The 56,879-nt window shown below is 70.2% G+C and carries 48 protein-coding genes and 1 pseudogene (1 of these 49 running past the window's edge); 24 read left to right on the forward strand and 25 right to left on the reverse strand.

Going from position 1 to position 56,879, the window contains the following annotated elements:
- Positions 1-246 precede the first annotated feature (246 nt).
- Positions 247-2,571, forward strand: a complete 2,325-nt coding sequence (locus tag ASF58_RS01820) for a Tex family protein (RefSeq protein ID WP_055946686.1) — start codon at positions 247-249, stop codon at positions 2,569-2,571.
- A 66-nt stretch (positions 2,572-2,637) separates the two neighbouring features.
- Here ASF58_RS01820 and ASF58_RS01825 read toward each other — a convergent pair whose 3' ends face one another.
- The 6 genes from ASF58_RS01825 to ASF58_RS01850 form a co-directional block, all read right to left on the reverse strand.
- Complete coding sequence (locus ASF58_RS01825; protein WP_055946689.1) at positions 2,638-3,198, reverse strand: DUF4337 domain-containing protein; 561 nt, start codon at positions 3,196-3,198, stop codon at positions 2,638-2,640.
- Between the two features lie 89 nt (positions 3,199-3,287).
- Entirely contained in the window at positions 3,288-4,334 is a 1,047-nt protein-coding gene (locus ASF58_RS01830; RefSeq protein WP_055946692.1) for a sulfate/molybdate ABC transporter ATP-binding protein, read from the reverse strand.
- A 4-nt stretch (positions 4,335-4,338) separates the two neighbouring features.
- The gene (cysW, locus tag ASF58_RS01835) at positions 4,339-5,223 is read right to left on the reverse strand and encodes a sulfate ABC transporter permease subunit CysW (protein ID WP_055946695.1); all 885 of its coding nucleotides are present in this window, start codon (positions 5,221-5,223) and stop codon (positions 4,339-4,341) included.
- Positions 5,216-6,115, reverse strand: coding sequence for a sulfate ABC transporter permease subunit CysT (gene cysT, locus ASF58_RS01840; protein ID WP_082512769.1), 900 nt, complete (start codon positions 6,113-6,115; stop codon positions 5,216-5,218). The genes cysW and cysT overlap by 8 nt, the downstream gene beginning before the upstream one ends.
- 63 nt (positions 6,116-6,178) lie before the next feature.
- A complete protein-coding gene (locus tag ASF58_RS01845) occupies positions 6,179-7,174 on the reverse strand; it encodes a sulfate ABC transporter substrate-binding protein (protein ID WP_244477196.1) in 996 nt (331 codons plus the stop codon).
- Positions 7,175-8,011: 837 nt separating this feature from the next.
- Positions 8,012-8,200, reverse strand: coding sequence for a hypothetical protein (locus ASF58_RS01850; protein WP_055946698.1), 189 nt, complete (start codon positions 8,198-8,200; stop codon positions 8,012-8,014).
- Positions 8,201-8,591: 391 nt separating this feature from the next.
- Here ASF58_RS01850 and ASF58_RS24680 point away from each other — a divergent pair, with 391 nt between their 5' ends.
- Positions 8,592-8,819, forward strand: a complete 228-nt coding sequence (locus ASF58_RS24680) for a hypothetical protein (RefSeq protein ID WP_082487457.1) — start codon at positions 8,592-8,594, stop codon at positions 8,817-8,819.
- A 123-nt stretch (positions 8,820-8,942) separates the two neighbouring features.
- Here the strand turns inward: ASF58_RS24680 and ASF58_RS01860 are convergent, their stop codons facing one another.
- The 4 genes from ASF58_RS01860 to zapE all read right to left on the reverse strand — a co-directional run bounded on the left by ASF58_RS01860 (position 8,943) and on the right by zapE (position 14,152).
- Positions 8,943-9,335: a hypothetical protein gene (locus ASF58_RS01860; RefSeq protein WP_055946704.1), complete on the reverse strand. Its 393-nt coding sequence runs from the start codon at positions 9,333-9,335 to the stop codon at positions 8,943-8,945.
- A 313-nt stretch (positions 9,336-9,648) separates the two neighbouring features.
- Positions 9,649-12,006, reverse strand: a complete 2,358-nt coding sequence (locus ASF58_RS01865; RefSeq protein WP_055946706.1) for a xanthine dehydrogenase family protein molybdopterin-binding subunit — start codon at positions 12,004-12,006, stop codon at positions 9,649-9,651.
- Positions 12,003-12,500 (reverse strand): (2Fe-2S)-binding protein, encoded by a 498-nt coding sequence (locus tag ASF58_RS01870; protein WP_055946710.1) that lies wholly within the window; start codon positions 12,498-12,500, stop codon positions 12,003-12,005. The genes ASF58_RS01865 and ASF58_RS01870 overlap by 4 nt, the downstream gene beginning before the upstream one ends.
- A gap of 416 nt (positions 12,501-12,916) precedes the next feature.
- Complete coding sequence (gene zapE / locus ASF58_RS01875) at positions 12,917-14,152, reverse strand: cell division protein ZapE (protein ID WP_082512770.1); 1,236 nt, start codon at positions 14,150-14,152, stop codon at positions 12,917-12,919.
- A gap of 238 nt (positions 14,153-14,390) precedes the next feature.
- On the opposite strand from zapE, the gene ASF58_RS01880 reads away from it, so the two are divergent.
- The 3 genes from ASF58_RS01880 to ASF58_RS01890 all read left to right on the forward strand — a co-directional run bounded on the left by ASF58_RS01880 (position 14,391) and on the right by ASF58_RS01890 (position 15,752).
- Positions 14,391-14,960, forward strand: coding sequence for a GNAT family N-acetyltransferase (locus ASF58_RS01880; protein ID WP_055946713.1), 570 nt, complete (start codon positions 14,391-14,393; stop codon positions 14,958-14,960).
- 94 nt (positions 14,961-15,054) lie between these two features.
- Complete coding sequence (locus ASF58_RS25530) at positions 15,055-15,393, forward strand: hypothetical protein (RefSeq protein ID WP_156375502.1); 339 nt, start codon at positions 15,055-15,057, stop codon at positions 15,391-15,393.
- Between the two features lie 143 nt (positions 15,394-15,536).
- A complete protein-coding gene (locus ASF58_RS01890; RefSeq protein WP_055946716.1) occupies positions 15,537-15,752 on the forward strand; it encodes a hypothetical protein in 216 nt (71 codons plus the stop codon).
- Positions 15,753-15,759: 7 nt separating this feature from the next.
- On the opposite strand, the gene ASF58_RS01895 is transcribed toward ASF58_RS01890, so the two are convergent.
- The 3 genes from ASF58_RS01895 to ASF58_RS01905 all read right to left on the reverse strand — a co-directional run bounded on the left by ASF58_RS01895 (position 15,760) and on the right by ASF58_RS01905 (position 18,686).
- Complete coding sequence (locus tag ASF58_RS01895; protein WP_055946719.1) at positions 15,760-16,437, reverse strand: spermidine synthase; 678 nt, start codon at positions 16,435-16,437, stop codon at positions 15,760-15,762.
- Between the two features lie 124 nt (positions 16,438-16,561).
- Positions 16,562-18,235: a formate--tetrahydrofolate ligase gene (locus tag ASF58_RS01900; RefSeq protein WP_055946723.1), complete on the reverse strand. Its 1,674-nt coding sequence runs from the start codon at positions 18,233-18,235 to the stop codon at positions 16,562-16,564.
- A 229-nt stretch (positions 18,236-18,464) separates the two neighbouring features.
- A complete protein-coding gene (locus ASF58_RS01905; protein WP_055946726.1) occupies positions 18,465-18,686 on the reverse strand; it encodes a heavy-metal-associated domain-containing protein in 222 nt (73 codons plus the stop codon).
- Between the two features lie 245 nt (positions 18,687-18,931).
- On the opposite strand from ASF58_RS01905, the gene ASF58_RS01910 reads away from it, so the two are divergent.
- Together ASF58_RS01910 and ASF58_RS01915 are read left to right on the forward strand one after the other, a co-directional pair.
- Entirely contained in the window at positions 18,932-20,389 is a 1,458-nt protein-coding gene (locus ASF58_RS01910; protein ID WP_055946729.1) for an EAL domain-containing protein, read from the forward strand.
- Positions 20,390-20,476: 87 nt separating this feature from the next.
- Positions 20,477-21,391, forward strand: a complete 915-nt coding sequence (locus tag ASF58_RS01915) for a TIGR01459 family HAD-type hydrolase (RefSeq protein ID WP_055946731.1) — start codon at positions 20,477-20,479, stop codon at positions 21,389-21,391.
- Here ASF58_RS01915 and ASF58_RS01920 read toward each other — a convergent pair whose 3' ends face one another.
- Positions 21,392-21,925: a protein phosphatase CheZ gene (locus tag ASF58_RS01920; protein WP_055946735.1), complete on the reverse strand. Its 534-nt coding sequence runs from the start codon at positions 21,923-21,925 to the stop codon at positions 21,392-21,394.
- Between the two features lie 49 nt (positions 21,926-21,974).
- Positions 21,975-22,358 (reverse strand): response regulator, encoded by a 384-nt coding sequence (locus ASF58_RS01925; RefSeq protein WP_018046001.1) that lies wholly within the window; start codon positions 22,356-22,358, stop codon positions 21,975-21,977.
- A gap of 234 nt (positions 22,359-22,592) precedes the next feature.
- Here ASF58_RS01925 and ASF58_RS01930 point away from each other — a divergent pair, with 234 nt between their 5' ends.
- On the forward strand, positions 22,593-23,777 hold the full coding sequence (locus ASF58_RS01930; protein WP_055946738.1) for an 8-amino-7-oxononanoate synthase: 1,185 nt from the start codon (positions 22,593-22,595) through the stop codon (positions 23,775-23,777).
- Positions 23,778-23,787: 10 nt separating this feature from the next.
- Here the strand turns inward: ASF58_RS01930 and ASF58_RS01935 are convergent, their stop codons facing one another.
- Both ASF58_RS01935 and ASF58_RS01940 read right to left on the reverse strand, forming a co-directional pair.
- Entirely contained in the window at positions 23,788-24,045 is a 258-nt protein-coding gene (locus tag ASF58_RS01935) for a hypothetical protein (RefSeq protein ID WP_162242025.1), read from the reverse strand.
- Positions 24,046-24,575: 530 nt separating this feature from the next.
- Entirely contained in the window at positions 24,576-27,992 is a 3,417-nt protein-coding gene (locus tag ASF58_RS01940; RefSeq protein WP_055946743.1) for an acyl-[ACP]--phospholipid O-acyltransferase, read from the reverse strand.
- Positions 27,993-28,204: 212 nt separating this feature from the next.
- Here ASF58_RS01940 and ASF58_RS01945 point away from each other — a divergent pair, with 212 nt between their 5' ends.
- On the forward strand, positions 28,205-28,846 hold the full coding sequence (locus ASF58_RS01945; RefSeq protein WP_055946746.1) for a TetR-like C-terminal domain-containing protein: 642 nt from the start codon (positions 28,205-28,207) through the stop codon (positions 28,844-28,846).
- 21 nt (positions 28,847-28,867) lie between these two features.
- On the opposite strand, the gene ASF58_RS01950 is transcribed toward ASF58_RS01945, so the two are convergent.
- Entirely contained in the window at positions 28,868-29,221 is a 354-nt protein-coding gene (locus ASF58_RS01950; RefSeq protein WP_156375504.1) for a hypothetical protein, read from the reverse strand.
- 374 nt (positions 29,222-29,595) lie between these two features.
- Between ASF58_RS01950 and ASF58_RS26935 the strand changes: the two are divergent.
- Positions 29,596-31,367 (forward strand): annotated as a pseudogene (locus ASF58_RS26935) (methyl-accepting chemotaxis protein).
- 237 nt (positions 31,368-31,604) lie between these two features.
- On the opposite strand, the gene ASF58_RS01960 reads toward ASF58_RS26935, so the two are convergent.
- Together ASF58_RS01960 and ASF58_RS01965 are read right to left on the reverse strand one after the other, a co-directional pair.
- Positions 31,605-31,877: a hypothetical protein gene (locus ASF58_RS01960; RefSeq protein WP_082512846.1), complete on the reverse strand. Its 273-nt coding sequence runs from the start codon at positions 31,875-31,877 to the stop codon at positions 31,605-31,607.
- Positions 31,878-32,071: 194 nt separating this feature from the next.
- The gene (locus tag ASF58_RS01965) at positions 32,072-33,091 is read right to left on the reverse strand and encodes a gamma carbonic anhydrase family protein (protein ID WP_055948601.1); all 1,020 of its coding nucleotides are present in this window, start codon (positions 33,089-33,091) and stop codon (positions 32,072-32,074) included.
- A gap of 290 nt (positions 33,092-33,381) precedes the next feature.
- On the opposite strand from ASF58_RS01965, the gene ASF58_RS01970 reads away from it, so the two are divergent.
- Complete coding sequence (locus ASF58_RS01970; RefSeq protein WP_055946754.1) at positions 33,382-33,858, forward strand: molybdenum cofactor biosynthesis protein MoaE; 477 nt, start codon at positions 33,382-33,384, stop codon at positions 33,856-33,858.
- A gap of 163 nt (positions 33,859-34,021) precedes the next feature.
- Positions 34,022-35,290 (forward strand): AI-2E family transporter, encoded by a 1,269-nt coding sequence (locus ASF58_RS01975; protein WP_055946756.1) that lies wholly within the window; start codon positions 34,022-34,024, stop codon positions 35,288-35,290.
- A 63-nt stretch (positions 35,291-35,353) separates the two neighbouring features.
- Here ASF58_RS01975 and ASF58_RS01980 read toward each other — a convergent pair whose 3' ends face one another.
- The gene (locus tag ASF58_RS01980) at positions 35,354-36,325 is read right to left on the reverse strand and encodes a site-specific tyrosine recombinase XerD (protein ID WP_082512847.1); all 972 of its coding nucleotides are present in this window, start codon (positions 36,323-36,325) and stop codon (positions 35,354-35,356) included.
- Between the two features lie 113 nt (positions 36,326-36,438).
- Positions 36,439-36,591, reverse strand: coding sequence for a hypothetical protein (locus tag ASF58_RS01985; protein WP_055946764.1), 153 nt, complete (start codon positions 36,589-36,591; stop codon positions 36,439-36,441).
- Positions 36,592-36,826: 235 nt separating this feature from the next.
- On the opposite strand from ASF58_RS01985, the gene ASF58_RS01990 reads away from it, so the two are divergent.
- The 5 genes from ASF58_RS01990 to ASF58_RS02010 all read left to right on the forward strand — a co-directional run bounded on the left by ASF58_RS01990 (position 36,827) and on the right by ASF58_RS02010 (position 44,145).
- Entirely contained in the window at positions 36,827-37,474 is a 648-nt protein-coding gene (locus tag ASF58_RS01990) for a shikimate kinase (protein WP_055948604.1), read from the forward strand.
- On the forward strand, positions 37,471-38,589 hold the full coding sequence (gene aroB, locus ASF58_RS01995) for a 3-dehydroquinate synthase (protein WP_055946766.1): 1,119 nt from the start codon (positions 37,471-37,473) through the stop codon (positions 38,587-38,589). The genes ASF58_RS01990 and aroB overlap by 4 nt, the downstream gene beginning before the upstream one ends.
- On the forward strand, positions 38,586-41,456 hold the full coding sequence (locus tag ASF58_RS02000; protein ID WP_055946769.1) for a PAS domain S-box protein: 2,871 nt from the start codon (positions 38,586-38,588) through the stop codon (positions 41,454-41,456). Before aroB ends, ASF58_RS02000 begins: the two co-directional genes overlap by 4 nt.
- A gap of 65 nt (positions 41,457-41,521) precedes the next feature.
- Positions 41,522-42,817 carry an HlyC/CorC family transporter gene (locus tag ASF58_RS02005; RefSeq protein ID WP_055946772.1) on the forward strand — a complete coding sequence of 432 codons (1,296 nt, stop codon included), beginning with the start codon at positions 41,522-41,524 and terminating at the stop codon, positions 42,815-42,817.
- 152 nt (positions 42,818-42,969) lie between these two features.
- Complete coding sequence (locus ASF58_RS02010; protein WP_055946775.1) at positions 42,970-44,145, forward strand: GGDEF domain-containing protein; 1,176 nt, start codon at positions 42,970-42,972, stop codon at positions 44,143-44,145.
- A 6-nt stretch (positions 44,146-44,151) separates the two neighbouring features.
- On the opposite strand, the gene ASF58_RS02015 is transcribed toward ASF58_RS02010, so the two are convergent.
- Positions 44,152-45,057, reverse strand: coding sequence for a peptidylprolyl isomerase (locus ASF58_RS02015; RefSeq protein ID WP_082512772.1), 906 nt, complete (start codon positions 45,055-45,057; stop codon positions 44,152-44,154).
- 561 nt (positions 45,058-45,618) lie between these two features.
- On the opposite strand from ASF58_RS02015, the gene secA reads away from it, so the two are divergent.
- From secA to ASF58_RS02035, 4 genes are all read left to right on the forward strand, one after another.
- Entirely contained in the window at positions 45,619-48,513 is a 2,895-nt protein-coding gene (secA, locus tag ASF58_RS02020) for a preprotein translocase subunit SecA (protein WP_055946777.1), read from the forward strand.
- Positions 48,510-48,923, forward strand: a complete 414-nt coding sequence (locus ASF58_RS02025; protein WP_055948611.1) for a GNAT family N-acetyltransferase — start codon at positions 48,510-48,512, stop codon at positions 48,921-48,923. The genes secA and ASF58_RS02025 overlap by 4 nt, the downstream gene beginning before the upstream one ends.
- A gap of 223 nt (positions 48,924-49,146) precedes the next feature.
- Positions 49,147-49,875, forward strand: coding sequence for a cell wall hydrolase (locus ASF58_RS02030; RefSeq protein WP_244477156.1), 729 nt, complete (start codon positions 49,147-49,149; stop codon positions 49,873-49,875).
- 147 nt (positions 49,876-50,022) lie between these two features.
- Positions 50,023-50,328, forward strand: coding sequence for a hypothetical protein (locus tag ASF58_RS02035; protein ID WP_055946782.1), 306 nt, complete (start codon positions 50,023-50,025; stop codon positions 50,326-50,328).
- Between the two features lie 119 nt (positions 50,329-50,447).
- Here ASF58_RS02035 and ASF58_RS02040 read toward each other — a convergent pair whose 3' ends face one another.
- Together ASF58_RS02040 and ispG are read right to left on the reverse strand one after the other, a co-directional pair.
- Positions 50,448-52,400 carry a potassium transporter Kup gene (locus ASF58_RS02040; RefSeq protein WP_055946784.1) on the reverse strand — a complete coding sequence of 651 codons (1,953 nt, stop codon included), beginning with the start codon at positions 52,398-52,400 and terminating at the stop codon, positions 50,448-50,450.
- Between the two features lie 205 nt (positions 52,401-52,605).
- On the reverse strand, positions 52,606-53,913 hold the full coding sequence (ispG, locus tag ASF58_RS02045; protein WP_055946787.1) for a flavodoxin-dependent (E)-4-hydroxy-3-methylbut-2-enyl-diphosphate synthase: 1,308 nt from the start codon (positions 53,911-53,913) through the stop codon (positions 52,606-52,608).
- 352 nt (positions 53,914-54,265) lie between these two features.
- Here ispG and ASF58_RS02050 point away from each other — a divergent pair, with 352 nt between their 5' ends.
- From ASF58_RS02050 to ASF58_RS02060, 3 genes are all read left to right on the forward strand, one after another.
- Complete coding sequence (locus ASF58_RS02050; RefSeq protein ID WP_055946790.1) at positions 54,266-55,378, forward strand: patatin-like phospholipase family protein; 1,113 nt, start codon at positions 54,266-54,268, stop codon at positions 55,376-55,378.
- 57 nt (positions 55,379-55,435) lie between these two features.
- The gene (locus ASF58_RS02055; RefSeq protein WP_055946792.1) at positions 55,436-56,056 is read left to right on the forward strand and encodes a sigma-70 family RNA polymerase sigma factor; all 621 of its coding nucleotides are present in this window, start codon (positions 55,436-55,438) and stop codon (positions 56,054-56,056) included.
- 111 nt (positions 56,057-56,167) lie between these two features.
- Positions 56,168-56,879: the 5' portion of an anti-sigma factor gene (locus tag ASF58_RS02060; RefSeq protein WP_244477157.1), read on the forward strand. 83 nt of this gene lie beyond the right edge of the window; the window shows 712 of its 795 coding nt (coding positions 1-712); the start codon lies at positions 56,168-56,170; its stop codon lies off the right edge, out of view.

The raw sequence follows: 56,879 nt of genomic DNA on the forward strand, positions 1-56,879 counted from the left end.
CGTTGTGCCGAGCGGTTTGGAGGCTAGATTGATTCGGTGGCCGCTTCAATCTTCGAATACTGGAAAAGACGGCTAAATATTGTGCGGTGTCGTGGGTCTCAGCCATGTTCGGCCCGGGCATCCAGGAGTGTGGTGTCCGTGCCCGTCGGACCCGCAGCACCGCTCCGCGCCGGGTTTCTCGCGGCGCCGGGTTTGACCGCCCGGCGGGCAGCCCTGTAGACACCCGGCCCCACCCGGAGACGCCCCATGGCCGCCATCAACACGAGTCTCGCCGCCGAACTCGGCGTCGCGGAATGGCAGGTGAAGGCCGCAGTCGACCTGCTCGATGGCGGCGCGACGGTGCCGTTCATCGCGCGCTACCGCAAGGAGGTCACCGGCACCCTCGACGACGCGCAGCTGCGCACCCTGGAGGAGCGCCTCGCCTACCTGCGGGACCTGGAGGAGCGCCGGGCCGCCGTGCTGCAGGCGATCGAGGCCCAGGGCAAGCTCGAGGCCGGGCTGAAGGCCCGCATCCTTGCCGCCGACACCAAGGCCCGGCTGGAAGATCTCTACCTGCCCTTCAAGGTGAAGCGCCGGACGAAGGCGCAGGTCGCCCGCGAGGCCGGCCTCGATCCCCTCGCCGAGGCCCTTCTCACCCGGCCGGACCAAGCCCCCGAGGGGGCCGCCCGGGCCTACGTGGACGCGGGCAAGGGCGTCGCCGACGTCGAGGCCGCCCTGGAGGGCGCGCGTGCCATCCTGATCGAGCGCTTCAGCGAGGACCCGGAGCTGGTGGGCTCCCTCCGCGAGAGCGGCTGGCAGCGCGGCCGGATGGTCGCCACGGTGAAGCCCGGCAAGGCCGCGTCCGGCGAGAAGTTCTCGGATTACTTCGACTTCTCGGAAGCCCTCGCGAAGCTGCCCTCGCACCGCATCCTGGCCCTGTTCCGCGGCGAGAAGGAGGAGGTGCTCGACCTCGCCATCGCCGATGCGCTGGGCGACGCGCCGGCCAAGGGACAGCCCGGATCGCAGGAACTGCGCATCGCCAAGACCTTCGGCATCCGCGACCAGGGGCGGCCGGGCGACGCCTTCCTGACGGAGACGGTCCGGCGCGCCTGGCGCACCCGCCTGAAGCCCGCCCTCGATACGGACCTGCGGGCGCGCCTCTGGGCGGCGGCCGAGGCCGGCGCGGTCACGGTCTTCGCCGGCAACCTGCGCGACCTCCTGCTCGCGGCCCCGGCGGGGGCGCGGCCGACCCTCGGGCTCGACCCGGGCTTCCGCACCGGCGTGAAGGTCGCGGTGGTCGACGCCACCGGCAAGGTGGTGGCCACCGACACGATCTACCCGCACGAGCCGCGCCGCGACTGGAACGGGGCCCTGATCGCTCTCGCCAAGCTCTGTCGGGCCCATGGCGTGGAGCTCGTCGCCATCGGCAACGGCACCGCCTCGCGGGAGACCGACAGGCTCGCCGCCGAGCTGATCGCCAAGCAGCCCGAGCTGACGCTCACCAAGGTGATGGTCTCCGAGGCCGGCGCCTCGGTCTACTCGGCCTCGGCCTATGCCAGCGCGGAGCTGCCCGAGCTCGACGTCTCGATCCGCGGCGCGGTCTCCATCGCCCGGCGCCTGCAGGACCCGCTGGCCGAGCTCGTCAAGATCGAGCCGAAGGCGATCGGCGTCGGCCAGTACCAGCACGATCTGGCCGAGGGGAAGCTCGCGCGCTCCCTCGACGCGGTGGTGGAGGATTGCGTGAACGGCGTCGGGGTCGACGTGAACACCGCCTCGGCGCCGCTGCTGGCCCGGGTCTCGGGCCTGACCGCGCGGGTCGCCTCGAACATCATCGTGCACCGGGACGCCCACGGCCCGTTCCGCAGCCGCACCAGCCTGAAGAAAGTGGCGGGGCTCGGGCCCAAGGCCTACGAGCTCGCCGCCGGCTTCCTGCGCATCCGCGACGGGAGCGATCCCCTCGATGCCTCGGGCGTGCACCCGGAGGCCTACCCGGTGGTGCGCCGGATCCTCGCCGCCACCGGCCAGCCGATCCAGGCGCTGATCGGCAATACCGGTGCCCTGCGCAGCCTGGACCCCAAGACCTTCACCGACGCCACCTTCGGCCTGCCCACCGTCACCGACATCCTGTCGGAGCTGGAGAAGCCGGGCCGCGATCCGCGCCCGGCCTTCCGGACTGCGACCTTCCAGGAGGGGGTCGAGAAGATCTCCGATCTGAAGCCCGGCATGCGCCTCGAGGGCGTAGTCACCAACGTGGCCGCCTTCGGCGCCTTCGTGGATGTCGGGGTTCACCAGGACGGGCTGGTGCACATCTCGATGCTGGCCGACCGCTTCGTCAAGGACCCGCGCGAGGTGGTGAAGCCCGGCGACGTCGTGCAGGTGCGCGTGGTGGAGGTCGATCCGAACCGCAAGCGCATCGCCCTGACGATGCGCTCGGACGAGGCCGGCGCGTCGCGTCCCGCCGCCCGCCGCGAGGCGCCGGCCGCTCCGCCTGCGAGACCGGCCCCGCGCGCGACGCCGGCGCCCGAGGCGGGCGGCGCCATGGCGGAGGCCCTGCGGCGGGCGGCCCTCGCCAAGGGGATGCCGAAGCGCTGAGCGCCCGGCCGGCTCTCCAGGCAGAGTCTTCCCGGCCCCCCACGGCGCGCGACCGGGCGCGAGGCCTCAGTGGAAGAACGGCAGGGCGTGCGGGGCGTAGAGGCCGAAGCCGAGGAGAGCGAGTCCGGCAACACCCAGGAGCCCGCCGCCGACCACCAGGGCGAAGATGCCGGTGATGACCTCCGCCGAGGCGAGCACGATGCCGATCTGGAAGGCGGCCGAGGCGAACTCGTAATGGTGGTAGCGGTGCAGGGCGAGGTCGCGCACCTCCTGCGAGTGCCGCGCCTTCTCGGCCAGTTCCTTGCGCCCCTCGCCGGTGGCGGGCTCGCTGTCCCAGCGGGCCATGGTCTTGGCCCACTCGGCGCGCTTGGCCTTCACGGCCTCGGAATTCGCGACCTCCGGCGGCAGCAGCGCCAGGGTCTCGTCGGCGGTCTTGAGGACGGTGCCCCGGATGGTGCGGGCCTGGAAATAGGCCCATTGGTTGGACGCCTCGACGTTGGCCCCGAGGGCGTCGGTCTGGGCGCCCTTGGCCAGGGTCTCGGCCAGCGCCAGGAACAGCGCCAACACCGAGATCAGCAGTGCCACGCGCTTGTTCGAACTGCCGCCCGCCCCGTGACCACCCGACATGCTGCCTCCTCCTGATTTGGACGGCGGCAGTCACACCCGATCGCGTCGGCGAGCGCAAGACGCTTTCCCGTCAGTCCGGAACCGCCGCCCTAATTCGGAAACACGTGGCCGCCGATGATCCGCAGACCCACGGGGCTGCCGGCGGCGAAGCGGTTGGTGTCGGCGGCCTCCACCACCACGGTCCTGCCCTCGGGCCGGTCGACCTCGATGCGCTGGCGCCCCTGCGTCCGGTAGGACGAGCGTACGACGCCCTGGAGATGGGCCTGGTCGCCCTCCGCGAACTGGAGCTGCCAGGGGCGGGCATAGAGCTTGACCGGACCGACGAGCCCCTCGGGGGCCCGCACGGGGGTCAGGCGGCCGTCGACGCGGACCTCGCCGCCCTGCGCGATCGCCTCGACCTCGATGGTGTCGCCGAGGAACTTCAGCACGGTGGCGGAGACCGGCGCCTCCTGCACCTCGTCCGGGGTGCCGACCTGCTCCAGGCGCCCCTTGTCCAACACCGCGACCCGGTCGGAGAGCTCCAGGGCCTCGTCCTGGTCGTGGGTGACGAAGATCGTGGTCTGCCCGGTGCGGTCGTGGATCTCGCGCAGCCAGCGGCGCAGGTCCTTGCGCACCTGGGCGTCCAGGGCGCCGAAGGGCTCGTCGAGCAGCAGGACCCGGGGCTCCACCGCGAGCGCCCGGGCCAGGGCGATGCGCTGGCGCTGGCCGCCCGAGAGCTGACTCGGATAGCGGTCGGCGAAGCCGGAGAGCTTGATGAGGTCGAGGAGATCGCCGACCCGGCGCCTGATCTCGGCCTTGGCCGGGCGCTCGGAGCGTTTCCGGGCGTTGAGCCCGTAGGCGATGTTCTCGGCCACGCTCATGTGCTTGAACAGGGCGTAGTGCTGGAACACGAAGCCCACCGCGCGCTGCTGCACGGGGAGCCGGGTCGCATCCTCGGCCCCGAACACGATGCGGCCCGCATCGGGGAAATCGAGGCCGGCGATGATGCGCAGCAGCGTGGTCTTGCCCGAGCCCGACGGGCCGAGCAGCGCCAGCAGCTCGCCCGCCCGCACGTCGAGGGAGAAATCGTGCAGAACCGCGGCCGTGTCGAAGGTCTTCGACAGCGCCTCGACGCGGATGGCGGTGGAGCCGCCCATCCGCTCAGTGGCCCCGGGCACCCGCGGCGATCTCGTCGGCGTAGCGCCATTCGAGGAGGGATTTGACGCAGAGGGTGACGAGGGCGAGGCCGGCCAGGAGGGAGGCGACGGCGAAAGCGGCAACGAAGTTGTACTCATTGTAGAGAATCTCCACGTGGAGCGGCAGCGTGTTGGTGAGGCCCCGGATGTGGCCCGAGACCACCGAGACCGCGCCGAACTCGCCCATCGCGCGGGCATTGCAGAGGAGCACGCTGTAGAGGAGGCCCCAGCGGATGTTGGGCAGCGTCACCGTCCGGAAGGCGTGCCAGCCGGACGCCCCGAGGGTCAGCGCCGCCTCCTCCTCCGCCGTGCCCTGCTCCTGCATCAGCGGGATGAGCTGGCGGGCGACGAACGGGAAGGTGACGAAGATGGTCGCCAGCACGATGCCGGGCACCGCGAAGATGACCTGGATGTCGTGGGCCAGCAGCCAGGGGCCGAGCAGCCCCTGCGCCCCGAAGACCAGCACGTAGATCAGGCCCGAGACCACCGGCGAGACCGAGAACGGCAGGTCGATCAGGGTGACGAGCAGGTTCTTGCCCCAGAACTCGAACTTGGCGATGGCCCAGGAGGCCATGATCCCGAAGACCAGGTTGAAGGGCACTGCGATGGCGGCCGTCAGCAGGGTCAGCCGGATCGCCGCGTGGGCATCGGCTTCCGTGAAGGCGGCGAGGTAGGCGGCAAAGCCCTTGGCGAAGGCCTGGGCGAACACGGTGAGCAGCGGCAGCACCAGGAACAGCGCCAGGAACAGGATCGCGATCCCGATCAGCAGCCAGCGGATCCAGCGGCCTTCCGTGACGACGCTGGCCGGGCGGGCCTCGGCCGGGGCGACGGGGGCGAAGGTCTCAGACATAGCCGAATCTCCGCCGGCTCCAGGCCTGGATCAGGTTGATGGCGAGCAGGGTGAGGAACGAGATGCCGAGCATGAGCGTGGCGATGGCGCAGGCGCCGCCGTAATCGTACTCGGACAGCTTGATGACGATGAGGAGCGGCGCGATCTCGGAGACGTAGGGCAGGTTGCCGGCGATGAAGATGATCGAGCCGTACTCGCCGACCCCGCGGGCGAAGGCGAGGGCGAAGCCGGTGAGCACCGCGGGGATCAGCGGCGGCAGCACCACCCGCACCAGGGTGTGGACGCGTCCCGCCCCGAGGGTGGCGGAGGCCTCCTCGATCTCCTTGTCGATCTCGGCGATCAGCGGCTGCACGGTGCGCACCGCGAAGGGCAGGCCGATGAACACCATGGCGATGTAGATGCCCACGGGTGTGTAGGCGGCCTCGATGCCGATCCGCGCCAGCTGCGCGCCCACGAGGCCGTTGGGGGCGTAGAGGGCGGCCAGCGCGATGCCGGCCACGGCGGTGGGGAGCGCGAAGGGCAGGTCCACCACCGCATCGACGATCTTGCGGCCGGGAAAGCGGTAGCGCGTCAGCACCCAGGCGATGACGAAGCCGAACACCGAGGCGGTCAGCGCCGCCATCAGGGAGACGCCGAAGCTGACGCGCAGGGCGCTGGCGACCCGCGGATCGGTGGCGACCTCCCAGATCCCCGCGAGGCCGAGGCCCGAGGCGCGCGTCACCAGGGCGGCCAGCGGCAGCAGCACGATCAGGCCGAGGCAGGTCAGGGTGTAGCCGAAGGCGAGCCCGAAACCGGGGATCACGCTCGGGCGGAGAAATCGCCGCTTGGGGCGGAGGGGTTCGGCGTGGAAAGGTTCGGCGCGGAAGGATTCGGCACGGGTGGGCGGGGCCATGGGGGTGTCCTGCTCAGGTCTCGGCCCCTTCCCCAGCGGGAAGGGGCGGGGAGGGCGGCTGCGTCAGCGCCCCGCCTTGCTCAGCTGGTCGAACAGGCCCCCGTTGTCGAAATTCTTCTTCTGGATCTCGTCCCAGTCGCCCTGCAGGTCCTCGATCTTGAACAGCTTCAGCTCGGGAAGCTGGGCCAGATCCTCGGGCTTGGCCGCCGCGCGGTTGAGCGGGCGGTAATGGTGCTTGGCGAAGATGGCCTGCGCCCGGTCGGAATAGAGGAACTGAAGATAAGCCTCGGCCTGTTTGCGGGTTCCCTTCTTGTCGACGTTGACGTCGACCAGGGCGACCGGCGGCTCGGCGTAGATGGAGGTCGGCGGCACGACCACATCGAACTTGTCGCGGCCGAACTCCTCGAACACGAGGTAGGCCTCGTTCTCCCAGGTCGGCAGCACGTCGCCGAGGCCGCGTTGCGCGAAGGTCACGGTGGAGCCGCGGGCACCGGTGTCGAGGACCGGGACGTTCTTGTAGACCGCCCCCACGAAGGCATTGGCCTTGTCGGCGTCCTTGCCCTCCCGCTCGTAGGCGTAGCCCCAGGCCGCGAGGAAGTTCCAGCGTCCCCCGGCGGAGGTCTTCGGGTTGGGGGTGATGACCTTGACGTCGGGCTTCACGAGGTCGCCCCAGTCCTTCACGCCCTTCGGATTGCCCTTGCGTACGAGGAACACCACGGTCGAGGTGTAGGGCAGGCCCTGGTTCGGCAGCTTCGTCCGCCAATCCGGGACGATCTTCTTCGAGATCCGGCTGATCGCGTCGATGTCGGAGGGGATGCCGAGGGTCACGACATCGGCCGGAATGCCGTCGATCACCGTGCGGGCCTGCGAGCCCGAGCCGCCATGGGCGGCACGCACGGTCAGGGTCTCGCCGGTCTTGGCCTTCCAGGCCTCGGAGAAGGCCGCGTTGATCTCGCGATAGAGCTCCCGGGTCGGATCGTACGAGACGTTGAGGAGCTCGGTCTGGGCGCAGGCGAGCGGGGGCGCGAGCAGGGCCGCGGCGAGGCCGGCGCCGAGCAGGGCCGCATGGCGGCGGGTGCGTCCGGTGGTCCGGGAAGTGGTCTCGCTCACGGGGATCTCCCAATCTGGCTCGCGCAGCCGGAGCGAAGTCTTCCGCATCGCGACCCCGGCGACGCTGGTTTCGTTCGTTTTAACGAACATTGTCAAGCGTCGGGACTCAGTCGGATAAGGCAGCACGAGCCCCATCGTTCCCGTGATATGGCCTGACCGAGAACGCTTTACACGATGTGGAGAACAGGATGCTCCCGCGGTTCCCGGCGGGAGAAGAACCTGCTGAGCGTGCGGGGGTTCTATAGAAAGGACATTCCGTTCAATCGTGGGATCCCATCCTGTGTTCAACGCATGGGCGTGGCGACGGGAGGCGATCGCCACGACCGTCCGCCTCGCTGCACCCGGCCGGATCTTCGGGCTCACCCCGGAGGCAGGATGTCCGATGCCCGCCGCTTCAAGGCTGCGGCCGAGAGCCGACAAGCGCGACCGAGACCACGCCGAGCAGCCCCGCAGGCGGGAGCCCCGGGGCGTCGACGGCCGCATGGCGGCCGATGAAAATTGCAGTGTGGTCGAGGACGGGGACGCGCCGGCCTCAGGCTGCGGCGCGCGACGTCCGGACGCTCAATCCGCCGCGACGGCGATGAGCGAGAACAGAGACGCCAGCAGGATGTTGCCGACGACGACGAGGGCGAGCGTGATCATGGAACTGCTTCATGTGAGAGCACGGCGGAGTGCGCGGGCTCATCGGATCAACGCACCACTAGCGATCCCAGCGTGAACCGTCCGTGAATTCACGCACATGCCTGGGAAACATCCGGAAACGCGGTAAACGGGTCACACCGCGGGCTAGCGCTTCCCCTTGCCCAGCCGGGCGAGCAGCGCTTCGAGCCGCGCGCCCGGCGGGTCGGCCAGGATGTCGGCGTAGAAGGTGCGGAGGGTGTGTCCGAGATGGCGGCGGACGCTGGGGCCGAGCGTCGGCGCGGCAGGCCGCACGGCATCGGCAGCGGACGAATATTCGCTTCGGGTCTTGGGCATGAGTCGGACCCTGGCCTCCGCATCCCGCGCGCGGCACGAGGCAGGGCGGGCGAAGCGTGACCGTGCCACCGATCGGTTAAGGATAAGCTGACGCCGTGACGGGCGCTGTCCGCCGACGCCCCGGAGCGACGAGCCCTATCAAAGGTTGTCAAGCGCATAAGATCAAATCGCCGGGCTAAAAAAAACCTCGGCGCGCGCCGCTCGGCGGAAATGGCGATCGGACAAAGACTTGGCCGTTCGACGGCGGCTCGGGTCGATGCTGAAACGGCTAACGGAGGGTTTCCGGTGATGGACGAATCCGTACGGATTCGCTTACAACATCCAAGCTCACGGCGCCGCAGAGTGGTTGTTTCTCGAACTCCCGCAACCAATAACGGGAATTATATCCGGCATGCAGAATATTACCATTACTGATCGAGAACGTGATGCTGTATTAGCCGCGCTTCGCTATTATCAATTCTATCGTTTGCAGGGCCATCCCTTCAGCCCGCATCAAGATCACTTGATCGATGCTATTGCGAGCGATTCCGGCGAAGCTCTTGATCTTGCAGAGATTGATGATCTCTGCGCCGGCCTGAACGGTAACGACCACGCGCTCGCGGCCGTCACCAGCGCCTGACATCCGACAGGCAGGTGGGGCGGATGCCGTCGCCGCCCCCGATGCACCCGATCCATCAGACCCGCGCCGGCCCCTGTTGACGGGGCCAGCGCTTCCCCCGAGCCGATGGCCGGGGCCCGCGCCTCAGGGCGCGCTGTCGACCTGCTTCTGCGCCCGATCGACCGCTTCGCCGCAGGCCTTGGCATCGCCCTTCTTGTCGGCGGTGCGCGCTTCGTCGAGGGCCACCTTCGCCTGCATCGCCTTGTCGCCGCCCTTTCCGGCCTCCGCCGACTTTTCCGGGGGGGCTGCCTCGGCCGAGCCGCTGCCGCCGCTTCCGGTGATGCCCTGACCGCCGCGCGCGCTCGCCGCGGCCTTGCCGCTGGTATTGGCGGAGATCGCCTCCTTGGCCAGATCCTTCACCGGTCCTTCGAGCTTGGCGATGCGATCGCTGCAGGGAGAGGCGAAAGCGGGCGCCGCACCCGCCACGAGGAGACCGGCGGCGAGACACCCGGCAACGGGCCCTGGGAAACGCATCATCGATTGCTGTCCTTGGTTCGGAAGGTGGAATCGGCCCGGCCCGGGCCGCCTCCGTCGGAGGGTCAACCCACGGGAGCGAGGCAGGGCTCCCTGCGCGGGACGTGAAAACCGTCGGCGGGAAACACGGGTTCGCCACGGGAGACCGGATCGGCACGAACGCGCGCCGGCGGTCGGACACCTTCGAGCCCTGTCGGCCTCTGCCCTGCCGACCGGCGGCCGGATCCGATGGGGCCGGATATGAATCGGGGCGCAGGACGGCCCGAAACCGTCCTGCGCCCCGAACCCTCCCGGGACCCGGGAGGGCGATGCCGGATCAGGCGCTCAGCTGATCGCGAATCGGCAGCTGCCGGATGCGCCGGCCGGTGGCGGCGAAGATCGCGTTGGCGATCGCCGGAGCCACGGGCGGAACGCCGGGTTCGCCGACGCCCCCGAGGGGACGGCTGTAGTCCGGGTTCGGCAGCAGGTGGACGTGGATCTCCTTCGGCGCCGCATCGATGCGGGTGATCTCGTAGCCGTCGAAGTTGTTCTGCTGCGCGCGTCCGTCCTTGAAGGTGATCTCGGCCGAGAGCGCGAGGCCCATGCCCATGACGACCGCGCCCTCCATCTGTGAACGGATCCGCTCCGGGTTGACCTGCGGTCCGCAATCGATGGCGATGTCGACGCGCTTGACCTGCACCTCGCCCTTGGGACCGACCGCCACTTCCGCCGCCACCGCCGTGTGGGTGACGAAGCTGTAGTGGCCGGCGATCCCGAGGCCGGTGCCCTTCTCCATCTTGCGACCCCAGCCGATGCCCTTGGCCGCCGCCTCGATCACGCGGCGCAGGCGCCCCGTGTCGATCGGGTAGCGCGCGGGGTCCTCGCCGTAGTTCCAGACGTCGCTGATGCTGGTCGGGTCGATCAGCCGGTCAGGGCCGATCAGCGCGAGCAGGTACTCCTTCGGGTCCTTGCCCGCCGCGTGGGCGAGCTCGGACACGAAGGACTGGATCGCGAAGGCATGCGGGATGTTCGAGACCGAGCGGAACCAGCCGATGCGCACGTGGGCATCCGCCGCCGGGTTCTCGAGGCGGATGTTGGGCACGGCGAACGGCGTGTTGGTCAGGCCCATGCCGAGCTCGAACGGCAGCTCGTGCTTCGGGTCGGGGGCGAAGATCGACCCGATGGTGGGCGCCGCCGAGCGGTGCAGCCAGGCGACCGGCATGCCCTTGTCGTCGAGCCCGGCCTCCAGGCGCTCCACCGAGATGGTGTGGTAGTAGCCGTGATGCAGGTCGTCGTCGCGGGTCCAGATCAGCTTGACGGGCGCGCCGTCCACCGCCTGGCTGCAGAGGGCGGCCTCCAGCACGTAGTCGGGCTTGGACTTGCGGCCGAAGCCACCGCCCAGCAGCGTCACGTTCACCCGCACCTTGTCGGCGGGCAGGTTCAGCTTCTTGGCGAGGCGGTCATGGGTCGCCTGGGGCGCCTGGGTACAGGCCCAGGCTTCGCAGAATCCGTCCTTGATCCGCACCGTGGCGGCCGGCGGCTCCATCGGGGCCTGGACGAGGTGGGGCACGAAGTACTCGGCCTCGAGCTTCGTCTTGGCCTTGGCCATGGCGCCGGCGACGTCGCCCTGGTCGCGCACGACCTTGCCGGGCGCGCGCGCCGCCTTCTCCAGCTCGCCCCGGAAGGCCACGGAGTCGTAGCCGGCATTCGGGCCGTCATCCCAGGTGATCTTGAGGGCCTCGCGGGCCTTCATCGCCGCCCAGGTGTTCTTGGCCACCACGGCGACGCCGCCGATGGGCTGGAACTCGGAGGGAATCTCGGGCGCGTCGATCTTGAAGATCTTGACGACGCCGGCGACCTTCTTGGCCTCGGTGTCGTCGAAGCTCACGACCTTGCCGCCGTAGACGGGGGGACGGGCGACGAGGGCGTAGAGCATCCCGTCGAGGCGGGTGTCGATGCCGTACATCGCCTTGCCGACGGTGAAGTCGTGATTGTCGATGAGGCCGATCTTGCCCTTGCCGATGTAGCGGAAGGCATCCTGCTTCTTCAGCGTGACGCTCTCGCGGGCCGGCACCGGGAGCTCGGCGGCGGCGGCCGCAACCTCGCCGTAGCCGAGGCTGCGCTTCGACTTGGCGTGGGTGACGACGTGGTTCTCGGCCTTCACCTCCCCGGCGGGCACGCCCCACTGCTTGGCGGCGGCCTGGACCAGCATGGCGCGGGCCGCGGCGCCGGCGTGGCGCAGGTGCGGGAAGAAGTGGCGGAGCGACCGCGAGCCGTCGGTGTCCTGGTTGCCGAAGCGGGCCTCGTCACCCCAGGCCTGGGCGACCTTCACCTTCGACCAGTCGGCGTCGAGCTCATCGGCCACCACCAGGGCGACCGAGGTGCGCACGCCCTGACCCATCTCGGAGCGATGGCAGGTCACCGTCACGGTGCCGTCCGCGGCGATGGCGACGAAGACCTTCGGGTCGTCCTGCCAGCCATGCGGCATGGCATCGGCGCCGTACTTCTTGGGCTCGTCCTTCTTGTCCTCGGCCCGGGCCGAATCGCGCCAGGAGAGGGCGAGCACGAGGGCGCCCATGCCGCCGAGCATGGCGCGGCGGCTGACATTGGCGAGCGCGCTCGGCGCGGTCTGATCGGTTTCGGTTCCGGCCGGCGAGGTGGCGCGGTCCGCCATGGTCTGAGCTTCGTGGATCACAGGCGCTCTCCCTTGTTCGCGGCAGGCTTCTGGCCGGCACCGGACGGTTGACCGGCGGCCTGATGGATCGCGGCGCGGATGCGCGGGTAGGTGCCGCAACGGCACAGGTTCCCGCTCATGGCCTCGTCGATCTGCGCGTCGGTGGGCTTCGGGGTATCGGTGAGGAGGGAGGCGGCCTGCATCATCTGCCCGCACTGGCAGTAGCCGCACTGCGCCACGTTCAGGTCGCGCCAGGCGACCTGAACCGGATGGTTTCCGTCGGGGGACAGGCCCTCGATGGTGACGACGGCCTGCCCCTCGGCGGCCGAGACGGGGGTGACGCAGCCGCGCACGGCCGTGCCGCCCACATGGATGGTGCAGGCGCCGCAGAGGGCCTGTCCGCAGCCGAACTTGGTTCCGGTGAGCCCGACCTCGTCGCGCAGGTACCACAGCAGCGGCATATCGGGATCGCCGTCGAAGCTGCGTTCAGCTCCGTTCACGGTCAGTTTGATCATCGGTGTATCCTGTCATGGATCAGGCCACGGGCCGGTGGGGATCGGCGTCACGCCAATCCGTCAACCGTCGGGAAGCCGTCAGGGTCACATGTCGGGCGTCGAGGGCGTGAGCCGCCCCCCGGAAGGGTCCTGAGATGCAGCGGCGGATCCGGCCTCTCCGATCGGGAGAGCCGTCGCAGCGCACGAAGCCCCCACGCCCCGCACCTCGGAATGAATCCAATTAAACGTCGGGCCTGTTGCGGCGCAACCGGAGCCCGGCCCCGTCATCCGTCCCCGGAGCGGCGATCCGGCCTCCATGTGCCGTTGCGCACGGGGCGGTACCGAGCGGGTGATCCGGATGGCAGCGGCGCGCGTTGCTTTTGCCGGCTCTCACACAATTCCCACTCGTTGACGCGCGGCCGGCTCGGCCTTCGCCCTCAGGTCTCCACCAAGCCGGCGCTCGACCCGCTCGCGCCGGAATCGCCGGCCCCGTGCGGCAGGGCGAGGTATTCCGACGAGCGCATCTCGATCAGGCGGGAGACCGTGCGGTCGAATTCGAAGGCCTCGCGCCCTTCGGTGGCGGTGTAGAGGTCGTGGGGCTCCGCCGCGGCCGAGGCGACCAGCTTCACGTGGGCGTCGTAGAGCGTGTCCACCAGGGTGATGAAGCGCTTGGCCTCGTTGCGGTTGTCCGGGCCCAGCACGGGAATGTCCGAGACGATCACCGTGTGGAAGGCGCGGGCCACCGCCATGTAGTCGGAGGCGCCGAGTGGCTGGGCGCAGAGGTCGGCGAAGCTGAAGCGGGCGACGCCGCCGGTTTCCTCGGGCACGGACACGTCGTGCCCCTTCACCCGCAGGGTCGCGGGCCGGCCCTTGGCCTTGCCGGTGAGGCCCTTGAAGGCGGCCGCGAGGGCCGCCGCCGCCGTGGCGTCCGCAGGCACGTGATAGACCGAGGCCCCCCCGAGCTTCTCCAGCCGGAAATCGGTGCGGGAATCGAGGCGCAGCACCGCCACCCGCTCCTGCAGTTCGGCGATGAAGGGCAGGAACAGGGCGCGGTTCAGGCCGCCCTCGTAGAGCCGGTCGGGCTCGACGTTGGAGGTCGCCACCACGGTGACGCCGCGCTTGAACAGGGCGCCGAACAGCCGGCCGAGGATCATCGCATCGGCGATATCGGTGACGGTGAACTCGTCGAAGCAGAGCAGCGTCGCCTCGTCCGCGAGGGCATCGGCCACCACCGGGATCGGGTCGTCGCCCTTGGCGGTGCCGGCCTTCAGGGCCTGGCGATGGGCGTGGATGCGCTCGTGCGCATCGGCGAGGAAGCCGTGGAAATGCACCCGGCGCTTCGGCTCGGGGGCGGCCTCGTGGAAGAGGTCCATCAGCATGGTCTTCCCGCGTCCCACCGAACCCCAGATGTAGAGCCCCTTCGGCGGCGTCGCGGCATCGTCCCGGCGGCCGAACAGCCAGCCGAGGGCGCTGCCCTTGCGGGCGCGCTTGCGGCGGCCGAGCTCCAGCACCAAGCGGTCGAGGGCGCGCACCAGATGGATCTGCGCCGGGTCGCGCTCGATGGCCGCGGTGCGCACCAGGGCCTCGTAGCGGTCGGAGACCGGGCCGGGGGACACGGCGCCGGCCTTGGCCTGGCTCGACGGCTCGAGGCCCGAGGAGGAGGAGGCGTTCACGGTGTGGGCGACCTGTTCGCGGAGGGAGGGAATCGGGCGGCCGGCGGGTCTGCCGGTCTGACGCGGCCACCCCGCAGGATCAAGCCCCGGACCCGGTTCCGGCGCCGGACGCGCGGCAGCCCGTCGCTTTGCTGCATTGCACAACCGTGGCAGCGATGCCAGATCTGATCCGCCTTGAGGGAGGCTACGCCCGGACCCGGCGCGCGCTGCGCGCCCCGAAACCGGAGACCGGCACCCGATGCCCGATACGCATCCGACCCTTCAACCGATCCTCCGCCGCCTGTGGCCCAACGATGGCCCGGCGGTGGAATCCTACTTCCTGCGGCTCGATCCAGAGACTCGGGCCAACCGCTTCATGGGCGCGCTGAGCGATGCGGCCGCCGTCGCCTATGCGCGCAACGCCCTGAACGCCGAGGGCCTGATGTTCGGCAGCTTCGTCGACGGCACGCTGCGGGGGCTCGGCGAGTTGCGTCCCGCCTCCGTCCCGCCGCCCGGCTTCGTCCTCGGTGCGGAGGCGGAGGCCGCCTTCGCGGTGGAGAAGGCCTATCGCCGCAACGGCCTCGGCCAGGCGCTGTTCCGGCGGATCGCCGCCGCGGCCCGCAACCGCGGCGTGCGGGACCTGCACGTGCGCTGCCTGGCCTGGAACCGACCCATGCGGGGCCTCGCCACCAAGGTCGGCGCGGACCTGCACATCAGCGGCGGCGAGGCGGACGGCGCCCTGCATCTCGCCCGGCCGACCCCCGTCTCCCTGTGGCAGGAGGGCGTCACCGAGGCGGTGGATTTCACCCTTGCCCTCACGGCGGCGTGAGTCCGGCTTTGCCGCGCCGGGTCCGGAGGCTATCGTCCCCGGTATGACGCCGCCCGGACGGGTTCCTCCCCTCCGGCTCCGGCCAGGGGGCAGCATGACGGACGTTTCACGGCGGAGCCTGTCCGTCCTCTTCGCCTGCACGGTCCTTCTCCCGGTTTCGGCGCAGGCCCAAGTTTCGGCCCAGGTTTCGGCCCAGGCCCGTCCCGACACCCGAGCGATGACCTGCGCCGAAGCGTCGGCCCTGGTGGCCCGGGCCGGCGCCATCGTACTGAGTACAGGGCCGGCGACCTACGCGCGCTTCGTGCGCGACGGCGGGTTCTGCCCGCTGCCGGAAACCACCCAGCCGTCCTGGGAGACGACCCGGGACGATCCCAAGTGCTTCGTCGGCTATACCTGTCGCGACAAGTTCAACGAGGGCCAGGGGCGGGACTGAGAGCCGGGGGCATTCCGTCTCCCTGAGCCAACCCGCGCAGGCGCTCACGGCCAAGCTGCCTTGTTGCCGCCCCGCCCACTGCGGATGGTCGCGGCCGGGACCCGCCCCAGGAGAGGACGGGCTCGCCGACGAGGGGCCGCAGCATGGACCGGACCGAGATCACCCAGAACACCCGCCCGCTGAGCCGGCCGGCCGAAGCGCGCCTCGAGCGCTCCGTGGCCGATGCCCTGCGCATCATCAGGGCCGCCTGCGACGAGCGAAACGAAGCCCCCGTCAAGGCCGCCCGACGCCAGCTCGCGGAAATCTACGGCGCCACCCGGCTCAGCCGGCAGCGCGAGCGCCGAGGCGCCTCCGTCTGAGGTCCCGTCACCGGGCGGGTCGCTCGGCGAGCCAGATGGTGTGGCGCGCCCCGCGCGCGCGCCCGGCCCGCACGCCGACTGCCTCCACCCGGAAGCCCCCTCGCGCCAGGCGCTGCGTGAAGGCCGGATCGGGATGGGCCGACCACACCGCCAGCACCCCGCCGGGGCGCAGGGCGGCCCGTGCGGCGGCGAGGCCGGCGGCGTCGTAGAGCCGGTCGTTGGCACGGCGCGTCAGGCCGTCCGGGCCGTTGTCGACGTCGAGCAGGATCGCGTCGTAGGCGCCGCGCCCGGCACGGATCACCGCGGCGACGTCCGCCACCCGCGCCTCGGCGCGCGGGTCCGACAGCGCCTCGGAGGAGAGGCCCGCCAGGGGGCCGCGGCCCCAATCCAGAACCGCCGGCACGAGCTCGGCCAGCACGATCCGGGCCTCGGCGGGCAGGGCGTCGAGGGCCGCCCGGAGGGTGAAGCCCATACCGTAGCCGCCGATCAGCCAGCAGGCCTTCGCCCGGGACCCGAGCCGCGCGGCGGTCAGGGTCGCCAGCGCCTCCTCGGAGCCGCTGAGCCGGCTGTTCATCAGCTCGTTGTGGCCGAGCTGGATCGAGAACTCGGTGCCTCGCTGAAGCAGGCGCAGGGAGTCCGACCCGCCCGGCACGGGCGCGGTGTCGAGGACGGTCCAGGGGATCACGATGGGGACTGGCCGGTGGGGGGGATCATGCGACCTCGGCTAGCACGGGTCGACGATTGGATCACGCGACACCGCGACGCCGACCCTCCCCCCGCGCACGGCGCGGGGGGAGGGTTCGTGCGGGCTAGAACAGCCCTTCGATCTGCCCGTTGGCGTCGAGGTGGATGCCCTCCGAGGCCGGGACCCTGGGCAGGCCCGGCATGGTCATGATCTCACCGCAGATCACCACGACGAAGCCGGCGCCCGCCGAGAGCCGCACGTCGCGCACCGCGATGAGGTGGCCCGAGGGCGCGCCCATCAGGTTCGGGTCGGTGGAGAACGAGTACTGCGTCTTGGCCATGCACACGGGCAGGTGGCCGTAGCCGTCCTTCTCGAACTGGGCGAGCTTGGTGGCGGCCTTCGACTCCACCTGGATGTCGCCCGCGCCGTAGAGCTTGGTGGCGATGGCGAGGATCTTGTCGGTGAGCTTGGTCTCGGTCTCGTAGACGTAGTTCAGGGGCTTCTGCTCGCCGTTGGCGAGCTTCACCACCGCATGGGCGAGGTCCTCGGCGCCGGCGCCGCCCTCCGCCCAGTGCTTGCAGGTGATGGCCTCGACCTGGAGCTTGTCGCGGCAGAGCTCCTTCAGCTTGGCATGCTCGGCATCGGTGTCGGCGTAGAAGTGGTTGACGCCGACGACGACGGGCAGGCCGAAGCTGCGCACGTTGGCGACGTGGCGCGCCAGGTTCGCGAAGCCCTTCTCCAGGGCGTCGAGGTTCTCGGATCCGAGCTCCTTCTTCGAGACGCCGCCATGCATCTTGAGGGCACGTACGGTGGCGACGATGACCACCGCGGAGGGCTTCAGGCCGGCCTGGCGACACTTGATGTCGATGAACTTCTCCGCGCCGAGATCGGCGCCGAAGCCGGCCTCCGTGACCACGTAGTCGCCGAGCTTGAGGCCCGCGCGGGTGGCGATCACCGAGTTGCAGCCATGGGCGATGTTGGCGAAGGGGCCACCGTGGATGAGGGCCGGGTTGCCCTCCAGGGTCTGGACGAGGTTGGGCTGCAGGGCGTCCTTCAGGAGCACCGTCATGGCGCCCGTGGCCTTGACGTCCTTGAGCGTCACCGGCTTGCGGTCGCGGGTCTCGGCGATGACGATGCGGCCGAGGCGGGCCTCGAGGTCGTCCAGGTCCTTGGCGAGGCAGAACACCGCCATGACCTCGGAGGCCACGGTGATGTCGAAGCCGTCCTCACGGGGGAAGCCGTTGGCGACGCCGCCGAGGGACTGGGTGATGGCGCGCAGGGCCCGGTCGTTCATGTCGACGACCCGGCGCCAGTGGATGCGGCGCACGTCGATGTTCAGCTCGTTGGCCCAGTAGACGTGATTGTCGATGAGGGCGGCCGCCAGGCTGTGCGCGGAGGTGATGGCGTGGAAGTCGCCGGTGAAGTGCAGGTTGATCTGCTCCATGGGCACGACCTGGGCCTTGCCGCCGCCGGCCGCGCCGCCCTTCATGCCGAAGCAGGGACCCAGCGAGGGCTCGCGCAGGCACATCACGGTCTTCTGGCCGATGCGGTTGAGCGCGTCGCCGAGGCCGACCGTGGTGGTGGTCTTGCCCTCGCCGGCCGGCGTCGGGCTGATCGCCGTCACGAGCACGAGCTTCCCTTCGGGCTTGGTCTCGAGCGACTTGATGAAGGCGTGGTCGATCTTGGCGATATGCTTGCCATAGTGGTGCAGCGCGTCGTCCGGGATGCCGATCTTGGCGGCGACCTCGGTGATCGGCTGGAGCGTGGCCGCGCGCGCGATCTCGATATCTGAGGGCATTGGTGCGTTTCTCCCGGATTGTTCTTGCGCGGTCGGGTCCGGCGGGGCCGCATTCCGTCCGCTGGCGTTCGTCGTTCGCCGCCAGGACCGGATCCGCCGACGTTGGGCCGTGCGGATCGGCCGAGCGGCCACGCATCATCGATCGCATCAGTTTGCGTGATGGGACAAGCAAAAGCGCGTCGGAAATTTTGAATTTACAGGCAAAAATTTGTTTGGGATCAGACCTGTGTCAGCCCGTCATGGCACTCGCCGTGTATCCGGCCTCTTTCAGCGCTTCGGCGATGCTCAAGGCCTGAGCCGTGGTCGTCACCGCAACGCGCCCGTGATCGAGGTCGACCGCGACCTTGGCCTCGGGGTCGAGGCGCTGGATGGCCCGGCACACCGCCGCGGCGCAGCCGTCGCAGGTCATGCCCTCCACCTGCATCAGGAGGTCCGATGGCGTCGCGTCCATGAGGTTCGCTCCGGGCTTCTCGTTCCGCGGGGCGCATTGTGGCGCCTCGCGACGCCGATGCAAGCGGCACGGCGCGCGCGGTGCGAGACGACCCGGAACCACAAGTCACAGTTCGGGAAAATCCGTTTGCAGGGCCGTCCGGTGGCTTGTGGGCCGGGAGCGTCTCGGCAACAAAAGAACGCCGGACCGGCCGCGGCCGGACCGGCATCCGTGTTTCCCTGTCGTTTCGAGGATCGAAGACTCCGATGGCCCGGATCATCGGCCAGCGTACGAGCCTGTGGGCCTGCGGTCTGCTCGCGCTCTGCCTTCTCGGGCCGCTCGCGGTCTTCTCTCCGCTCGGAGCGAGCCTCGGGCTTGCCGGCCTCGGGCTCGTGGCGGCCCTCGTCGCCCATCGCCGCGCGGGCACGCTGACCGCCCGTTGCGAGAAGCTGTCGGGCGAGGTCGACGTGCTGTCGCAGCGACTCGTCCGGCTGGAGACGGTCACCCGCGCCCTGGCCGAGCAACAGGTCCGGGCCGTCGATGCGGGCCTTCCCGCGAGCGCACCCGGCCCGGACCCCCGCGACCTCAGCGCCGGGATCGAGGAGGTCACGGCCGAGATCGGCCTCCTCAGCGGCATCGTCCGGGAACTCGCGGCGGTGGTCGCGGCGCAGGATGGCGAGATCGCCGGCCTCAAGGCCGTGCCCGCCCCGATCGTTCCGCTCGTCGCCTCTCCGCTCCGCCCCGCAGCGCGGGTCACCGCTCCGGAGCCTGAAATTCGCCCCGAGCCGCGCTTCGACGGGCCGCCCCTCCGGCGCACCGATTCGCCTCCGGCCGCGCCCTGGACACCGCGGGCCCTCGGCCGGGCCGAGGCCCCGGTGCGCGACCCCGCCCGCGACGCGGCCCTGATCGCGGCCTTCGACGCCGCCGGCCTCGAGGTCCACCTCCAGCCCATCGTGTCCCTGCCTCAGCGCAAGGTGGTGTCCTACGAGGCGATGGCGCGCCTGCGCCTGGCCGGCGAGACCCTGATGCCGGAGGCGTTCGTGCCGGTGCTGGAGCGCCACGGGCGCACCACCGACCTCGACCGCCGGATGCTCCAGCGCGTCGCCACCGTCGCCCAGCACCTGGCCGGGCGGGGCAGCCAGGCGGCGGTGGCCTACGGCCTGTCGCCGCGTTCCCTGTTCGAGCCGGGCTTCCTGCGCTCGCTCGGGCGCCTCGTCGAAGGGGCGCCGGACCTGTCGGGCCGGGTCATGCTGGCCCTGCCCCAGGTGAGCTGGCGCAACCTCGACGCGGAGCAGGCGGGCGCGCTGGCCGACCTGCGCGGACCCATCGGCTTCATCCTGGACCGGCCCCTCGACCTGCGCCTCGATCCCCTGGCCCTCGCCGACCGCGGCGTCGCGCAGGTGAAGGTCCCGGCCGATCTGCTGCTGCGCCCAGATTCGCGCCAGGCCATGCCCGACATCGCGCTGGAGGACCTCGTCGCCTCTCTGGCGCGGGCCGGCATCCGCCTCGTCGCCGAGGGCGTGGAGCACGAAACCGACGTGCCCGACCTCATCGAGCTCGATGTGCCCCTGGCCCAGGGCAGCGTGTTCGCGCCTGCCCGGGTGGTGCGCGCCGAGGTCCTCCAGGCGGCCCCGGCTGCGTCCGAGCCGACTCCGCCGAACGAGGATCCGGAGCCGCCGCCCCAGCGCCGCCCGTTCCGCGACTTCCTGCGTCGGGCCGGCTGACACCCGCGCGGCGTTGCATTTTCCGGAGGTCCCGCCTAACCGGGCGGCGCTCCTGAAACGCCCGCTCGTCAGCTCGAGGCCCGCCGCATGCCCGATACGCCCGCACGTCCCGGCTCGTCCGGGCCCGTCCCCACCCTGGACGGCTTCGCGACGATCGCCGCGGACTACGATCTCATCCTGTGCGACGTCTGGGGCGTGCTGCACGACGGCACCAACGCGCATCCGGGCGCCAGCGACGCCCTGACGCGATTTCGCGCCCTTCCGGAGGAGGGGCGGCCCCGCCGGGTGATCCTGGTCTCGAACGCGCCGCGTCCCTGGGCCGGGGTGCAGGCGATCCTCGACGGGTTCGGCGTGCCCCGGGGCGCCTACGACGCGATCCTGACCTCGGGCGACCTGACGCGCAGCCTGATCGGCGCCCATCCGGGCGAGCGCCTGTATCATCTCGGACCGGAGCGCGACGCCACGATCTTCGACGGCCTCGACGTGACCCTGGTCGATGTGGCGCAGGCCGAGCGCGTCATCTGCACCGGCCTGTTCGACGATACCTGCGAGACCGCCGAGGATTACCGCGGGACGCTGGAGGCGATGCGGGCCCGGGACGTGCCGATGATCTGCGCCAATCCCGACCTCGTGGTCGAGCGCCGGGGCGAACTCATTCCCTGCGCCGGGCTGATCGCGGAGGCCTACGCGGCCCTGGGCGGCGCGGTGACCTATGCGGGCAAGCCCCATCGCCCCGTCTACGAGGCGGCGCTGGCGCTGGCGGGCGGCCTCGACGACCGTGCGCCGCCGGAGCCCGCCCGGGTCCTCGCCATCGGAGACGCGCTGCGCACCGACATCGCCGGGGCGACGGCCTTCGGGATTCCGAGCCTGCTGGTGGCGCGCGGCATCCACGCCGAGGAGCTCGGCGTTTCGACGGCCCACGCGACGCTCGGCGACATCGCGGACTGGCTCGACCTCCAGGCGGTCCGGCCCGACGCGGTGATCGAGCGCCTGGTCTGGTGATCAGGCGAAGAGGGCGTCGATCTCGTCCTGGGCGACGGCCGGGCCGTGCAGCTGCGGTCCGTTGAGGATGAGGAGTTCCTTGCGGACCCGGCGCTCCACCTCCTCGGGATCGATGCCGCCCTCGTCCTTGGCCTTGACGGCGCTGGCGAAGCGCGAGAGCCGGCTCTCGAGCTGGCGCAGGGCCTCCACGACCTTGGCGATGCGCTGCCCGGTGATATCCTGGAAGGTGCAGGCCTCGAAGATGTCGTTCATGCGCGCCTCGACGGTGGCGCGGTAATTCTTGTCGTCCGGCAGGCCGAGGATCTCCTCGGCCGTGTTCATGATGGAATTCGTGGCCCCCGCGGTGGCGGCCACCACGCTGCCGAGCTCCTCGTGCGCCATCGGCAGGCGATCCCGCGTGAGCTCGTTGGCCCGTAGCGCGGCGATCTCGTTGCGCAGGTGAGCGATGTAATCCGCGATCTCAACCAATTCACGGATCAAGGACGGCTTATCCGGCGCGGGATTCACGTTCCGCGCCTGCTTGGCGAGTGCCATGGGCTCCCGGCTCCCCGATTCGGTGTTCCTGGGCTGCGTTTCGGATCGATCAGGCGCCGCAGACGGCTTCGATCTTGCTCTTCAGGGTGGCGGCGTTGAACGGCTTGACGATGTAGTTGTTCACGCCGGCCTTCTTGGCCGCGATGACGTTCTCGGTCTTCGACTCGGCAGTGACCATGATGAACGGGGTGGTGCGCAGGGCCTCGTCGGCGCGGACGTGGCGCAGCAGCTCGTAGCCCGTCATCGGCTCCATGTTCCAGTCGGAGATCACGAGGCCGTACTTGCGGTTCTTGAGCCGGGCGAGGGCAGCGGTCCCGTCGGAGGCGTCGTCGACCTCCTCGAAGCCGAGCTGCTTCAGAAGATTGCGGATGATACGGACCATCGTCTGATAATCGTCGACGACGAGGATCGGCATGCCGAGATCGAGGGCCATGGGTCGGTGTGCTCCGTCAGGGGAGGGCCCGTGCCTGGGCACGGCCCTCCGGGAATGGGCCGGAGCGCCAAGGTTTGGGCGCCCCTTGGCGATGAAACTACGCAGCTTCGCATTGCGAAGCGGTTAACTGCCCACGCGGCCCACCTTGTCTTGACTTCAGGAATGTTCGGACGTGGCGGGGATGGACCCCCTTCGCCTTGACAAGGCTGCCGCGCTCGCCCCCATGCGGGTGCCATGTCCTTCGCGCCGCCCCTGCCCGACACCGCCGATTCCGCACCGTCCAGCCTCGACGCTTTCGCCCGGCAGGCCCTGGACGACCTCGATGCGCGCGCCCTGCGCCGCCGCCTCATCGACACCGCGCGCGGACCCGGTCCGATCGCGCGGCGTGACGGCCGGACGCTGATCTCGTTCTCGTGCAACGACTATCTCGGTCTCTCCGACGATCCCCGCGTGATCGCCGCCGGGCAGGAGGCGCTGGCGCGCTACGGCGCCGGCGCAGGCGCCTCCCGCCTCGTCACCGGCAATCATCCCGTCCTCGCTGCCCTGGAGGCGCGGCTCGCCGCGCACAAGGGCAAGGACGCGGCCCTCGTCTTCGGCAGCGGGTACATGGCCAATCTCGGCATCGTGCCTGCCCTGGTCGGCGCCCAGGACCTCGTCCTGGTGGACGCCCTCGGCCATTCCTGCCTGTTCGCGGGGGCGCAGGTCTCGGGTGCGACGATGCTGCGCTTCCGCCACAACGATGTCGGGCACCTGCGGGACATCCTGGCCGCCCGCCGGTCCCGGCACGGACGGGCGCTGATCCTGACCGAGCGGGTCTTCAGCATGGATGGGGACCGCGCGCCTCTCGACGCCATCCTGGAGGTTGCCGCCGCTCACGATGCCTGGACGCTGGTGGACGATGCACACGGCCTCGGCGTGGTGGAGGCGGGCGCCCGTGCCCCCCTGGAGATGGGCACCCTGTCGAAGACCCTCGGCTCGTATGGCGGCTATCTCTGCGCCTCGCGCGAGGTCATCGACCTGATGACCAGCCGGGCCCGCAGCTTCGTCTACACCACCGGTCTCCCGCCCGCCTCGGCGGCCGCCGCCCTGCGTGCCCTGGAGATCGTCGAGGCGGAGCCCGAGCGCGCCGCCCGGCCCCTGGCGCTGGCCCGCCACTTCACGGCGCGCCTCGGCTTGCCCGCGGCCACCAGCCCGATCGTGCCCGTCCTCGTCGGCGCGGCGGAGGCGGCGCTCGCGCTCTCGGCCGCCCTGGAGGCCCGTGGCTATCTCGTCGTCGCGATCCGCCCGCCCACGGTGCCGGCCGGCACCGCCCGGCTGCGGGTGGCGTTCTCGGCGGCGCACGAGGAGCCTCAGGTCGACGGTCTGGCCGATGCGCTGCGGGCGCTCGGCATCGGCCCGCAGGTTTCCCCGGAGACCTGAGCCGGACGGATCAGGAGTTGGAGCGTGCGCCGCCGGCCTCGTGGTGCCGGTCCTCGAGCCGGTTCGACCGCTCCCGCGCCCGCCGGCGCTGGGCCGAGAAGCCGATCCAGCGGGTGACCAGGGGGCCGCGACGGCGAACGATCGGTGCCGCGTCCCCGGCCTCACCCGTCAGGACGGTCACATCGGAGTCCGCTGTTCCATCCGCGAGGCGGCTCTCTTCGGGGGGAGCGTCGTGACCGAAGGCTTCGGGATGGGTCTTTTCCGTCACGACGATGAGTCTCCTCCGGGAATCCTGGGTGTTGACGGGGGTGGGGAGAGCCATGCGTGCGCCGGCGCCGGTCCCTGCCGCCGCGTTCGTCGGGCCGGGCCCGTCGCCGAGAGGTCGGAGCTTGCGAATGTCAGCGGTCATCACGCCTGTTGCCATCTGCGCGGGATCCAGCGCGGCGCGCTGCGCGCGCCCGTGATCCCATCCCCCTGCGCGGCCCGCCCGTCGGGTCCTGCAGCGTCCGCACCAGCATAAGCAATCCCGCCGCCGGGTTGAGTCGGTTGCTTGGTCTGTGAGTCCATATCTGTTGTCTCGGCGTCCCAAACAGCCGTCCCAGCGACCGTTTGCCGGGCGGTGGGGATACCGCCCGGCCCATGGGGACGCCCGGTCCACGCGGAATCCGGGTCACCGATCCTGCGCTTCGACCCATGACTTGGACCCATGGCTTGGACCCATGGCCTGGACCCATGCATGCGCGGGCCGATCGGGATTCGTTTCGGGGCGCCGCGGGGCTCTCAGCCCCTGCGGATCCCTCAAGCGGCGGCGGGCGCTTGGCCGGCCGCGCGCTCGTGGGCGAGCTTGACCACGCTGACCTGATCGACCTTGCCGGTTCCGAGCATGGGCACGCGCTCCAGCACCACCACCTCCGCCGGGATGGCGATCTCCGGCACGCCCTTGCCCTTGGCGAAGCTCTGGTAGGCGCCGCGGGTCGCGTCCTTGCGTTCGGTGAACAGCACCAGCCGCTCGCCCTTGCGGGCATCCGGCACCGCGGCGACGGCGCTCGGCGCGTCGGGCCACAGCTCGGCCGCGAGCGCCTCGACGCTGGCCAGCGACACCATCTCGCCGGCGATCTTGGCGAAGCGCTTGGCTCGCCCCTTGATGGTGACGAAGCCCTGCGCATCGATGGCGACGATGTCGCCCGTGTCGTGCCAGCCCTCGGGGGGCGCCTCGATGCTGCCGGGGCGCTCGGGCCGAAGGTAGCCCAGCATGATGTTGGGGCCACGCAGGACGAGACGTCCGCCCTCGTCGATGCCGGGTACCGGCTCCAGCCGCCAATCCTGGCCGGGCAGGAGGCGGCCCACGGTGCCGAAGCGGTTGAACATCGGCGTGTTGAGGGCGACCACCGGGCCGCACTCGGTGACGCCGTAGCCCTCCAGGATGCGCAGGCCGAACTTCTCGCCCCAGGTCTTGCGGGTGGATTCCTTCACCGCCTCGGCTCCGGCCACGACGTAGCGCAGCGAGCGCAGGTCGTAGGAATGCGCGGTCTTGGCGTAGCCGGCCAGGAAGGTGTCGGTGCCGAACAGGACGGTGGCGTTGGAGCCGTAGATGAGTTCCGGCACGATCCGGTAGTGCAGCGGCGAAGGATAGAGGTAGACCGGCACGCCCGAGACCAGGGGCAGCACCAGGCCCGCCGTCAGCCCGAAGGCGTGGAATACCGGCAGCACGTTGAACACCTTGTCGCTCGGCCCGAAATCGATCCGGGCGGCCACCTGCGCGGTGTTGGCGAGCATGTTGCGGTTGGCGAGCACCACGCCCTTGGGCGCGCCTTCCGAGCCTGAGGTGAACAGGATCGCGGCCGGGTCGTCGCCCCGCCGGGGCACCAGCGGCGCCCGCTTGGAGAGGAAGCCGCGCAGCTTGTCGCCCGTCGTGATGCCGGCACGGATGTCCTCGAGATAGACGAGCGCGACGGATCCCCGGATCGCCTCCACGAGGCTCCCGAGGCGACCCTTCTCGATGAAGGCGCGAGAGGTCAGGATGGTGTCGACCTCGGCCGTTTTGCAGGCCGAGAGGATGTTGGCGGCGCCCGCCGAGAAGTTGATCATGGCCGGGACGCGCCCGGCGGAGGCCAGGGCGAACAGGGTCACAGCGGCGCCGTTGGCGTTCGGCAGCATGACGCCCAGCGGCTTGCCCGGGGCCCCGAGCCCTGCGAGCTTGCGCCCCAGGATGTTGGCGCCCATCACGAGGCGGGAATAGCTCAAGCGACCCATCGGGTCCTCGACGGCCGTGCGGCGCCAACCATGGCGGTCGCCGGCCTCGATCAGCGCCTGCATCAGGCCGCGATCGATCTCGGTGGTGCGGAAGACGAGGTCGGACATGATTCCGTAGAGCGCGGCGCCCGCCGCCTGCCGGCGGGCCTTGCCCTTGAGGGCCGGGTCCACGCTAAGGGCGACCGGCGAAAGGATCGTGACGGTGACCTTCGGCCACCAGCGCCGCTTCACCTGGTTCTTCGACAGGCGCGAGAAGACGGTCTTCTCGAGGCCCTCGATCTTCACCGGCACCACCATGGCCCCGGATTTGTCGGCGATGAGCCCGGCTCCGTCATAGACCTTCATCAGGCTGCCGGTGACGGTCAGGCGCCCCTCGGGGAAGATGATCAGCGTCTCGCCGCCCTTGACCGCATTGATCAGGGTGCGGGTGGCCAGCGGCCGGGTCGGGTCCAGGGGCATCGCCTTCGTCATCGCCAGGAACGGCTTCACCCACCAGCGCTGCGCGATGCCGTGGTCCACGGCGAAGACCGGCTCCTGGTCCAGGAGGGAGAGCGCGAGCGGCGCGTCGAGGAACGAGACGTGGTTGAGGGCGATGATGGCGTTCGGGCCGGCCTTCTCGACGTTCTCCAGGCCGCGCACCTCCAGGCGGTAGAAGGCCCGGAACAGGATCGAGAGGAAGTCGCGGAACGGGCTCGTCGGCAGGACGGCGAGGATGACCACGCCCGCCACGAGGTTGAGCACGCCGAGCAGAATCAGGAGCGCGGCCATCGACCAGCCGGCGCCCTGCAGGGCGGCGAGGCCCAGCGCGCCCGTCACCATGAAGGCCGCCGTGAGCACGTTGACGGCGCCGATGACGCGGGCCCGCTTGTCCTTGTCGGTCCAGGCCTGCACGGCGGCGAAGGAGGGCACGATGTAGAGGCCGCCCGCGACGGCGAGGCCGAACAGGTCGAGGGTGACGCGCAGGCCCGTCCCCGTGGTGAGGAAGTCCCAGGCGCCCGAGGGATCGCCGGCGACGGGGGGCAACTGCGCCACGGTCCAGGCGAGATCGAGCCCGAAGGCGCCCATCAGCAGGGCGCCGACGGGGGTGGGGAGCAGCACGATGCGACCGCTGGCAAGCCAGGAGGCCAGCCCCGAGCCCACCGCGATGCCGATGGAGAAGACGGCGAGCAGGGTCGTCACCACGGTCTCGGAGCCGTTGAGGCTCTGGCGGACCAGGACGGGGAGCAGCGACAGCACCACGGCGCCGACGAGCCAGAACCAGCTCACGATGAGCGAGCCGCGCCACAGGCGGGTGTCGCCCCAGAGATCGCGCAGGAGGGCGCCGGTGGAGCGGGCGACGTTCGGGTCGACCCGCAAGGTCGGGGCGGCCTCGCCGGTGGACGGGATCGCCCGCGCGGAGAGCCAGCACAGGACGGCGAACACCATGATCATGGTGCTGAAGGCCAGCGCGCCGCCGCCCATGGCGGTGGCGAGGCCGGCCACGATGGTGCCGAGCAGGATGGCGAGGAAGGTCGCGGCCTCGACCAGGGCGTTGCCCGCAGTCAGTTCGTCCCGGCGCAGGTGGTCGGGCAGGATGCCGTACTTGATCGGCCCGAACAGGGCCGCGATCGTGCCGAACAGGCCGAGGGCCACGAACAGCACCGGGACGGCGTGCAGCCAGAAGCCCAGGGCCGCCGCTGCTGCAGCGAAGATCTCGGCGAATTTCAGCCGCTTGGCAATGAGCGCCTTGTCGTAACGGTCGGCCATCTGGCCCCCGAGGCCTGACAGGAGGAAGAACGGGCCGATGAAGACCGCGCCCGCCAGGGTGATCAGCATTGGCGAGCTGCCACCGCCTGCGTCGCCCACCTTGAAGAGGATCAGGAATACGAGGGCGTTCTTGAGGAAGTTGTCGTTGAACGCCGAGAAGAACTGGCACCAGAACAAGGGTGCGAAGCGGCGCGTCGTCATCAAGGTACGAAACATGGAAGTCTCCTCGGACGACGCATGACTGCCCGCACGCGGCGATAGCGTCAAATGGTGAACCGCGCGCCCTTTGAACAACGTTCAAAACATATCGCCGCCGCAGATCAGGTTCAATGGCGTCATTGCACGGTGTGCAATCCGGAAGCGCTGACCGGTGCGGCGCCGCACGGAGACGAGGGCCCGACCTCGGGATTCACGGAGCGGGGGACAGGATGGCACGGGCAGGGAAACGGGGAACGGGTCCGCGCGGCGAGCACAACCGCGACGAGTTCCTGGCCCTGGTCACGAAGGCCGCCGAGAACCTCGTCCGGCAGGAGGGCCTGCGTGGTCTTGGGATGCGGCGGCTGGCCAGCACCATCGGGTATGCGCCGAATTCGATCTACAATGCGGTCGGCGATCTCGATGCGGTGATGATGCGGGTCAACGCCCGCACCCTCGCACGTCTGCACGCGGCCCTGGAATCCGCGGTGCTGCCGGACGCCACCCCGCACGACCGGGCCCTGGCCCTCGCCGATGCCTATCTGGGCTTCGTCGCCGCGGACCCGCAGGTCTGGAGCCTCGTCTTCGAGCACCAGATCGCTCCCGACAGCCCCTTCCCGGACTGGTATGCCGAGGCCCTTGGCCAGACGACCGACCTCGTCGCCCGCGTGCTGGCGCCCATGATCCCCGACCCGGACGAACGCCGGCAGGCGGTGGCAGCCCTCTGGGCTGCCCTGCACGGACTCGCCTCGCTCGCGACGTCGCGCAAGCTCTTGGTGCTGACACCGGAATCACCCCGCGACCTCGCGCGCCTGCTGGTCCGACGCTTCCTCGAAGGCCCGGACCGGGGACGGCCCGAGATCGAGAGCGCCTGAGCGTCCTCGGGCCGGTGGATCCTACGGGACGCTGCTGCGGCGCGTCCGCATCCCCCGGAAGAGGGCGGGATGAGGATCGGTGAGACTGCGCGAGGCCGGAGGCTCCGCTGCCTTGTACTCCGGCTCCGCCCAGGTCGGGAGTTCACGCGTGTCGTCCGTCCTCGGCTGGCCGCGGCGCTCGGTGGTCTTCGACACCAAGCCATGTGCCTCGGGTCGCGGCGCAGGCAGAAGCGACAGGCCGCCGAACGCGACGAGGCAGGCGAGGCCGATGCCGGCCGAGTGCCAACTCGGCTCCGGCGCGATCATCATGGTGCCGAGGCCCCCGAGCGCGATGGCCGAGGCGAGATTGCGCGGTGTGAAGGGATCAATGGCCATGACGCCATCCTCCGCCTCTTCGCTCACGACTTCGTGAACCTGATGATTCAATTTGTAGGGATTAGATCCAAGTCCGACCGAGAGACTCCGATGTATTCGGTTCCATGCCGCTGGCACTGGATTCGCTCCGCCGGTCGATGCTCCCCCCTGCAACAGTGTCCGAATTCGATCGCTACAAGGTCCGGGACCTAGGGCTGATGTCTGCGGAGGGACAAATCGCGAGAAGACCAGGCGGTCTATTTTGGTTTCAGCCGATGCAACCGGTGGTTCGGAATTCGTCATTCGTGAATGGGAGATATTAAGCATTCACGGAGCGTTGTGGCTGCTTGCCGCGCGTGCTGATCCAGTCCAGGCGGCGCCCGATGAGGTCCGTCGTGTCCGTCCAAAATCTGTCCATCCGCAGCCGCCTGATCGCGGCCTTCTCGCTCCTGACGCTCTTCGTGGTCGGCCTGGGTCTCCTGGGGCTCTTCGGCACCCAGCGCATGCGCGCACAGAGCCTGGAGATCGAGACGAACTGGCTTCCGAGCATCCGAGCCCTGGGCGAGATCGATACCATCACGGCTCGCATCAGCGCGGTCGTGCTTCGGCATACGCAGGCCCATGACCCGAAACTGACGGCGTCGATCGAGGCGGACCTCGTGCGCTTTGACAAGAAGCTGGCCGATCGCCGGGCGATCTACGAGCCGATGATCGCCTCGCCGGAGGAGCGCGCCCTCTACGACGGCTACATGCGCGATGCGGCCACCTTCCTCCCGATTCGCCAAGCCATCCTGGATCTCTCGCGCAGTGGACAGAAGGCCCAGGCCTTCGAGCTCTACGAGAGCAAGGGCCTGCCGGTCCGCCGCGCGGCGTCGAACACCCTGGAGAAGCTCACGGCCCTCAACAATGACGGTGCCGCGCAGGCGCAGGCCCGCAGCACGGCGATCTTCGAGCAGACCCAGACCCTGGGTCTCACCGCCATGTTGCTGGCGCTGGCGCTGTCGGCGCTGTCGGCCTTCCTGATCATCCGTGGCGTCACGCGGGGTATCGGCGCGGTGGTCCAGCCCATGCAGGCGCTGGCCGGCGGCGACCTCGCGGTGACCATCCCGCACCAGGGCGCCCGGACCGAGATCGGCACCATCGCGGACGCCGTTCAGGTGTTCAAGGACGGCCTGATCCGGATGCGGGCGCTGACCAGGGCGCCCGGACCGAGATCGGCACCATCGCGGACGCCGTTCAGGTGTTCAAGGACGGCCTGATCCGGATGCGGGCGCTGGAGGAGGAGACGGTGCTGGCGCGGGCCGGGGCGGAGGCGCAGCGCAAGGCGGCGATGCGGGCGATGGCCGACAGCTTCGAGGGCGCGGTGGGCGGCATCATCAGCATGGTGACCAGCTCGGCCACCGAGCTGCAGGCCACCGCCCAGAGCATGGCCGGCACCGCCACCCAGACCGCCAACCAGTCCAGCAGCGTGGCGGCCGCGGCCGACGAGGCCGCCGCCAACGTCAACACGGTGGCGGCCGCGGCCGAGGAGCTCGGCTCCTCGGTGCAGGAGATCGGCCGCCAGGTCGGCAGCTCGGCCGCCATGGCCCAGACCGCCGTGGCCGAGGCCGCCCAGACCGCCAGCTTCGTGCAGACCCTCAACACGGCGGTGGCGCGCATCGGCGACGTGGTGACGATGATCACCTCGATCGCCGGCCAGACCAACCTGCTGGCGCTGAATGCCACGATCGAGGCGGCGCGGGCMGGSGAGGCGGGCCGGGGCTTCGCGGTGGTGGCCGCCGAGGTCAAGGARCTGGCCAACCAGACGGCGCGGGCCACGCAGGAGATCGGCGAGCACATCAGCCAGATCCAGGGCTCGACGGGCCAGGCGGTGGCGGCCATCGACGGGATCGCGGCGCGCATCCGCGAGATCAGCGGCGTGGCCACCTCGATCTCGGCGGCGGTGGAGGAGCARGGAGCGGCCACCCAGGAGATCGTGCGCAACGTGGCGCAGGCGGCGATGGGCACGGGGGCGGTGACGACCAACATCGCGGGGGTGGCGGGCGCGGCCGAGGAGACCGGCGCGGCCGCCAGCCAGGTGCTGGGCGCCGCCTCGGAGCTCTCGCGCCAGTCCGAGCATCTCAGCGCCGAGGTCCAGCGCTTCCTGGCCACCGTGCGCGCCGCCTGAGCGGCGCCAGAGGCCATGGCCAGCGGCGAATCGTCGNCCGGCGCGGCCGCCAGCCAGGTGCTGGGCGCCGCCTCGGAGCTCTCGCGCCAGTCCGAGCATCTCAGCGCCGAGGTCCAGCGCTTCCTGGCCACCGTGCGCGCCGCCTGAGCGGCGCCAGAGGCCGCCACGAACGGACGGACCACGGACAGACGGACAAGGAAGGGCCCGGCGCGTTCCGGGCCCTTCGTCGTTTCGGGCTCAGCGGCTGCCGGTGCCGGACTTCGTGCCGGTGCTGCCCGAGGCGGTGCCGGATTCATGGGATCCCGCGCCCGAATGGCCGGTCGAGCCCGTGGTCGCTCCCTTCTCATGGCCGGGCGCGTAACCCGAGGCGCCGGGGGCACCGTACTGAGATCCGTTCTGCTGCATCTCCTGTCCGGGTGCGTTGTTGGCGGATCCCGGGCCACTGCCGGCGGCGAAGGCGACCGTGCTGAGGGCGAACGTGCTGGCGAGGGCGAGTGTGACGGCTTTCATGAAGAACTCCTTGCACCACTGCATTGGGGGCCGGACAACGTCGGCTCGGCGCGCGGCGTTCCCAAAAACTTCCGTGCGTCCCTGCATCGATCTTCCCTATGATGCCGGGATGAAATCGGGCGCCGATCTTGCGGATGCGGCTTGAACAGCACGGCAATACCTGAGGCCGTGCCGTTCTTCGCGAGCCGGAGACGCTACGCCAGCGCCGCTTCCGCCCGCCGATAGGCCATCCCGTGGGCGACGTAGCCCTCGACCACCCGGGTCATCATGGTGCGTTTCTCCGCATCCAGGACCCCGAGGATGCGGGCCGGGCGTCCGCCCCAGAGATGGCCGCCCTCCAGGAGCTGGCCCGGATCGGTGGTGGCGCCGGCGGCCAGCAGCACGTCGTCGGCGATCACGGTGCCGGGGGCGACGACGCAGCCGATGCCGATGAGGCTGCGTGCACCGATGCGGCAGTCGGCGAGGCGGACATTGTGCCCGACCGTGGTGTCGCGCCCCAAGACGACGCCCTCGCCCCGGGTCCGGATGACGGTGTTGTCCTGGATGTTGGTGTTGGCCCCGACCACGATGGGACCGACCTCGGCGTGGAGGTCGCAGGAGAACAGCACCGTGGAGCCGGCCCCGAGGGCGATCCGGCCGCGCAGGCGCGCGGTGCGGGCGACGTAGACGCTGGGATCGGGGTCCGGCTCGTCGGCGGGCGGGAGCGCCGGCAGGTCGCCGGAGGCCTCGCGCAGGCGCTCCGCCTGCTCGGCGATCTGCGGCAGGCTGATCGCCCGCACCGCCTTGGCGGGGCTGCCCGCATAGGCGAAGCCGGCGGCGAGGTGCGCCCGTGGGAAGACGGTGGCCCCCGCCTCGATCAGGACACCGTTTTCCACGCTCGCCCCATCGAGCACGATGACGTCGTCCTCGATCACCACGTCCGAGCCGACGGTGCAGGCATGCACCACGGCGTTGCGGCCCACCGTCACCCGGTCGCCGATCAGGGTCGGATAGGTGTTGGTCGCGATGTGCACGGTGGAGCGGTGGCCGAGCCAGAAGCGCTCGCCGATGACGATCCGGTCCCCGTCGGCGCGGATCACGCTGTAGTCGCCGAGCCAGGCCTGGGCGCCGAGGGTGGCGTCGCCGATCACCGTGCTCGCGCGACCGCACCAGACCGGACGGGCCGAGAACACCGGCAGGGCGCCCTCATGGGGCAGGATCAGCTCTGGGGTCACGGCGAAAATGTCCTTCGCATCCCGGTGGCATCGCCGGGCGTTCGGGGGCATAGAGCGCCCGTGCCCGTGAGGTCAGGTTCGCCGGGCCTCGTCAAGGGTGTACCGCCCGAAGGCGGTCCGCCCAAGCCCCTCGCCCAAGCCCCTCGCCCAAACCACCGGCCCAAGCCCCTCGCCCAAGTCCCTCGCCCAAGTCCCGGTTCCGGACCCCTGCTGTCGAGCGCCTGTTTTCGCCTTCTGTCGTCAGTCGCCTTGTTCCCAACCGCCGTTCCGAGGTCAGCCCGGGGAAGCCCATGCCCGATGTCAGCATCCAGAGCGCACCCTTCGACGCGAGCGCCGAGATCGCCCGGCTCACCCGCGATCTCGGCGGCAGCGTCGGCGCCATCGTCACCTTCACGGGCCTGTGCCGCGACGAGCGCGGCCGCCTCACCGGGCTCGAACTCGAGCATTACCCCGGCATGGCCGAGGCGGAGATCGGCCGGGTGGTCGAGACCGCGCGTGCGCGCTGGCCGCTCCAGGGCGTATGCGTGATCCACCGCCACGGACTCGTGGCCCCGGGGGAGGGCATCGTCCTCGTGGTCACCGCGTCCAGCCACCGGATCGCAGCCTTCGAGGCCGCGAGCTTCCTGATGGATTACCTCAAGACGCGGGCCCCGTTCTGGAAGCGCGAGCACCTCGCCGACGGCACCACGGGCGGGTGGGTCGAGGCGACGGAGGCCGACGACCGCGCCGCTGCGCGCTGGGACCAGGAAGCCGGCGCCCCGCGCTAGCCTTGCGCCGATGCCGACCGGTCGCGGGACCAGGCGGCGGAACCCAAGCTGAGCTGGCGACATCCTCCCGCAGGATGGGCCGGGCGCAGCGCGGACGGGCCTGCCCGGTGACCCGCCCGAAATCCGCGTGCCCGACCCGGCATGCCAGGAGCCCAAACCGTTCATGGCCATTCCCTTCCTCAGCGAGGAGCCCGCCGGTCCGCGCCCGCGCAGCTGGTCCCTGACCGTCTCCGGCATCGCCGTCGTGTCCTTCATCGCCGTCCTGGCACTCGCCTGGATGGCGGCCTCGACGCTGCTCCTCGTCTTCGCCGGCATTCTGCTCGGCGTCTTCCTCGACGGCCTGACGCGCCTTCTCGGCCAGGTGCTGCCCGCAGGCCGGGGCTTGCGCCTCAGCCTCGTCAGCCTCGTGCTCGCCGGCCTGACCCTCGCCCTGATCGCCTTCGGGGGCGCCACGATCGTGCAGCAGGGGCGGGACCTCGGACAGACCGTGGCGTCCCAGGCCGGCACCGTGCGCGACCGGCTGAAGGATTACGGTATCGACGTGCCCGAGATCGTCCCGGGCAAGGGCGATGCAAACAAGGGCGGTGAAAACAAGGGCGGCGGGCCCAAGGACGGCGAGAACGCGAGCGGAGAGAGCAAGGACGGCACCCCCGGTGGGGACGCGAAATCCGGCGGCGGGGGCGATTCGAGTCCTCGGCGCGACGACGGTTCCCTGTCCTCGGGCCAGAAGCCCGGCGGCCTCACGGGTCTCGCTTCGGGGGCAATGAAGAGCCCCGGCTCGCTGCTGTCGGATGCTGGCAGCGTGCTCGGGCCGGCGGCCACCGTGGTGATCGGCCTGTTCAGCGCGCTCGGTAACGCCCTCGTCATCATCTTCCTGGGCCTCTCGGTGGCGGCAGATCCGGGCGCCTACCGGGACGGGCTCGTCCGCTTCGTGCCGCCGGCGCATCGCGACCGCGCCACCGCCCTCCTCGACGGCATGGGGGAGACCCTGCGCCACTGGCTCTTCGGCCAGCTCATCACCATGGCGGTGATCTTCGTCTGCACCTGGGCCGGCCTCGCCTTCCTGGGCATCGGCGGCGCCCTCATCCTGGGCCTCCAGGCCGGGCTGCTCGCCTTCATCCCGACCATCGGCCCGCTGATCGCCGGCGTCGTGATCCTGCTGGCCTCCCTGGCCTCGGGCACCACGGCGCTGCTGGGGGCCCTCGGCGTCTACCTCGCGGTGCAGACCCTGGAGAGCTATGGGCTGACGCCCTTCATCCAGAAGCAGGCCCTCGACATCCCTCCGGCTACGATCTTCGCCGGGCAGCTCGTGCTCGGCGTGATCTTCGGCCTCTGGGGCATCGCCCTGGCCCTGCCGCTGATGGCGGTGGCGAAGGTGCTGCTGGCGCAGCTCTATATCGAGGACACCCTGCACGAGGAGACGGAGGACTGAGACGCCCTTCGGTCGTGGGGCGGGTTCGGAGCGTCCGGCGGCGGCTCGTGCCGCCGCCGGGCCTCACTCGTCCATCAGGGGATGCAGGTCGCGGACCATGCTCTTCAGGCGCTCGTCGAGGACGTGGGTGTAGATCTGCGTCGTCGAGATGTCGGCGTGGCCGAGGAGTTCCTGGACGATGCGCAGGTCCGCGCCGTTCTGCAGGAGGTGGCTCGCGAAGGCGTGGCGCAGCACGTGCGGACTGACCCGGTCCGCCCGCAGGCCGGCCGCCGCCGCCACCGTCTTCAGATCGCGGGCGAACGACTGCCGGGTCAGGTGACCGCTCTCGCTGTCTGCGGGAAACAGCCAGGGGCCCTCGGCGCGCAGGTGGGCGAGGTGGTCGCGCATGGCGCTCCGGGCGATCTCCGTGAGCGGCACCAGCCGCTCGCGCCCGCCCTTGCCCTTGACCACGAGGTAGCGCTCCTTCGTGGAGGCCGCCGCCCGGGGCAGGGCGATGAGTTCCGAGACGCGCAGGCCCGTGGCGTAGAGAAGCTCGATCAGGCAGAGCAGGCGCGTGCCCCGCGCGCGCGCCGCGGTGCCGTCTCCGGTCGCGCCCTCACCGGTCGCACCTTGAGCGGTCGCACCCTGGGCTGTCGTCTCCGGGCCAGTCGCACCTTGGCGCGCCACGGCCAGCAGCCGGTCGACCTCCGCCACCGAAAGCACCTTGGGCAGGGCCCGGACCCGGCGCGGACCGCCGATCGGGGCGCTGGGGTCGTCCTCGGCCAGACCCTCGGCGTAGAGGAAGCGGTGGAAGCCCCGGATGCAGGACAGACGCCGTGCCGCCGAAGCTGCCGAGAGGCCGCGCGTCTCGAGGTCGGCGAGGTAGGCCCGCAGGGGCGCCGCTTCGAGCGCGACGGGGTCGTGCCCGCCCCGTGCCAGGGCGGCGAGGTAGTCCGCGAGGTCGCGTCGGTAGGCCGCGAGGGTGTTGGCGGCCGCGCCCCGCTCGGCGGCGAGCATGTCGAGGTAGTCGCGGATCAGGAGGTCGCCCGCGGACATTTCGACCGCGGGCATCCCTGTGGCGGGGGTCTCGGGTCCGGGGATTTCGGCCGGAGGAATTTTGACCGCAGCGATCTTGGCCGCCCGGTTCGGATGAGGGGTCGGTGCCCGCGTCACCGGTTCGGCGGCTGGAGCTTCGAGGCGGGGATGGTCACGCTCATCTCGCGCGGCGTCGGCACCACGAAGGTCGCCAGCGCGAACATCCCCGCGAAGGCGAGCCCGGCCAGGATGGCGAGGGTGGCGAGGAAACGGAACAGGGTCGGCACTCGGACGAACCTCGATCGTGCGGCGCTGGGGACGTGAGCGCGCCTCGGGGGCCAGATGGCTTCAGGAGCCGGATGTGGCTGACGACAAGCTTGGGGTTGCATCACGGGCCGACGCCGATGGCAATGACTTCGCGGCCACAGGCGGCGCGGCATTCCGGTGCGCGCGCCGTCCCGGGTGCTTCGCCCCCACCGGAAAACGCGCTAAGACCCGCCCAACGATGTGTAGATGAACGTGATGACCGAAGTCCCTCCTCAGGGCGGCGTCCCGCCCCCGGGTGAACCGCCGGACGCCGCCGCCGGCGGCGAGCCGATCGAACTGCGTCTCCGCCGGGCCCTCGGGCACCGGTCGATCGTGCTCGTCGGCCTCATGGGAGCTGGCAAGAGTACCGTCGGCCGGCGCCTGGCCACGCGCCTCGGCCTGATGTTCAAGGATGCCGACAACGAGATCGAGACGGCGGCCAAGCTCACGATCCCGGATATCTTCGCGATCTACGGCGAGCCGAGCTTCCGCGATGGCGAGGAGCGGGTCATCGCCCGCCTGATGCGCGAGGGCCCCCTGGTGCTGGCCACCGGCGGCGGCGCGTTCATGCGCGAGACGACCCGCGCCCGCATCGCCGAGGGCGGCGTCTCGATCTGGCTGAAGGCCGAGCTCGACGTGCTGATGCGCCGGGTCCGCAAGCGCGGCGGGCGCCCGCTCCTTCAGACCGAAGACCCCGAGGAGACCCTGCGCCAGCTCATGGCCCAGCGCCATCCGGTCTACGCCACCGCCGACGTGGAGGTGATCTCCCGCGACGTCGCCCACGACCGGGTCGTGCAGGACGTCATGGAAGCGCTCGACGCCTACCTGAACCGACCCTCGCAGACCGGGATCGCAGCCCAGTGACCGACCGCCTCACCGTGGCCGTTCCCCTCGATCAGGGGCGGGCCTACGACATCCTGATCGGACGCGGCCTCCTCGACGAGGCCGGCCGGCACGTGGCTGCCCTCGGGGCGAAGGCGGCGGTGATCGTCTCCGACACCAACGTGGCCGCCCTCTACGGCGCGCGTCTGCAGGACGGCCTCGCGGCGGCAGGCCTGCGCTCGGGCCTCGTCACCGTAGCCCCTGGCGAGGCCTCGAAATCCTACGCCACCTACGCGGCGGTCTGCGACGGGCTCCTCGCCCACAAGGTCGAGCGCAACGACCTCGTGGTGGCCCTCGGCGGTGGCGTCGTCGGCGACCTGGCGGGCTTCGCGGCCGCCACCCTGCGCCGCGGCGTGCGCTTCGTGCAGGCGCCCACCAGTCTCCTCGCCCAGGTCGATTCCTCGGTCGGTGGCAAGACCGGGATCAACTCGCCCCACGGCAAGAACCTCATCGGCGCCTTCCACCAGCCCCGCCTGGTGCTCGCCGACACCGCCACCCTCGACACCCTGTCGGAGCGGGAGATGCGGGCGGGCTACGCGGAGGTGGCCAAGTACGGCCTCATCAACGATGCCGCCTTCTTCGACTGGTGCGAAGCGCACTGGGCCGGGATTTTCGCGGGCGGGCCGGAGCGCGACGAGGCCGTGGCGATCTGCTGCCGCTCCAAGGCCGGCGTGGTGGTGCGCGACGAGCGCGAGGACGGCGAGCGCGCCCTGCTCAACCTCGGCCACACCTTCGCGCACGCCCTGGAGCGCCTGACCGGCTACGAGTCCGCCCGCCTCGTCCACGGCGAGGCGGTGGCGATCGGACTCGCACTGGCCTTCCGCTTCTCCGCCCGCCTCGGCCTGTGCCCGGGCCAGGACGCGGGCCGGGTCGCCAACCACCTGGCTCTGGCCGGCCTGCCGACCCGGCTCCAGGCGGTGCCCGGCGGCTGCGGCGACGCCGATGCCCTCGTGGCGGCGATGGCGCAGGACAAGAAGGTGCGCGACGGCGCGCTGACCTTCATCCTGGCCCGCGGCATCGGCCAGAGCTTCATCGCGCCCGGCATCGACGGCGCCGAGGTCCGCGCCTTTCTGAATGCCGAACTGAGTGCCGCTTGAGCGATCCCGGGACCGAGGGCCTGCATCGCCGCATCGCTGCGCTGGAGGCCGAGGTCGCCCGCCTGCGCGGCACGCCCGCGGGACAGCGCGAGGCGGAACTGCGCCTCATCACCGACGCTCTGCCGGTGCTCGTCGCCTATCTCGACCGCGGCTACATCGTCCGGTTCAACAATCGCGACTACGAGACCAGGTTCGGGCGCGGCGTCGAGACCCTGGTCGGTCGCCATGCCCAGGCGGTGCTCGGCGCCGAGATGTTCGCCCAGTGCCGTCCCGACATGGACCGGGCCCTGGCCGGCGAGACCATCGCGTTCGACGGCGTGCTTCCGGACGGGCAGGGCCGGCATCGGGCCTGCGCCATCCAGTACATCCCGCGGCGGAACGCGGCCGGCGCGGTGGAGGGCTTCTTCGTCCTCGCCATCGACGTCGAGGAGCGCCGCGCCGCCGAGGCCAGGCGGATCGCGGTGGCCGAACTCGGCGACCGGCTGCGCGACCTCGACGACACCGCCGCCATCGCGTACGCAGCCGCGGAAATCCTCGGCACCACCCTCGGGGTCAGCCGCGCCGGCTACGGCACCATCGATGCCAAGGCCGAGACCATCCTGATCGAGCGTGACTGGAACGCCCCCGGCATCCGGAGCCTCGCCGGAACCCTGCACTTTCGCGATTACGGCTCCTACATCGAGGATCTGAAGCGCGGCGAGACCGTGATCTGCAGCGATGCCGACGCCGATCCGCGCACCGCCTCCGGCGCCGAGGCCCTGAAGGCGATCAGCGCGCATTCCTTCGTCAACATGCCGCTGACCGAGCACGGCGGCTTCGTCGCGCTGCTCTATCTCAACCATGCCACCGCCCGGTCCTGGTCGCCCGAAGAGCTCGCCTTCATGCGCAACGTCGCCGAGCGCGTGCGCGCGGCCACCGAGCGCAGCCGCGCGACCTCCGCGCAACGGGTGAGCGACGCGCAGTTCCACGCCTTCGCGCAGGCGGTCCCGATCCACGTCTGGGCGGCCTCCGCCACCGGCGCCCTCGACTGGTCCAACGCCGCCTGTGCCAGCTATTGCGGCCCCGCCCGCGACGGCGTCCGCGGCGCGGCCTGGGCCGGCCTCGTCCACCCCGCGGACCGCGCGGCGGTGGAAGCCTGGGAATCCTGCCTCGAAGACGGTCGTCCCTACGCGGGCGAGTTCCGGATCCGCCGCGACGACGGAGCCTATCGCTGGTTCCTGGTGCGGGCCGAGCCGATCCGGGCGGCCGACAGCACCATCCTGCGCTGGGTCGGCACCAACACCGACATCGACGACCAGAAGGCCACGAGTGCCGAACTGGCACGCCTGAACACCAGCCTGGAGCGTCAGGTCGAGCGCCGCACCCGCGAGCGCGACCGCATCTGGGAGACCACCACCGACCTGATGGGAACGGCCGGGCTCGACGGCTACCTGAAGACCATCAATCCGGCTTGGGGCCGCACCCTCGGCTGGGACGACGACGCCCTGCTCGGCCAGCCCTTCGCGGCGCTGATCGATCCCGCCGACCATGCCGAGACGGCCGAGGTGGTCCGCCGTCTCGCGCGGGGCGAGACGGTGACCGGCTTCGTCGACCGCGTCTTCACCAAGGCGGGTGAGCGGCGCACGGTGATGTGGACGGCAGCGCCCGACGGCGAGACCTTCACCATCATCGGGCGGGACATCACGGACCAGCGCCGGACCGAGGAGGCCCTGCGCCAGGCGCAGAAGATGGAGGCGGTGGGCCAGCTCACCGGCGGGCTGGCCCATGACTTCAACAACCTGCTCACGGGGATCTCCGGCAGCCTCGAACTGCTCCAGGCCCGCATGGCGCAGGGACGGGTCACGGACCTCGACCGCTACATCAACGCGGCGCAGGGCGCGGCCAAGCGCGCCGCCGCGCTGACGCACCGCCTCCTCGCCTTCTCGCGCCGACAGACCCTCGACCCCAGGCCCACCAGCGTGAACGGCCTCATCGCCGGCATGGAGGAGCTGGTGCGCCGCACGGTCGGGCCGGCGGTGACGATCGAGGTGGTCGGCGCGGTCGGGCTCTGGACCGCCCTGGTCGATCCGAACCAGCTCGAGAACGCGCTCCTCAACCTCTGCATCAACGCCCGCGATGCCATGCCGGAGGGCGGTCGCATCACCATCGAGACGGCCAACAAGTGGCTCGACGTCCGCGCCGCCCGGGAGCGCGACCTGGAGCCGGGGCAGTTCCTCTCCCTGTGCGTCACCGATACCGGGACCGGCATGACGCCGGAGGTGATCGCCCGGGCCTTCGACCCGTTCTTCACCACGAAGCCCCTGGGCGAGGGCACGGGCCTCGGCCTCTCGATGATCTACGGCTTCGCCCGTCAGTCGGGGGGCCAGGTGCGGATCTATTCGGAGGTCGGCCAGGGCACGACGGTGTGCCTCTACCTGCCCCGCCACTACGGAGAGGCCGAGGCCCGCGACGGCGAGGCCGACCTCGCCCACGCGCCCCGGGCCGAGCAGGGCCAGACCGTGCTCATCGTCGACGACGAGCCCACGGTGCGGATGCTGGTGACCGAGGTGCTGGAGGACCTCGGCTACACCGCCATCGAGGCGGCGGACGGGGCGGCCGGTCTCAAGGTGCTCGAATCCGACGTGCGGCTCGATCTCCTGGTGACGGATGTCGGCCTGCCCGGCGGCATGAACGGCCGCCAGATGGCGGATGCGGGCCGGGTCGTGCGGCCCGGTCTGAAGGTGCTGTTCATCACCGGCTACGCCGAGAATGCCGTGCTCGGCAACGGATACCTTGAGCCCGGCATGCAGGTGCTGACCAAGCCCTTCGTGATGGAGGCGCTCGCCGGACGCATCAAGGAACTCATCGCCGGGACCGAAGGGGCGTGAATGGCCCGGCCCGCGACGTGGTAATCAACGGCTCGACCTGACGACATCCTCCGGCATCGGCACGCATGGAACCCCATACCGATCTCTGGCTGGCCGCGAGCATCGTGGCGATCTCGCTCCTGCTCTCGGCCTTCTTCGCGGGTGCCGAGACCGCCTTCACGGCGGCGTCCCGGGCCCGCATGCTGGCCCTGGAGAATGCCGGCGACGCGCGCGCGCGCCTCGTCAACGCCATCCTGGCGAGCCGCGAGCGCTTCATCGGCGCCATGCTCATCGGCTACAACATCGTGGCGATCGGCGCCTCGGCCTTCACCACCAGCGTGCTCACCACCCTCTTCGGCAAGAGTGGCGTCCTCTACGCCACCGGGGTGATGTCGGTCCTGGTCATCATCTTCGCCGAGGTGCTGCCCAAGACCCTCGCGATCAACAAGCCGGACAGCGCCGCCCTGGTCATGGCCCGGCCGGTGGCCTTCGCGGTGGCCCTGCTCGGGCCGGCGGCGCTCGCCATCGAGGCCCTGGTGCGTGGGATGCTCCGGCCCTTCGGCGTCCGGATCGGCGAGCGCCAGACCATTCTGTCGGCCACCGACGAGATCCGCGGCCAGGTCGCCCTCTTGCATCGCGAGGGCGGCGTGGCCAAGGCCGAGCGTGATATGCTCGGCGGTCTCCTCGACCTGTCCGACCTCACCGTCTCGGAAGTGATGGTTCACCGCACCAAGATGCGCACCATCGACGCCGACCTGCCCTCGGAGGAGATCGTGCGCGCGGTGCTGGCCTCGCCCTACACGCGCATGCCCCTCTGGCGCGGCACGACGGAGAACATCGTCGGCGTGCTCCACGCCAAGGATCTCCTGCGGGCGCTGGACGCCGCCGGCGGCGACGCCTCCGGTCTCAAGGTCGAGGCCCTGGCGCTGGAGACCTGGTTCGTGCCGGACACCACCTCCCTGCGCGACCAGCTGAAGGCCTTCCTCACCAAGAAGACCCACTTCGCCCTGGTGGTCGACGAGTACGGCGAGGTGATGGGCCTCGTGACCCTGGAAGACATCCTCGAGGAGATCGTGGGCGACATCGCCGACGAGCATGACGTCACCGTGTCCGGGGTTCGGCCCCAGGGCGACGGCTCGGTGCATGCCGACGGGAGCGTGCCGATCCGCGACCTCAACCGGGCGATGGACTGGGACCTGCCGGACGACGAGGCCACCACCATCGCGGGGCTCGTCATCCACGAGGCCCGGGCGATTCCCGATACCGGGACCGCCTTCAACTTCCACGGCTTCCGCTTTCAGGTCCTGCGCAAGGCTCGCAACCGGATCACCGCCCTTCGGATCACCCCCCTCGGTCCCGGTCCGCGCAAGGCGGAGCCGTGACAACCCATCGTCCGTAGAGATTTCGACGGACCGCGGGTGTCCAGATCTGCGTAACCCTGATCGTTTAGGATGGATTCGGACTCTGGAACGCTGTCCCGTAGAGGCGAGCGGCTTCCGACGATCGAACGCGTGAGGGGGGGCGGAACCGATCGATGCTGCTCGATGCCCCGACCCTCCTGCTCGTGACCGTGATCCTGACCTTCATGGTCGGAAGCCTGTTCCTGCTGTCCTGGAGCCAGGCCCGCCAGGTCCACGCCCTGGCGATCTGGGGCGTCGCCCACATCACCGGCGCGATGGCCTCGGCCCTGCTGTCCCTGCGCGGGATCATCCCGGACTGGGTCTCGATCGGGGTCGCCAACGGCGTGATGATCGGCGCCTACGGCCTGATCTGGACCGGGACCCGGGCGTTCGAGGGGCGGCGCACATGCCGCGCGCCGATCACGGTGTCGATCGCGCTCTGGGGGGCGAGCTGCCTGGTCCCGGCGTTCTTCGCCTCAGTTCCCGCCCGGGTGATGTTGGCCTCGAGCCTCGCCGGAGGCTTCTGCCTGCTGGCCGCTCGCGAGATCTGGCGAGCCCGCGCCGAACCCCTGGTGTCGCGCTATCCCGGGGTTGCCCTGTTGCTGCTCTACACCTCGGCCTACTGGATCCGCGTGCCTCTCGCGATCGTCGCGCCGCCGCAAACCATCCCGAATCCACTGCAGACGCCCTGGCTGACCATCCTGTGCCTTGCCGGCATGCTCTTCACCCTGGCGATCGCCTTCGTGTTCATGTCGCTGACGAAGGAGCGCGCCGAGCGCCTGCAACGGCTCGCCGCCGACACCGACGCGCTGACCGGCATCCTCAGCCGGCGCGCCTTCGTGGCCCAAGCCGAGGCTGCTCTGGCGGAGGGTGGTGCCGTCACCCTGCTCCTGTTCGACCTCGACCATTTCAAGCTGATCAACGACCGGTACGGCCACGCGGTGGGCGATGGCGTCCTCGTCGGATTCTGCCACACCGTGTCGGCGCTGCTGCCGGGTTCCGCGATCTTCGGTCGGATGGGCGGCGAGGAATTCGGCTGCCTCCTGCGCGGACTCGCCCCGGAGGAAGCCCTGGCCCAGGCCGAGTTCCTGCGCCGCGCCGTGGCTCGGATCGCCGTACCGGAACTGCCGCACCTCGCGATCGGCGTCAGCATCGGTCTGGCGGTGCCGGAGCAGGGCTCCGATGCCGCGGCGCCGGGACGCCGACTCGATGCCCTGCTCAGCCGCGCGGATGCCGCACTCTATCGGGCCAAGCGCAACGGGCGTGGACGGACCGAGCTCGCCTCGTACCCGCTGCGCCGGGTCGCCTGAGACAGGTTACGGCGCCTTCTGAGCCGGGGCGGGCGCCACGGCCGGAGCGGCCGCCGTGCGCTCGATCTTGGCCCCCTCGCGCAATTTCAGGATCAGGTCCTGCTGCGCCTTCCGAGTCAGGTACTGGTCCACCTGCTCCTTCATCTCATCGAAGGTCGGGACCGGCTTGGTGCGCTTCTCCTCGAGCTTGATCACGTGCCAGCCGAACTGGGTCTTGACCGGGTCGGAGACCTGCCCCGCATTCATCTTGAAGGCGGCCTCGGCAAAGGGAGCGACCATGCGCTCCTTGGTGAACCAGCCGAGGTCGCCGCCCTCGGTCTTCGAGCCGGGATCCTTCGACACCTCGGCCGCGACGCGGGCAAAATCCTCGCCGCCCTTGATCCGCGCGGCGATCTTCTTGGCCTCGTCCTCGCTCTCCACGAGGATGTGGCGGGCATGCACCTCCTCCTCGGGCTTCATCGCCTTGACGGTCTGGTCGTAGAGGGCCTTGGCGGCTTCCGGCGTCGCCGCCTTCTTGGCCTCGCGCTCCAGGTACTCGTCGAGGAGGAGCTTGTCCTTGAAGTAGGCGAGCTTGCGCTGGAAGTCCGGCGAATCACTGACCTTAGCGGCTTCCGCTGCCTGAGCCCCGACCTTGAGGTCGATCATGTAGTCGACGAGGAGCGACTTCTTCTGGGCGTCGTCGACACCGGGCAAGGAAAGGGCGGGATCCTCGGCCGCGATGGCGAGGTCTCCCGCGGTGATCGGGGCCCCGTTCACCTTCGCCACCACGGTCTCGGGAGCGACCGGGGCCGCAGCCGGCGCCGGAGCAGCCGGCGCCTGTGCCTGGGCCTGGGCCAGAGGCAGGCCGAGTGCCAGGGCAACGGCGCCCGTGCGCAGGAGGCTGGAGCGCGAAAGGGACTTGATCATCGTCATGGAGGCGTCCTTGGGAGCGCCGCCCACGTCCCGGCGCAGGTCCGGTCGGAGGTCGTCGCAGGGGCAGTCGAGAGAGGTGCGGCCGGGGGCCGCGGACTTTCCGCGTCATCAGGTGGCGCGTGCACTCCCCGATGGCAAGCACGGCCGCAGCATCGCACGGTCGAAATCCCGGCGCACGTGAGGCGCCTTCCCGCTGTCCATCTCCGTCGCTCCGACCGCTGCGTCGGGCGATCACGATGCGGGGAGATCCCCCGAGCGGCCGGGACGGGCGTGCCCGCATCCTCCGCATGAGGAGGGGGACTCGCGCAGGCGAGGCTTGCGCAGGCGAATCACGCCCCGGATCGAAACGCGACTCCTCCGCGTTGGCCGGACCAAAGCCGGTTCAGCGCCCCTCCGGGCGTGCGACCGCTCGGCGTTCTCCGTTCGCCCCGCGCTGACCTGGCCTCACCGATACCCCGGTGTGGACGTGGGCCGGCTCTTTCGGATGCGCCGGCCCGTGTTTACCTCTATAAGCCCGGCCAACATTCGCCTTCAGACTTTTCGATCGACCGTAGGTTCACGATGCTCGGTGCCCTCGCCAAGAAGATTTTCGGCTCGTCCAACGACCGGCGCGTGAAGGGCTATCGTCCCCGTGTGGCCGAGATCAACGCCCTGGAGCCGCAGGTCGCCGCGCTCTCGGACGACGATCTGCGGGCCCGGACCACGATGCTGAAGGCCGAGCTCGCCGCCGGCAAGACCCTCGACGACATCCTCGTGCCCGCCTTCGCCACCGTGCGCGAGGCTGCCAAGCGCGTGCTCGGCCAGCGGCACTTCGACGTGCAGCTGATCGGCGGCATGGTGCTGCACGAGAGCGGCATCGCCGAGATGCGCACCGGCGAGGGCAAGACCCTGGTGGCGACCCTGCCGGTGTATCTCAACGCCCTCTCGGGTCTCGGCGTCCACGTCGTCACCGTGAACGACTACCTCGCCGCCCGCGACGCGGAGTGGATGGGGCGGGTCTATCGCTTCCTCGGTCTCACCGTCGGCACCATCGTGCACGGCCTGGACGACGAGCAGCGCAAGACAGCCTACGCCGCCGACATCACCTACGGCACCAACAACGAGTTCGGGTTCGACTACCTGCGCGACAACATGAAGTACGAGCTCAGCCAGCTCTCGCAGCGCGGGCACAACTTCGCGATCGTCGACGAGGTTGACTCGATCCTGATCGACGAGGCCCGGACCCCGCTCATCATCTCTGGCCCGGTCGACGACCGCTCCGAGCTCTACGTCTCAGTGGACGCTCTGATGCCCCATCTGGAACGCGAGCATTACGACCTCGACGAGAAGCAGCGCACGGTCTCGCTGACCGAGAGCGGCAACGAGTTCGTCGAGGACCTCCTGCGCGGCGCGGACCTGCTGAAGGAAGGCGACCTCTACGACGCGCACAACGTCTCCCTGGTTCACCACGTGAACCTGGCGCTGCGCGCCCACACCCTGTTCACCCTGGACAAGGACTACATCGTCAAGAACGACGAGGTGGTGATCATCGACGAGTTCACCGGCCGCATGATGCAGGGCCGGCGCTACTCGGAGGGCCTGCACCAGGCCCTCGAGGCCAAGGAGCGGGTGACGATCCAGCCCGAGAACCAGACCCTGGCCTCGATCACCTTCCAGAACTACTTCCGCCTCTATTCCAAGCTCGCCGGCATGACCGGCACCGCCTCCACCGAAGCGGACGAGTTCGCGGAGATCTACAAGCTCGAAGTCGTCGACATCCCGACCAACAAGGAGGTCGAGCGCGTCGACGAGGACGACGAGGTCTACCGGACGGTGGGCGAGAAGTACGACGGCATCATCGCCGAGATCGAGAAGGCGCATGCGCGCCACCAGCCGATCCTGGTCGGCACCGGCTCGATCGAGAAGTCGCAGCACCTGGCCGAGATGCTGGTCAAGGCGGGCTTCCGCCAGCTCGACTACTCGGATCCCAACGCCCTGACCGACGTCTACGCCGCCGCGCGCGAGGGCCGGGTGACGAAGCGCTTCGCCGTGCTGAACGCCCGCTTCCACGAGCAGGAGGCCTACATCGTCGCCGAGGCCGGCGTGCCCGGCGCCATCACCATCGCGACCAACATGGCCGGCCGCGGCACCGACATCAAGCTCGGCGGCAACGTCGAGATGCGCGTGGAGAAGGAACTCGCGAACCTGCCCGAGGGGCCGGAGCGCGACGCGAAGATCGAGGCCATCAAAGCCGAGATCGCCGAGAACCGCGACAAGGTCCTGGCCTCGGGCGAGCCGGCCGACCCGGCCGCGGGCCGCAAGGTCGCCCTGCCGGGCGGTCTCTACATCATCGGTACCGAGCGCCACGAATCCCGCCGCATCGACAATCAGCTGCGTGGCCGCTCCGGTCGCCAGGGCGATCCGGGCCGCTCGAAGTTTTACCTGTCGCTCCAGGACGACCTGATGCGGATCTTCGGGTCCGACCGCATGGACGGCATGCTGACCCGTCTCGGCCTGGAGCAGGGCGAGGCGATCATCCATCCCTGGATCAACAAGGCGATCGAGAAGGCGCAGCAGAAGGTCGAGGCGCGCAACTTCGACATGCGCAAGAACGTGCTCAAGTACGACAACGTCATGAACGACCAGCGCAAGGTGGTGTTCGAGCAGCGCCGCGACTTCATGGGCCAGGAAAGCGTGCGCGAGACCGTGGACGAGATGCGCCACGGCGTCGTCGACGACCTCGTGGCGGTGCACGTGCCCGAGAACGCCTATGCCGAGCAGTGGGACATCGAGGGCCTGCGCGAGCGGGTCCAGACCGTGCTCAACCTCGACGTTCCGGTGGAGGATTGGGCGAAGGAGGAGGGCATCGCCGACGAGGAGATGCGCGACCGCCTGCGCCAGGCCGCCGACGAGGCCTATGTCCAACGCACGGAGAAGAACACGCCCGAGGTGATGACCTATGTCGAGAAGCAGGTGCTCCTGCAGACCCTCGACCACCTCTGGCGCGAGCACCTCGTCACCCTCGACCACCTGCGCCAAGTGGTGGGCTGGCGCGGCGTCGCTCAGCGCGATCCCCTCAACGAGTACAAGTCCGAAGCGTTCGAACTCTTCAACAGCTTGGTCGCCGCCTTGCGCGAGCAGGTGACGCAGCAGCTCTCGCGCATCGAGATCATGTACGAGGAGCCGCCCGCGGAGGGAGCCGACAACCTGTTCGCTCAGCCCGGCCTGCCGCCGATGTTCGCCCAGCACCTCGATCCGGTCACGGGCGAGAACGAGATGGCCGGCATCGGGTCCGGCAGCGACGGCGGCGCGGGTCCCGCCTACGGCTACGCCGCGCGCGAGATGGCCACGGACACCGCCGTCCTGGAGCGCAACCCGGACGATTCCGCCACCTGGGGCCGCGTCGGGCGCAACGAGCCGTGCCCCTGCGGCTCGGGCAAGAAGTACAAGCACTGCCACGGGACGCTGACGGCCTGAGCGTGCCGGCGATCGCCTACGGCATCGAGCCGGATCTCGACGCGGCGGAGTTCCGCCGCGTCCTGATCGAGTCGGGACTCGCCGTGCGCCGCCCCATCGACGACCCGTCGCGCTTGGCCCGGATGCTGGCGCAGGCCGACCTCGTCGTCACCGCCCGGCGCGACGGCGACCTCGTTGGAATCGCCCGTACGCTCACGGATTTCGCGTTCTGCGCCTATCTCTCTGATCTCGCGGTGAGCCGCTCGGCGCAGGGGTTCAGGATCGGCCGGGGCCTCATCGCCGCCACCCGCGCGGCGGTCGGCCCGCAGGTCTCGCTCCTTCTGACGGCCGCCCCCGGGGCCGTCACCTTCTACGATCAGATTGGGATGCCGCGGGTGGCGGATGCCTTCCGCTACAACCGCGAGGCCTGAACCCGCCGCCTCGAAATCGCCGCCCCTGCCCAGAAACGAACCCATTTGGTGGTCAAGCCATATGGATACGCTTGAGGGAGTGGAGCGAGACGGCATGCAGGAAATCCGATCGGCGACGACGCTGCCTCTACTTGGTCTTCTCCTGGTGACTCCCAGTCTCGGTGGTTGCAATACCTATACGGGTGCACCCACGGTGACAGGTTCGACGCTTGCAGCCAGGCCGGTGTCTGTCACCGATGAGGAGCGCGACTGTCTCGGTCGGGCGATGTACTTTGAATCAAATCGCAGCGACGCCGAAGGCCTGCTCGCCGTCGGCACGGTGGTGATGAACCGGCTGGAGGCCGCCGCCTTCCCGAACGGCGGGATCTGCGCCGTGGTCGGTCAGCCCCGGCAATTCGCCCCCGGCGTCCTGACGAAGACGATGGACGAGAAGAGCCTGCAGAAGGTCGCCGAGGTGACCGATGCCGTCCTCGACGGCCAGCGCCACCCCAAGGTCGGGCGGGCGATGTACTTCCACACGGCCGGCCTGCGCTTCCCCTACAACAACATGCACTATGTGGCGGTGGCCGGGGGCAACGCCTTCTACGAGAAGCGCAAGCCCGGAGCCGTCGAGCAGGCCACGCCGCCCGTGCCCGCCACTGCGCTCGCCTTCGCATCCGCCGAGGCCCCTGCGGCGCCGACGATGCCCGTGGTCGCGGCTCCGGTGACTGCGGCGGCCGCCGCCATCCCCGTCCCGGTCGAGACCGCGCCTGCTCGCACGACGATTCCCGCCGCCTCGGCGCCGGAGCATCATGCGGCCCCGATCCGTACGGCGCGAGCCACCGCCGCCGAGAAGCCCGCGGCTGCCGCCAAGGCACCGAAGGCCGCCCGCAGCCGTATCGCGCTGACGCCGGCTGCCCTGGCACCGGAGCCGCTGATCCCGCCGCCCGTCCTCAACTTGCCGAGGCCCTGAGCCGACACCAGGAACGCCGCGGCGAACCGCCGACCGGATCCTGACACGCTTCGCGTTCCGGCGGCCCGCATGCCGCTTTCGGTCGCGGGGACCAGCGGGGCCGCGACCCTATTTGGAATCGGACCTTCTTCTCACCTGCGGATCACGATGAACGTCCTTTGGCCGGTCGCCCACCTCGCAACGGCGTGCATGCGCGCGATCGTCCGTGCTCTCACCCAGGGCTTCGACGCGCTGACTGGGCCGGTGGGACGCCTGAACGATCGCGTCGAGGCTCACCTCCTCGATCGGACATCCCTGCTCAGGGCCCACTACGCCCGTCCCGGGCATCGGCGCGTCGCGCCGCTGCCCGGCCTCGGCGGCCCCATCGATCTGGCGCTGCGTGGCGGGATCCCCGAGACTGCCGCGAGCCGACCCACGGGGGCGATGGTGCCGCGGCCGTCGGCCGAGGTCTGAGCCTGTGGCTGCCCTCTAGCCCCGTCTGATCCACCTGCCGCGGTGCGTGCTTCGTCCGGAAGCCGGGAAGATTGCCCGCTACGGCCTTTCGGACGGGCAGGCCGCCCGGACGCGATCCTCTATACCGTCACCTGGGTCCCGACCTCGACCACGCGGCCGGTGGGGATCTGGAAGAAGTCCGTGGCGTCGTTGGCGTTCTTGGCCAGGGTGATGAAGATCCGATCCTGCCACAGGGGCATGCCCGAATGGGCGGCCGGGCGGATCGAGCGCCGCGACAGGAAGAACGACGTCGCCATGATGTCGAACTTGAAGCCCTGCTTGCGCAGCAATGTCAGGGTCCGGGGAATGTTCGGCGTTTCCATGTAGCCGAACTTCATCACGACCTTGTGGAAGTGGGGGCCGATTGGCTCGATGTGGATGCGGTCGGCTTCCGCGGCCCGAGGCGTGTCCACGGTCTCCACGGTGAGCACCACGTTCTTCTCGTGCAGCACCTTGTTGTGCTTGAGATTGTGCAGCAGGGCGGCGGGAGCGATGTAAGGATCGCTCGTGAGGAACACAGCCGTGCCGCGGACGTGATGTGGCGGGCTCTTCTCCAGCATGCTGACGAGCTCGGTCAGGGGGACGTCGGTCTTGCGGGTCTTGTTGATCAGGATGCCGACACCGCGCACCCAGGTCCACATCATGACGATCAGGGCGCCCGCGAAGAGCAGGGGCACGTAGCCGCCCTCGAACACCTTCAGCATGTTCGACAGCAGGAACAGGAACTCGACCGCCGCGAAGGGCAGGATCGTGAGCCCGGCGGCCCAGGGCGACCACTTCCAGGTCTTCCACAGGACCAGGAATGCGAGGCTGGCGGTGATCAGCATCGTGCCCGTCACGGCGATGCCGTAGGCCGAGGCCAGGGCCGCCGAGGAGCGGAACAGCACAGCCAGGATCACGACCCCGACCAGCAGCAGGGCGTTGATCTGCGGCAGGTAGATCTGGCCCGAATGCGATTCGGAGGTGTGGCGAATCTCGAGGCGCGGCAGCAGACCGAGCTGGATCGCCTGGCGCGACAGGGAGAAGGCGCCGGTGATCACCGCTTGGCTCGCCGTGACCGTTGCGGCAGTGGCGAGCAGCACCATCGGCAGCAGGCCCCATTCGGGCACGAGCTGGAAGAACGGGTCGATGGTGTCGGGCTTCGACAGCACCAGCGCCGCCTGGCCGAAGTAGTTCAGCACGAGGCAGGGCCCGACGAGGCCGAGCCAGGCGATCTGGATCGGGCGGCGGCCGAAATGCCCGAGATCGGCGAACAGGGCCTCGGCGCCCGTCACCGCGAGGAACACCGCGCCGAGGGCTACCAGGGCGCCCGTGCCGTGGCCGAGGAGATAGTGGACGGCGTAGTACGGGTTGAGGGCCCAGAACACGTCGGTGTTGGCGATGATATGGGGCAGGGCGGCCAGCGCCATCGCGCCGAACCATACCGCCATGATCGGCCCAAAGAAGGCTGCGACCTTGCTCGTGCCCCGGACCTGGATGAGGAACAGCGGCACGATGATCGCGATGGTGATGGGCAGCACGTAGGCGTCGAAGGCGGGCGTGACGAGCTTCAGGCCCTCCACCGCCGAGAGCACCGAGATCGCCGGCGTGATGATGGCGTCGCCGTAGAACAGCGAGGCGCCGAGCAGGCCGAACATGAAGACCACGCGCGAGCCGCCCAGGGCGGTTCGGGCAAGCGCCATCAGCGAGAGGATGCCGCCCTCGCCGTTGTTGTCCATCCGCATCAGGATGACGACGTACTTGATGGTGACGATGAGGACGAGCGCCCATAGGATCAGCGAGGCGACGCCGAGGACCTCCTCGCGCAGCAGGATGCCGTCGGCGCGCGCGGAGACCAGGGCCTCGCGGAAGGCGTAGAGCGGGCTCGTCCCGATGTCGCCGTAGACGACGCCGATGGAGCCGAGGACCAGGGTCCAGAGGCTCGCCGGCGCATGCGCACGCGCGGTCTCGGCGGCCCCATCGGCCACGGGAGGCGGGCTGCCGGCTCCCTCGGATTTGGCAGCGGGCGCGCTCGAAGGGGCGGTCTGCGTCATTCGGCTCGATCGAGGCTCGTTGCGAGCCCAACGTCTCGCGGCGCGGTTTCAGACCGCACGCGGGAACGCCGGGGCCGGTCCCGACGGTGTCGGGCGGCGGGGGACGGTTGCGTTCACGCTATCATGCGGCGCAGCACGCGAGAACGGTAACCTCATCGAAGGTCGCCGTTCCGTTGCAGCGGCTCACGCCGTCGTGAGCCGATCGCTACTCGGCGGCCGTGCGGGCACCGGAGCCGAAGCGGCGCTCGATGTAGTCGGTGACCACGGTCTCGAAATCCTTGGCGAGGGTCGGCCCGCGAAGGGTCATGGCCTTCTTGCCATCGATGAAGACCGGCGCGGTCGGGGTCTCGCCGGTTCCCGGTAGCGAGATGCCGATGTCGGCATGCTTCGATTCGCCGGGGCCGTTCACGATACAACCCATGACAGCCACGTTGAGGCCCTCGACGCCCGGATAGGACTTCTTCCATTCCGGCATCGAGGTGACGATCCAACTTTGGATGTCGCGGGCGAGCTCCTGGAACGTGGTCGAGGTGGTACGGCCGCAGCCCGGGCAGGCGGCGACGAGGGGCACGAAGGTGCGGAAGCCCATGGTCTGCAGGAGTTCCTGCGCGGCCTTCACCTCCACGGTGCGATCGCCGCCCGGCTCGGGGGTCAGGGAGTAGCGGATCGTGTCGCCGATGCCTTCCTGGAGCAGCACGCCGATGGCGGCGGAAGCGGCCACGAGGCCCTTCGAGCCCATGCCCGCCTCGGTGAGGCCGAGATGGATGGCGAAGTCCGAGCGCCGTGCCACCTCGCGGTAGACCGCGATGAGGTCCTGCACCGCCGAGACCTTGGCCGAGAGGATGATCTTGTCCTTGGACAGGCCGAGCTCGACGGCGCGCTCGGCCGAGGTGAGGGCCGATTGCACCATGGCCTCGCGCATCACCGCGCGGGCATCGATCGGACGAGGCGAGCGGGCGTTCTCGTCCATCAGGTGAGTGAGGAGGGCCTCGTCGAGGGAGCCCCAGTTCGCCCCGATGCGCACGGTCTTGTTGTAGCGGATCGCCTGCTCGATGATGGTCGAGAACTGCGTGTCCTTCTTCTCCTTGAAGCCGACGTTGCCCGGGTTGATCCGGTACTTGGCCAGGGCCTCGGCGCAGGCCGGATGGTCGGACAGGAGCTTGTGGCCGATGTAGTGGAAGTCCCCCACCAGCGGCACGTGCACGCCGATGCGGTCCAGGCGCTCGCGGATCTTCGGCACGGCGGCGGCCGCCTCGTCCCGGTCGACGGTGATGCGCACGAGCTCCGAGCCGGCGCGGGCGAGCTGGGCCACCTGGGCCACGGTGCCGTCGATGTCGGCGGTGTCGGTGTTGGTCATCGACTGGACGACGATCGGTGCGCCGCCTCCCACCGTGACCGCGCCCTCGCCGGATCCGATGGTGACGCCGACCGTGCGGTGCCGTGGGCTCGGGCCTGCGATCTCGGGGCCAGTGCCGCTGATCGGATTGACGGGGGTCGCGTCCATGATGTCCATCGTTGACTGTGCGCTCCGAGGAACGTCCGCCGGCGCGCGGGAGCCGCCGACCGGACCGGTCCGGGCCGGGGGCGGCGTGCCGATGCCGCAAACTCTACGCCCTCGATCGTTTAGCTGAGATGACGGCGGGCGGGCGTCAAGTCTGCTGCGTCACCGGGCATTCCGACGGCACAGCAAACACGCTGATCGTATTCGGCTCCTCCCATGTCCCATCTGGGCGGCGATGTCGAGTTTCGGGGCCGATCCGGGTGGCAGGGCTGCGTCGCGGACAGGGAACCGCTGCATCTTCCCGCCTGTTTGTGGCCTTGCGGCATCATATATTGCGCTGCAGCATAAATTTTGGGAGATCCGCATGCTTGATCCGCATCAGGAGCCGACGGCCGATTCGCTTATCGACGTTCCGGTCGAACGGGACCTGCGGATGCAGCCCGCCGCCAAGACCCGCGTGATGGCCGGTCCGCGTGCGGAGAAGACCGTGGCCCTCGCTCTTCAGGGCGGCGGCGCACACGGCGCCTTCACCTGGGGCGTGCTCGATGCGCTGATCGAGGACGGACGCCTCGGTTTCGAGGCGATCACCGGCGCAAGTGCCGGTGCGATGAACGCCGTCGTGATGGTCGACGGCTGGCTCGAGGACGGGCCCGAGGGCGCTCGCCGGGCCCTGGAGCGATTCTGGCGCGAGGTCAGCCTCGATGGCGACTTCTGGCCGGCCCAGCGCCGCGCCTTTAGCGGCCTGTTCGAGTTCTGGTCGAACAATCCGATCGCGGAGTTCTGGAGCCGGGCCCTGAAGACCAGCCCCTACACGTCGAACCCGCTGAACTACAATCCGCTCCGCAAGGTGCTGGCTGCCCAGGTGGATTTCGAACGCCTGCGCGCCGCCGAGACGGCGGCGGTCTTCGTCTCCGCCACCAATGTCTGGACGGGCAAGCTCGCGGTGTTCGAGCGCGAGGCGCTGAACGTCGATCACCTCATGGCCTCCGCCTGCCTGCCGACCGTGTTCCAGGCAGTGGAGATCGACGGCGTGCCCTACTGGGATGGCGGCTATCTCGGCAACCCACCGCTCTATCCCCTCTATCGGGGGGCCGAGACCCGCGACATCGTCCTGGTGCAGATCAACCCGGTGGAGCGCCGCGAGACCCCGCGCACCCCGCAGGAGATCCAGGATCGGCTCAACGAAATTACCTTCAACGCCAACCTGATGCGCGAGCTGCGCGCGATCGATTTCGTCGACCACCTCATTGCCGAGGGCGTGCTCGGCCGAGGCGAGTACCAGTCGCAGTACGTGCACCGCATCGACGGCACGGGGGCCCTCGACGAGTATCAGGCCTCGTCGCGCCTCGATGCCCGCTGGCGGGTGTTCGAGCGTCTGCGGGACAAGGGTCGTGGCGCGGCGCAGGCTTGGATCGCCGAGAATTACGAACAGATCGGCCGAACCTGCACCCTCGATCTGGAGGCGACCTACCGCTGATGCGCTTGCGCACACCGCGGCTGGATTAAGAGCAGCGGTTCGTGCGTTGATGCTCTTATGACGACCGAACCGAACCGGCCCGGCCCCACCGCCATCGTCGACCTGCTCGTGCCCCTCCGGCGCTACGCGCGGGCCCTGACGCGCGATACGCTGCGGGCCGATGACCTCGTACACGATGCTCTGGTGCGGGCCCTGGAATCGGGCCAGGCGGCGCGGCCGAACACCAACCTGCGCACCTGGATGATGACGGTGCTGCACAATGTCTTCATCGACGAGCAGCGCCGGAAGCGGGTCGAGGCCCGCCACGCCGACACGCTCGTGCAGATGAGCGAGGAGATGGCGCCCCCGGCCCAGGAGGCCCAGGTACGCCTCGCGCAGATCCGGCGCGCCTTCCTCACGCTGCCGGAAGAGCAGCGCGCCGCCCTCCACCTCGTCACCCTGGAAGGCATGGCCTATGCGGATGCGGCGGCTGTCCTCGGCATTCCCATCGGCACGCTGATGTCGCGCCTCGGTCGGGGCCGCGCCGCCCTGCGCGCCTTCGAGGAAGGCGAGCGCCAGGGGAGCGGTGTGGCCGAACGGCGCCAGCGCCTCGCGGCAGAGCGGCCACGCTTGCGCCTGGTCGCCCAGGGCGAGGATGACGCCTCGCTCCGAACAGGCCGCGCCGTCGGCGACACCTGAGATGTCTTTGAAGACCAGGACGGAGCGCCATCCCCAGGCCGATCCCTCCTCAGCGCGGCCGGGACTCCTTGTCCGGGGACGCGCCCCCTGTATCCGACCGGAGCCGACGCCATGGACCAGACCGCGATGATCGATCCGATCACAGAGAATGACCTCACCGCCTTCGTGGATGGCCAGCTCGACGGGATGCGCCGCCTCGACGTGGAGGCCCACTTGGCGCGCAACCCCGAGACCGCCGCGCAGATCATGGCCGAGCTGCATGACCGTGACGCGCTCCGGCAGGCCTTCGCCATCCATCCCGGCTCCGGACCCGAGCGTAACCGGGCCGCCGCACGGCGCCTCGACCGGACCTTGGCCTGGCGCCGATTCGGCGACCGCCTGCGCCGTGCCGCGGTGATCGCGCTCCTCGTCGGCACCGGCTGGCTGGCCCATTCCGACGGGCCCTTCCTGGGCGTGCCTGACACATTCGCTTCCCCCGTCGATCCGGCCCTGGTGGCCGATGCCCGCCATGCCCGCGAGGCGGCGCAGGTTCGCGCCCGCATCGCGGCGCAACGGGGCGATCAGGCTCAGGCCTATGACCGCGCCGGCATCGCCGCCGCCACCGGCATCGCGCTGCCTGACCTTCCGGCGGACTGGACGGTGCGCGACGTGCAGATCGTGCCGGCCCGCAACGGCACGGGCATCGAGGTGATGATCGACGCCGGCACGCTCGGCGAGGTCTCCCTGTTCGCCACACGCAGCCTCGACGGTCACGTCGCCCCGAGCGAAGTGACGCGTCCCGGCGACGGCGAGACGGCCTACTGGACCGCCGGCCACTCGGCCT

Origin of the sequence: Methylobacterium sp. Leaf125 (assembly GCF_001423085.1) — a bacterium.
In the GTDB taxonomy this organism is placed as follows: Bacteria; Pseudomonadota; Alphaproteobacteria; order Rhizobiales; family Beijerinckiaceae; genus Methylobacterium.

Bases quoted from the DNA above. Each gene is read 5' to 3' on its own strand.
- ASF58_RS01820 (WP_055946686.1), top strand. From the start codon at position 247: ATGGCCGCCATCAACACGAGTCTCGCCGCCGAACTCGGCGTCGCGGAA.
- ASF58_RS01825 (WP_055946689.1), bottom strand. From the start codon at position 3,198: ATGTCGGGTGGTCACGGGGCGGGCGGCAGTTCGAACAAGCGCGTGGCA.
- ASF58_RS01830 (WP_055946692.1), bottom strand. From the start codon at position 4,334: ATGGGCGGCTCCACCGCCATCCGCGTCGAGGCGCTGTCGAAGACCTTC.
- cysW (WP_055946695.1), bottom strand. From the start codon at position 5,223: ATGTCTGAGACCTTCGCCCCCGTCGCCCCGGCCGAGGCCCGCCCGGCC.
- cysT (WP_082512769.1), bottom strand. From the start codon at position 6,115: ATGGCCCCGCCCACCCGTGCCGAATCCTTCCGCGCCGAACCTTTCCAC.
- ASF58_RS01850 (WP_055946698.1), bottom strand. From the start codon at position 8,200: ATGCCCAAGACCCGAAGCGAATATTCGTCCGCTGCCGATGCCGTGCGG.
- ASF58_RS24680 (WP_082487457.1), top strand. From the start codon at position 8,592: ATGCAGAATATTACCATTACTGATCGAGAACGTGATGCTGTATTAGCC.
- ASF58_RS01860 (WP_055946704.1), bottom strand. From the start codon at position 9,335: ATGATGCGTTTCCCAGGGCCCGTTGCCGGGTGTCTCGCCGCCGGTCTC.
- ASF58_RS01870 (WP_055946710.1), bottom strand. From the start codon at position 12,500: ATGATCAAACTGACCGTGAACGGAGCTGAACGCAGCTTCGACGGCGAT.
- ASF58_RS01880 (WP_055946713.1), top strand. From the start codon at position 14,391: ATGCCCGATACGCATCCGACCCTTCAACCGATCCTCCGCCGCCTGTGG.
- ASF58_RS25530 (WP_156375502.1), top strand. From the start codon at position 15,055: ATGACGGACGTTTCACGGCGGAGCCTGTCCGTCCTCTTCGCCTGCACG.
- ASF58_RS01890 (WP_055946716.1), top strand. From the start codon at position 15,537: ATGGACCGGACCGAGATCACCCAGAACACCCGCCCGCTGAGCCGGCCG.
- ASF58_RS01900 (WP_055946723.1), bottom strand. From the start codon at position 18,235: ATGCCCTCAGATATCGAGATCGCGCGCGCGGCCACGCTCCAGCCGATC.
- ASF58_RS01905 (WP_055946726.1), bottom strand. From the start codon at position 18,686: ATGGACGCGACGCCATCGGACCTCCTGATGCAGGTGGAGGGCATGACC.
- ASF58_RS01910 (WP_055946729.1), top strand. From the start codon at position 18,932: ATGGCCCGGATCATCGGCCAGCGTACGAGCCTGTGGGCCTGCGGTCTG.
- ASF58_RS01915 (WP_055946731.1), top strand. From the start codon at position 20,477: ATGCCCGATACGCCCGCACGTCCCGGCTCGTCCGGGCCCGTCCCCACC.
- ASF58_RS01920 (WP_055946735.1), bottom strand. From the start codon at position 21,925: ATGGCACTCGCCAAGCAGGCGCGGAACGTGAATCCCGCGCCGGATAAG.
- ASF58_RS01925 (WP_018046001.1), bottom strand. From the start codon at position 22,358: ATGGCCCTCGATCTCGGCATGCCGATCCTCGTCGTCGACGATTATCAG.
- ASF58_RS01930 (WP_055946738.1), top strand. From the start codon at position 22,593: ATGTCCTTCGCGCCGCCCCTGCCCGACACCGCCGATTCCGCACCGTCC.
- ASF58_RS01940 (WP_055946743.1), bottom strand. From the start codon at position 27,992: ATGTTTCGTACCTTGATGACGACGCGCCGCTTCGCACCCTTGTTCTGG.
- ASF58_RS01945 (WP_055946746.1), top strand. From the start codon at position 28,205: ATGGCACGGGCAGGGAAACGGGGAACGGGTCCGCGCGGCGAGCACAAC.
- ASF58_RS01950 (WP_156375504.1), bottom strand. From the start codon at position 29,221: ATGGCCATTGATCCCTTCACACCGCGCAATCTCGCCTCGGCCATCGCG.
- ASF58_RS01960 (WP_082512846.1), bottom strand. From the start codon at position 31,877: ATGAAAGCCGTCACACTCGCCCTCGCCAGCACGTTCGCCCTCAGCACG.
- ASF58_RS01970 (WP_055946754.1), top strand. From the start codon at position 33,382: ATGCCCGATGTCAGCATCCAGAGCGCACCCTTCGACGCGAGCGCCGAG.
- ASF58_RS01975 (WP_055946756.1), top strand. From the start codon at position 34,022: ATGGCCATTCCCTTCCTCAGCGAGGAGCCCGCCGGTCCGCGCCCGCGC.
- ASF58_RS01980 (WP_082512847.1), bottom strand. From the start codon at position 36,325: ATGTCCGCGGGCGACCTCCTGATCCGCGACTACCTCGACATGCTCGCC.
- ASF58_RS01990 (WP_055948604.1), top strand. From the start codon at position 36,827: ATGACCGAAGTCCCTCCTCAGGGCGGCGTCCCGCCCCCGGGTGAACCG.
- ASF58_RS02005 (WP_055946772.1), top strand. From the start codon at position 41,522: ATGGAACCCCATACCGATCTCTGGCTGGCCGCGAGCATCGTGGCGATC.
- ASF58_RS02010 (WP_055946775.1), top strand. From the start codon at position 42,970: ATGCTGCTCGATGCCCCGACCCTCCTGCTCGTGACCGTGATCCTGACC.
- ASF58_RS02015 (WP_082512772.1), bottom strand. From the start codon at position 45,057: ATGACGATGATCAAGTCCCTTTCGCGCTCCAGCCTCCTGCGCACGGGC.
- secA (WP_055946777.1), top strand. From the start codon at position 45,619: ATGCTCGGTGCCCTCGCCAAGAAGATTTTCGGCTCGTCCAACGACCGG.
- ASF58_RS02035 (WP_055946782.1), top strand. From the start codon at position 50,023: ATGAACGTCCTTTGGCCGGTCGCCCACCTCGCAACGGCGTGCATGCGC.
- ASF58_RS02040 (WP_055946784.1), bottom strand. From the start codon at position 52,400: ATGACGCAGACCGCCCCTTCGAGCGCGCCCGCTGCCAAATCCGAGGGA.
- ispG (WP_055946787.1), bottom strand. From the start codon at position 53,913: ATGGACATCATGGACGCGACCCCCGTCAATCCGATCAGCGGCACTGGC.
- ASF58_RS02050 (WP_055946790.1), top strand. From the start codon at position 54,266: ATGCTTGATCCGCATCAGGAGCCGACGGCCGATTCGCTTATCGACGTT.
- ASF58_RS02055 (WP_055946792.1), top strand. From the start codon at position 55,436: ATGACGACCGAACCGAACCGGCCCGGCCCCACCGCCATCGTCGACCTG.